Annotated in this window: 50 protein-coding genes, 1 pseudogene and 1 riboswitch (1 of these 52 running past the window's edge); of the genes and pseudogenes, 25 read left to right on the top strand and 26 right to left on the bottom strand. The window is 71.1% G+C overall.

Annotated features, from left to right (window positions below):
- A protein-coding gene (locus tag B3G12_RS10530) for a hypothetical protein (RefSeq protein WP_290500253.1) crosses the window boundary here: on the bottom strand, nucleotides 1–1,600 show its 5' portion. The gene continues 44 nt to the left of window position 1, outside the view; only the first 1,600 of its 1,644 coding nucleotides appear in the window; its start codon is at nucleotides 1,598–1,600; the stop codon falls past the left edge of the window.
- 636 nt (nucleotides 1,601–2,236) lie between these two features.
- Here B3G12_RS10530 and B3G12_RS10525 point away from each other — a divergent pair.
- The 3 genes from B3G12_RS10525 to B3G12_RS10515 all read left to right on the top strand — a co-directional run bounded on the left by B3G12_RS10525 (nucleotide 2,237) and on the right by B3G12_RS10515 (nucleotide 5,662).
- Nucleotides 2,237–3,502: a glycosyltransferase family 4 protein gene (locus B3G12_RS10525; protein WP_145011051.1), complete on the top strand. Its 1,266-nt coding sequence runs from the start codon at nucleotides 2,237–2,239 to the stop codon at nucleotides 3,500–3,502.
- 52 nt (nucleotides 3,503–3,554) lie between these two features.
- Nucleotides 3,555–4,595 carry a GDP-mannose 4,6-dehydratase gene (gene gmd / locus B3G12_RS10520; protein ID WP_145011048.1) on the top strand — a complete coding sequence of 347 codons (1,041 nt, stop codon included), beginning with the start codon at nucleotides 3,555–3,557 and terminating at the stop codon, nucleotides 4,593–4,595.
- Nucleotides 4,596–4,660: 65 nt separating this feature from the next.
- On the top strand, nucleotides 4,661–5,662 hold the full coding sequence (locus B3G12_RS10515; protein ID WP_244944837.1) for a GDP-L-fucose synthase family protein: 1,002 nt from the start codon (nucleotides 4,661–4,663) through the stop codon (nucleotides 5,660–5,662).
- Between the two features lie 42 nt (nucleotides 5,663–5,704).
- Here B3G12_RS10515 and B3G12_RS10510 read toward each other — a convergent pair whose 3' ends face one another.
- The 8 genes and pseudogenes from B3G12_RS10510 to B3G12_RS10475 all read right to left on the bottom strand — a co-directional run bounded on the left by B3G12_RS10510 (nucleotide 5,705) and on the right by B3G12_RS10475 (nucleotide 12,714).
- On the bottom strand, nucleotides 5,705–6,028 hold the full coding sequence (locus B3G12_RS10510; RefSeq protein WP_290500251.1) for a hypothetical protein: 324 nt from the start codon (nucleotides 6,026–6,028) through the stop codon (nucleotides 5,705–5,707).
- Nucleotides 6,029–6,179: 151 nt separating this feature from the next.
- A complete protein-coding gene (locus tag B3G12_RS10505; protein WP_094393426.1) occupies nucleotides 6,180–6,554 on the bottom strand; it encodes a hypothetical protein in 375 nt (124 codons plus the stop codon).
- Between the two features lie 185 nt (nucleotides 6,555–6,739).
- Nucleotides 6,740–7,351, bottom strand: a pseudogene (locus B3G12_RS10500) (phosphatase PAP2 family protein).
- A 26-nt stretch (nucleotides 7,352–7,377) separates the two neighbouring features.
- Nucleotides 7,378–7,632 (bottom strand): hypothetical protein, encoded by a 255-nt coding sequence (locus tag B3G12_RS10495; protein ID WP_290500248.1) that lies wholly within the window; start codon nucleotides 7,630–7,632, stop codon nucleotides 7,378–7,380.
- A 94-nt stretch (nucleotides 7,633–7,726) separates the two neighbouring features.
- On the bottom strand, nucleotides 7,727–8,986 hold the full coding sequence (locus B3G12_RS10490; RefSeq protein ID WP_144943165.1) for a hypothetical protein: 1,260 nt from the start codon (nucleotides 8,984–8,986) through the stop codon (nucleotides 7,727–7,729).
- Nucleotides 8,980–9,831: a glycosyltransferase family 2 protein gene (locus B3G12_RS10485; protein WP_144943164.1), complete on the bottom strand. Its 852-nt coding sequence runs from the start codon at nucleotides 9,829–9,831 to the stop codon at nucleotides 8,980–8,982. The genes B3G12_RS10490 and B3G12_RS10485 overlap by 7 nt, the downstream gene beginning before the upstream one ends.
- A 67-nt stretch (nucleotides 9,832–9,898) precedes the next feature.
- On the bottom strand, nucleotides 9,899–11,362 hold the full coding sequence (locus B3G12_RS10480) for a hypothetical protein (protein ID WP_290500245.1): 1,464 nt from the start codon (nucleotides 11,360–11,362) through the stop codon (nucleotides 9,899–9,901).
- A gap of 5 nt (nucleotides 11,363–11,367) precedes the next feature.
- The gene (locus B3G12_RS10475) at nucleotides 11,368–12,714 is read right to left on the bottom strand and encodes a polysaccharide biosynthesis tyrosine autokinase (protein ID WP_290500243.1); all 1,347 of its coding nucleotides are present in this window, start codon (nucleotides 12,712–12,714) and stop codon (nucleotides 11,368–11,370) included.
- A 712-nt stretch (nucleotides 12,715–13,426) separates the two neighbouring features.
- Between B3G12_RS10475 and B3G12_RS10470 the strand changes: the two genes are divergently transcribed.
- The 6 genes from B3G12_RS10470 (at nucleotide 13,427) to serA (ending at nucleotide 20,826) form a co-directional block, all read left to right on the top strand.
- Complete coding sequence (locus B3G12_RS10470) at nucleotides 13,427–14,071, top strand: hypothetical protein (protein WP_186367310.1); 645 nt, start codon at nucleotides 13,427–13,429, stop codon at nucleotides 14,069–14,071.
- A complete protein-coding gene (locus tag B3G12_RS10465) occupies nucleotides 14,068–15,330 on the top strand; it encodes a hypothetical protein (RefSeq protein ID WP_094393419.1) in 1,263 nt (420 codons plus the stop codon). Before B3G12_RS10470 ends, B3G12_RS10465 begins: the two co-directional genes overlap by 4 nt.
- Nucleotides 15,331–15,415: 85 nt before the next feature.
- The gene (locus B3G12_RS10460) at nucleotides 15,416–17,146 is read left to right on the top strand and encodes a hypothetical protein (RefSeq protein WP_290500241.1); all 1,731 of its coding nucleotides are present in this window, start codon (nucleotides 15,416–15,418) and stop codon (nucleotides 17,144–17,146) included.
- Between the two features lie 131 nt (nucleotides 17,147–17,277).
- Nucleotides 17,278–17,814 carry an acetyltransferase gene (locus tag B3G12_RS10455; protein ID WP_055086077.1) on the top strand — a complete coding sequence of 179 codons (537 nt, stop codon included), beginning with the start codon at nucleotides 17,278–17,280 and terminating at the stop codon, nucleotides 17,812–17,814.
- Nucleotides 17,815–17,819: 5 nt separating this feature from the next.
- On the top strand, nucleotides 17,820–18,935 hold the full coding sequence (locus B3G12_RS10450) for a glycosyltransferase (protein ID WP_290500240.1): 1,116 nt from the start codon (nucleotides 17,820–17,822) through the stop codon (nucleotides 18,933–18,935).
- Between the two features lie 694 nt (nucleotides 18,936–19,629).
- A complete protein-coding gene (gene serA, locus B3G12_RS10445) occupies nucleotides 19,630–20,826 on the top strand; it encodes a phosphoglycerate dehydrogenase (RefSeq protein ID WP_144943160.1) in 1,197 nt (398 codons plus the stop codon).
- An 82-nt stretch (nucleotides 20,827–20,908) separates the two neighbouring features.
- Here serA and B3G12_RS10440 read toward each other — a convergent pair whose 3' ends face one another.
- Entirely contained in the window at nucleotides 20,909–21,550 is a 642-nt protein-coding gene (locus tag B3G12_RS10440; protein WP_290500238.1) for a Dps family protein, read from the bottom strand.
- Between the two features lie 242 nt (nucleotides 21,551–21,792).
- Between B3G12_RS10440 and B3G12_RS10435 the strand changes: the two genes are divergently transcribed.
- The 8 genes from B3G12_RS10435 to pknB all read left to right on the top strand — a co-directional run bounded on the left by B3G12_RS10435 (nucleotide 21,793) and on the right by pknB (nucleotide 34,000).
- On the top strand, nucleotides 21,793–23,949 hold the full coding sequence (locus B3G12_RS10435; protein WP_290500236.1) for an FAD-dependent oxidoreductase: 2,157 nt from the start codon (nucleotides 21,793–21,795) through the stop codon (nucleotides 23,947–23,949).
- A gap of 208 nt (nucleotides 23,950–24,157) precedes the next feature.
- Nucleotides 24,158–25,000 carry an FhaA domain-containing protein gene (locus B3G12_RS10430; RefSeq protein ID WP_144943157.1) on the top strand — a complete coding sequence of 281 codons (843 nt, stop codon included), beginning with the start codon at nucleotides 24,158–24,160 and terminating at the stop codon, nucleotides 24,998–25,000.
- Between the two features lies 1 nt (nucleotide 25,001).
- On the top strand, nucleotides 25,002–25,526 hold the full coding sequence (locus tag B3G12_RS10425; protein ID WP_145011023.1) for an FHA domain-containing protein FhaB/FipA: 525 nt from the start codon (nucleotides 25,002–25,004) through the stop codon (nucleotides 25,524–25,526).
- A 3-nt stretch (nucleotides 25,527–25,529) separates the two neighbouring features.
- Nucleotides 25,530–27,110 carry a PP2C family protein-serine/threonine phosphatase gene (locus B3G12_RS10420; RefSeq protein ID WP_290500234.1) on the top strand — a complete coding sequence of 527 codons (1,581 nt, stop codon included), beginning with the start codon at nucleotides 25,530–25,532 and terminating at the stop codon, nucleotides 27,108–27,110.
- The gene (locus B3G12_RS10415) at nucleotides 27,107–28,837 is read left to right on the top strand and encodes an FtsW/RodA/SpoVE family cell cycle protein (protein WP_313960154.1); all 1,731 of its coding nucleotides are present in this window, start codon (nucleotides 27,107–27,109) and stop codon (nucleotides 28,835–28,837) included. Before B3G12_RS10420 ends, B3G12_RS10415 begins: the two co-directional genes overlap by 4 nt.
- Nucleotides 28,834–30,276 (top strand): peptidoglycan D,D-transpeptidase FtsI family protein, encoded by a 1,443-nt coding sequence (locus B3G12_RS10410; RefSeq protein ID WP_144943154.1) that lies wholly within the window; start codon nucleotides 28,834–28,836, stop codon nucleotides 30,274–30,276. Before B3G12_RS10415 ends, B3G12_RS10410 begins: the two co-directional genes overlap by 4 nt.
- A complete protein-coding gene (locus B3G12_RS10405) occupies nucleotides 30,273–32,042 on the top strand; it encodes a protein kinase domain-containing protein (RefSeq protein ID WP_290500232.1) in 1,770 nt (589 codons plus the stop codon). Before B3G12_RS10410 ends, B3G12_RS10405 begins: the two co-directional genes overlap by 4 nt.
- A gap of 5 nt (nucleotides 32,043–32,047) precedes the next feature.
- Nucleotides 32,048–34,000: a Stk1 family PASTA domain-containing Ser/Thr kinase gene (pknB, locus tag B3G12_RS10400; RefSeq protein ID WP_290500230.1), complete on the top strand. Its 1,953-nt coding sequence runs from the start codon at nucleotides 32,048–32,050 to the stop codon at nucleotides 33,998–34,000.
- 183 nt (nucleotides 34,001–34,183) lie between these two features.
- On the opposite strand, the gene B3G12_RS10395 is transcribed toward pknB, so the two are convergent.
- Nucleotides 34,184–34,825 carry an anthranilate synthase component II gene (locus B3G12_RS10395; protein WP_055082492.1) on the bottom strand — a complete coding sequence of 214 codons (642 nt, stop codon included), beginning with the start codon at nucleotides 34,823–34,825 and terminating at the stop codon, nucleotides 34,184–34,186.
- Nucleotides 34,826–35,026: 201 nt separating this feature from the next.
- Between B3G12_RS10395 and B3G12_RS10390 the strand changes: the two genes are divergently transcribed.
- Both B3G12_RS10390 and B3G12_RS10385 read left to right on the top strand, forming a co-directional pair.
- Nucleotides 35,027–35,833 (top strand): cell division protein CrgA, encoded by an 807-nt coding sequence (locus B3G12_RS10390; protein WP_055082494.1) that lies wholly within the window; start codon nucleotides 35,027–35,029, stop codon nucleotides 35,831–35,833.
- Between the two features lie 49 nt (nucleotides 35,834–35,882).
- Nucleotides 35,883–36,089 (top strand): hypothetical protein, encoded by a 207-nt coding sequence (locus B3G12_RS10385; RefSeq protein ID WP_144943151.1) that lies wholly within the window; start codon nucleotides 35,883–35,885, stop codon nucleotides 36,087–36,089.
- A gap of 129 nt (nucleotides 36,090–36,218) precedes the next feature.
- Here the strand turns inward: B3G12_RS10385 and B3G12_RS10380 are convergent, their stop codons facing one another.
- The 4 genes from B3G12_RS10380 to B3G12_RS10365 form a co-directional block, all read right to left on the bottom strand.
- Entirely contained in the window at nucleotides 36,219–36,776 is a 558-nt protein-coding gene (locus B3G12_RS10380; protein ID WP_055082497.1) for a YceI family protein, read from the bottom strand.
- Between the two features lie 127 nt (nucleotides 36,777–36,903).
- Entirely contained in the window at nucleotides 36,904–37,563 is a 660-nt protein-coding gene (locus tag B3G12_RS10375) for a flavin reductase family protein (RefSeq protein ID WP_083482298.1), read from the bottom strand.
- A 214-nt stretch (nucleotides 37,564–37,777) separates the two neighbouring features.
- Nucleotides 37,778–38,305 (bottom strand): flavin reductase family protein, encoded by a 528-nt coding sequence (locus B3G12_RS10370; protein ID WP_144943150.1) that lies wholly within the window; start codon nucleotides 38,303–38,305, stop codon nucleotides 37,778–37,780.
- Between the two features lie 87 nt (nucleotides 38,306–38,392).
- A complete protein-coding gene (locus B3G12_RS10365; protein WP_144943149.1) occupies nucleotides 38,393–39,100 on the bottom strand; it encodes an alpha-ketoglutarate-dependent dioxygenase AlkB family protein in 708 nt (235 codons plus the stop codon).
- A gap of 106 nt (nucleotides 39,101–39,206) precedes the next feature.
- Between B3G12_RS10365 and B3G12_RS10360 the strand changes: the two genes are divergently transcribed.
- Nucleotides 39,207–40,184, top strand: coding sequence for an LLM class flavin-dependent oxidoreductase (locus tag B3G12_RS10360; RefSeq protein WP_144943148.1), 978 nt, complete (start codon nucleotides 39,207–39,209; stop codon nucleotides 40,182–40,184).
- A gap of 89 nt (nucleotides 40,185–40,273) precedes the next feature.
- Here the strand turns inward: B3G12_RS10360 and B3G12_RS10355 are convergent, their stop codons facing one another.
- The 11 genes from B3G12_RS10355 to B3G12_RS10305 form a co-directional block, all read right to left on the bottom strand.
- Nucleotides 40,274–41,089: an alpha/beta fold hydrolase gene (locus B3G12_RS10355; protein ID WP_144943147.1), complete on the bottom strand. Its 816-nt coding sequence runs from the start codon at nucleotides 41,087–41,089 to the stop codon at nucleotides 40,274–40,276.
- Between the two features lie 85 nt (nucleotides 41,090–41,174).
- The gene (locus B3G12_RS10350; RefSeq protein WP_144943146.1) at nucleotides 41,175–42,050 is read right to left on the bottom strand and encodes a prenyltransferase; all 876 of its coding nucleotides are present in this window, start codon (nucleotides 42,048–42,050) and stop codon (nucleotides 41,175–41,177) included.
- Nucleotides 42,044–42,382 (bottom strand): lycopene cyclase domain-containing protein, encoded by a 339-nt coding sequence (locus B3G12_RS10345; protein ID WP_055082509.1) that lies wholly within the window; start codon nucleotides 42,380–42,382, stop codon nucleotides 42,044–42,046. Before B3G12_RS10345 ends, B3G12_RS10350 begins: the two co-directional genes overlap by 7 nt.
- Nucleotides 42,379–42,726, bottom strand: coding sequence for a lycopene cyclase domain-containing protein (locus B3G12_RS10340; RefSeq protein WP_055082511.1), 348 nt, complete (start codon nucleotides 42,724–42,726; stop codon nucleotides 42,379–42,381). The genes B3G12_RS10345 and B3G12_RS10340 overlap by 4 nt, the downstream gene beginning before the upstream one ends.
- Nucleotides 42,726–44,345, bottom strand: coding sequence for a phytoene desaturase family protein (crtI, locus tag B3G12_RS10335; protein WP_290500224.1), 1,620 nt, complete (start codon nucleotides 44,343–44,345; stop codon nucleotides 42,726–42,728). Before crtI ends, B3G12_RS10340 begins: the two co-directional genes overlap by 1 nt.
- On the bottom strand, nucleotides 44,342–45,322 hold the full coding sequence (locus B3G12_RS10330) for a phytoene/squalene synthase family protein (RefSeq protein ID WP_144943144.1): 981 nt from the start codon (nucleotides 45,320–45,322) through the stop codon (nucleotides 44,342–44,344). Before B3G12_RS10330 ends, crtI begins: the two co-directional genes overlap by 4 nt.
- Before the next feature lie 14 nt (nucleotides 45,323–45,336).
- Nucleotides 45,337–46,437 carry a polyprenyl synthetase family protein gene (locus B3G12_RS10325; protein ID WP_145011004.1) on the bottom strand — a complete coding sequence of 367 codons (1,101 nt, stop codon included), beginning with the start codon at nucleotides 46,435–46,437 and terminating at the stop codon, nucleotides 45,337–45,339.
- Nucleotides 46,434–46,925, bottom strand: a complete 492-nt coding sequence (locus tag B3G12_RS10320) for a MarR family winged helix-turn-helix transcriptional regulator (RefSeq protein ID WP_244944826.1) — start codon at nucleotides 46,923–46,925, stop codon at nucleotides 46,434–46,436. Before B3G12_RS10320 ends, B3G12_RS10325 begins: the two co-directional genes overlap by 4 nt.
- Nucleotides 46,926–47,040: 115 nt before the next feature.
- Nucleotides 47,041–47,910, bottom strand: a complete 870-nt coding sequence (locus B3G12_RS10315; protein WP_144943141.1) for a fructosamine kinase family protein — start codon at nucleotides 47,908–47,910, stop codon at nucleotides 47,041–47,043.
- Nucleotides 47,911–47,919: 9 nt separating this feature from the next.
- Nucleotides 47,920–48,522: a hypothetical protein gene (locus tag B3G12_RS10310; protein ID WP_145011001.1), complete on the bottom strand. Its 603-nt coding sequence runs from the start codon at nucleotides 48,520–48,522 to the stop codon at nucleotides 47,920–47,922.
- An 88-nt stretch (nucleotides 48,523–48,610) separates the two neighbouring features.
- A complete protein-coding gene (locus B3G12_RS10305; protein ID WP_290500222.1) occupies nucleotides 48,611–49,309 on the bottom strand; it encodes a TetR/AcrR family transcriptional regulator in 699 nt (232 codons plus the stop codon).
- 77 nt (nucleotides 49,310–49,386) lie between these two features.
- On the opposite strand from B3G12_RS10305, the gene B3G12_RS10300 reads away from it, so the two are divergent.
- The 5 genes from B3G12_RS10300 to B3G12_RS10280 all read left to right on the top strand — a co-directional run bounded on the left by B3G12_RS10300 (nucleotide 49,387) and on the right by B3G12_RS10280 (nucleotide 57,642).
- Nucleotides 49,387–51,000, top strand: coding sequence for an MFS transporter (locus B3G12_RS10300; protein ID WP_290500220.1), 1,614 nt, complete (start codon nucleotides 49,387–49,389; stop codon nucleotides 50,998–51,000).
- Nucleotides 50,981–51,096: riboswitch (SAM riboswitch) on the top strand. It overlaps the preceding gene by 20 nt.
- Nucleotides 51,097–51,138: 42 nt before the next feature.
- The gene (locus B3G12_RS10295) at nucleotides 51,139–52,146 is read left to right on the top strand and encodes a methylenetetrahydrofolate reductase (RefSeq protein ID WP_244944825.1); all 1,008 of its coding nucleotides are present in this window, start codon (nucleotides 51,139–51,141) and stop codon (nucleotides 52,144–52,146) included.
- Nucleotides 52,147–52,397: 251 nt separating this feature from the next.
- The gene (gene metE / locus B3G12_RS10290) at nucleotides 52,398–54,908 is read left to right on the top strand and encodes a 5-methyltetrahydropteroyltriglutamate--homocysteine S-methyltransferase (protein ID WP_290500217.1); all 2,511 of its coding nucleotides are present in this window, start codon (nucleotides 52,398–52,400) and stop codon (nucleotides 54,906–54,908) included.
- Between the two features lie 94 nt (nucleotides 54,909–55,002).
- Nucleotides 55,003–56,292 carry an aminotransferase class V-fold PLP-dependent enzyme gene (locus B3G12_RS10285; protein ID WP_144943138.1) on the top strand — a complete coding sequence of 430 codons (1,290 nt, stop codon included), beginning with the start codon at nucleotides 55,003–55,005 and terminating at the stop codon, nucleotides 56,290–56,292.
- A gap of 54 nt (nucleotides 56,293–56,346) precedes the next feature.
- Complete coding sequence (locus tag B3G12_RS10280; protein WP_290500215.1) at nucleotides 56,347–57,642, top strand: cystathionine gamma-synthase; 1,296 nt, start codon at nucleotides 56,347–56,349, stop codon at nucleotides 57,640–57,642.
- Nucleotides 57,643–57,671: the final 29 nt, after the last annotated feature.

Here is a 57,671-nt window from a genome sequence, read left to right as displayed (position 1 = left end):
GCCCGAGGGCCGCGTCGACGATCTGCATGGCTGTCAGCCGCGAGGCGCGGGCCTGCAGCGAGTGGTCCAGCGCGGGGACGTGGGCCACCTTGATCCGGCGGCCGCGGCGGGTGAGCCGCGCGAGCCCCTCCTCGCCGCGCTCCTGCTCGAAGAACACGCCGTCCTCCACTCCGAAGTAGAAGGAGACCTCCGCGTTGCGCGAGGCGTGCTCCATGACCACCTCCGGTACGTTCGGGATGTTGCAGCGGCCCAGAAGCAGCCACATGCGGTAAGGCATCCGGCGCCGCACGAGTTCCTTGGCGCGCGTGCGCCACGTGGTGTTCAGTTCCACGTCGCTCATGGTGCGCAGCTGCTCCAGCACGGCGTCCACGTCCCAGTTGCGGTAGAGCTTCTCGTAGTACCGCTCCCCGGCGCGCCACGCCACGTTGTTGAGCACCACGCGGGTGGTCATCGCGCTCGTGGGCGGTGCCATGGCCACGAGCCAGCCGCCCACGCACAGCCCAGCGCCCGTGACGGCCTCGCCCGTGCGCCCGCGCAGCCAGGACGCGCCGAGGTCGATGTCCGCGACCCCCTGGTACTTGTACGGGTTGATGTCCTTGACCTCGTCCAGCCCGGCACCGTCCCCGCAGTGGTGGCGCTCCACACGCATCGCGGGCACCCCGCGTGCGGCCAGCCGGCGCGCCTGGACGGCCCACAGACCTGTGGGCCCGTCCTTGGGGTCTGCGGAGGGCGGCGCGAGCACGGCCGCACCGGCACCCGTGCCGTGGCGGCCCACAGGGTGCGTGTAGGTGGCCGGCAGCAGGTCCTCCCCCAGCTCGAGGAGCTCCTCCTCCACGTCCACGTCGAACTCGGCCACGTGGAACCGGGCGTGCGTGGTGGGCCGCCAGCCGCTGACGTCCGCCGTCCCTCCCGTCACGACGACGCCGCTCGCGGCCTCCCCGGCCCCACTCACCGTGGTCTCGTGGGCCGGGTCCGCGGCGGTGCCGGGCGAGACCGCGCGTGGCGCGGCGTCGTCGTCACCGGCGCCCGCAGCCGGCTCGTCCAGGCGGGCGACGAGCGCGGCAATGGCCGACGGGGTCGCCTTGGCGTAGATCGCGGCCACGCCGTAGAGCTTCTTGGCCACGGTGCGGTCCTTCTCGCGCACCGGCACGAGCCCGGGGGTCGTGAGATTGCGCGGGTCCGGCAGGGCGCGGATGGCAGCGGCCTCGGCATCGGTGAAGTGCGCGCCGCCGATCTCCACGCCGCCCTCGACCTCCGGCGGCAGGCTCAACCCGCTCGCCCGCCGCAGCCCGGTGTACTGGCGCATGTAGATGGCGCCGGAGACCGGCTCCCACAGCACCCGCTTCCCGAAGGGGAGCTCGGAGGTGGCGAGCACCGCGGCACCGATCCGCAACCCGATGCCGTGGACGGGCAGGTGCGGCCCCACCAGCTCCCGGGCCGTGCCGAACGCGACCTCGAGATCCCGTTGCCACACAGCCACGGGATCGCTTCCCACGGGGCGTTCGCCGGACTCCGAGGTGCCGCTCCAGGCGACCCTGATGACGACCCAGCCCGCTTCCGCCGCGCGTGCCGCCACCAGCCGCATGCTGCGGTGGCTCACCACTTCCTCCCGCGCGAGAGCCGGTGCAATGACCACGGCTCCGCGGACACGGTCGCTGTCGGGACCGTGCACCCACGCGTGAATGGTGCGCCCGTGCCCCGTCAGAAAACTTGCCTGTCCGGCAATACGCATGAATTCTCCCCAGTCCTGCCCCGGAAACACCTCAGCCGTGCCACCGTTTCCCTGTTTCCCCCGTTGCCGGAGGAGTCTCCCCGTGCGAGCGCGGCGCCTCCGCCACCGGCCGACCCCCGCCCCCGAACGCCGCGTTCCCCCACGTTCCCCCGTGAGTGGCGTACGGCTTTGCACTCATAAATCATAGCCACTCGTGTCCCAGGACGGCTCGATGACGCCGTCCCCTAATGTGTGTTTTTACATTTACACGACTGTTTTTCCCGGTCCCACGTGCGCTTTTACCGCGTTGTACCTATATGGGCCCACACAGATTTGTCATCTTTCTGGCGATAAGGTCAGATCTGCAGAGTTATGATGGCAAACGCCGATGTTCTGGGGAGACACAGCATTGGCGCCGTTCACTGTCCACGGGCTTGCACCGTGGGTGACGGGGGGCCTGGGGAGGTCCCCCGTACTGGGGGAGATGCAGGCACCGTCTGCGTCTTCATTGGGGGAGGAGACAGCGTGGCTGCACGCATCCTGATTATCGGTCTCAACTATTCACCGGAGCACACGGGCATCGCCCCGTACACCGCCGGGATGGCACGCGCCCTGCGTGAGGAGGGCTGGGACGTGGAGGTCGTCACCGGCCTGCCGCACTACCCGCAGTGGCAGGTCCACGAGGGCTACCCGCGCCAGGACGGCCCGCTCGAGGTGATCGACGGCGTGCCCGTCCGGCGCATTCCGCACCCCGTGCCCCACGACGCCGGCCAGCTGCGCCGCCTCGGCATGGAGATCGTCTTCGGCCTGCGCGCCGCGCGGGCCCCGTGGGGGGACCCGGACGTCGTCGTGCTCGTCACGCCCGCCCTGTTCGCCTCGGCGATCGCGCGGGTCAGGGCCGCACTGACCCGCACCCCGGTGCTCGTGTGGGTGCACGACATCTACACCGCCGGCCTCGCGGAGACCGGCGCGGCGGGCGGACCCGCGACCCGGGTGATGCGCGCTGTGGAGGGGACGTTCCTGCGCTCCTGCAGCGGCGTCGTCGTGATCCACGACCGTTTCTCCGACTACCTGCGCCGCCACATGGGCGTGGCCGGGGAGAAGATCACCACTGTCCGCAACTGGACCCACATCGCCGAGGCCCCCACGGTGGACACCGTCTCGCTGCGCCGCCGCTTCGGGTGGGAGCCGCAGGACGTGGTGGTGCTGCACACCGGCAACATGGGCGCCAAGCAGGACCTCACCAACGTGGCCGCCGCCGCGCGGGTGGCCGAGGAACGGAGCGCCCCGCTGCGCTTCGTGCTCGTTGGCGGCGGGCACCAGCGCCCGCAGCTCGAGGAGCTCGCGGCCACCACGCCGCGCTTCGAGGTGCTGCCCAGCGTGGACAACGACACCTACGCCGGGCTGCTGCGCGCGGCGGACATCCTGCTGGTCAACGAGCGGCCCGGGCTCACCGAGATGTGCGTGCCCAGCAAGCTCACCAGCTACTTCACCGCGGACCGCCCCGTGCTGGCCGCCGTCGAGGCCGCTGGGCCGTCCGCGGCTGAGCTCGCGGCGGCCGGTGCCGGGATCCGCGTGGAACCCGGTGATCCCGAGGCCCTCGTGGCGGGCGCCGTGCGCCTGCACGAGGAGTGGATCACCACGGGCGGCACCACCCACCGCGGCGGTCGCCGCTACGTGCGCGAGGTGCTGAGCCGGGGGGCCGCGGTGCGGTCCTTCCTCTCGGCGCTCACCAGGCTGCGCCCGGACCTCAGAGCCGAGGACCGGTCGCCCGCCACCGTCAAGTCCTGATCCACCGGGGCCGGGGGCCTCGACGATCCGATCCACAAGGGGAGAGAACACTATGAACAAGAAAGCACTGATCACCGGCATCACCGGGCAGGACGGCTCCTACCTGGCGGAGCTGCTGCTGTCCAAGGGCTACGAGGTGCACGGGCTGATCCGCCGCGCCTCCACGTTCAACACGTCCCGCATCGACCACCTCTACCAGGACCCCCACAACCCGGACGCCCGGCTGTTCCTGCACTACGGGGACCTCTCGGATGCGGCCCGGCTCGTGACCCTGCTGGGGGAGATCGATCCTGACGAGGTCTACAACCTGGGCGCCCAGTCGCACGTGCGTGTGTCCTTCGACGAGCCCGAGCACACCGGTGACACCACCGGGCTGGGCACCGTGCGTCTGCTCGAGGCCGTGCGCCGCGCCGGCGTGAAGTGCCGCTTCTACCAGGCGTCCACGTCCGAGCTGTTCGGGGCCACGCCCCCGCCGCAGGACGAGAACACCCCGTTCTACCCGCGCTCCCCCTACGGCGCGGCCAAGATCTACTCGTACTGGATCACCAAGAACTACCGCGAGGCCTACGACATGTTCGCCGTGAACGGGATCCTCTTCAACCACGAGTCCCCACGCCGCGGCGAGACGTTCGTGACCCGCAAGATCACCCGGGCTGTGGCCGCAATCGCCGCGGGCAAGCAGGACCTGCTCTACATGGGCAACCTGGACGCCGTGCGCGACTGGGGCTACGCCGCGGAGTACGTGGAGGGCATGTGGCGGATGCTCCAGGCGGACGAGCCCGAGGACTTCGTGCTCGCCACCGGCGTGCCCTGCACCGTGCGGGACTTCCTGGTCACGTCCTTCGAGCACGCGGGGCTGGACTGGGAGAAGCACGTGCGTTTCGACGACCGGTACCTGCGCCCCACCGAGGTGGACGCGCTGATCGGAGACCCCTCCAAGGCCGAGCAGAAGCTCGGGTGGAAGGCCACCGTGCACGCCCCGGAGCTCGCGCGGATCATGGTGGACGCGGACCGGGCCGCGCTCGAGTGCGCGGGCACCCCCTGGATCGATACGGTGGCCCAGAACATCTGGACCCCGGAACACGCAGCATGAGGACAACAGTGGACACAGCAGATCAGATCGGGACCGTCGACGCCGGGGCGGACTGGCCCCAGACCGTGAGCGACCCTGCGGACGCCCGCACGAGCGACGACGTCGTCTACGCACCGCACGAGCTGGACCGCACGGCACCGTTCTACGTGGCGGGCCACCGCGGACTCGTGGGCTCGGCCATCTGGCGCCACCTGGAGAAGCAGGGCTTCGAGAACCTGATCGGGGCCAGCTCCCAGGAGCTGGACCTGCGGGACCGCGAGGCCGTGGAGGCGTTCATCGCCGAGCACAAGCCGCGCTACATGATGCTGGCCGCCGCGAAGGTGGGCGGGATCGGGGCCAACAACACGCGCCCGGTGGACTTCCTCTCGGACAACCTGCGGATCCAGCTCAATCTCCTGGATGCCGCGCGCACCGCGGAGGTGGAGCGCGTGCTGTTCCTGGGCTCGTCCTGCATCTACCCCAAGCTCGCGGAGCAGCCGCTGCGCGAGGGGGCCCTGCTGACCGGATACCTGGAGCCCACCAACGACGCCTACGCGATCGCCAAGATCTCCGGGATCATGCACGTGCAGGCGGTGCGCCGCCAGTACGGGCTGCCGTGGATCTCCGCGATGCCCACGAACCTCTACGGGCCGGGGGACAATTTCTCCCCCACCGGCTCGCACGTGCTGCCGGCCATGATCCGCCGCTACGACCAGGCCGTGCGCAACGGGGACACCGAGATCACCAACTGGGGCTCGGGCACACCGCGGCGCGAGTTCCTGCATGTGGACGACCTCGCGGCGGCGTGCCTGTTCCTCATGGAGCACTACGACGGCCCGCAGCAGGTCAATGTGGGCACGGGTGAGGACATCTCCATCAAGGAGCTCGCCGAGCTCGTGGCCGAGGCCACCGGCTACCGCGGCGCCACTCATTGGGACTCCTCCAAGCCGGACGGCACGCCCCGCAAGCTCATGGACGTCTCCCTGCTCAGCTCGCTGGGCTGGACCGCGTCCATCGACCTGCCCACCGGCCTCGACGACGCCGTGGCCTGGTACCGCTTGCACCGCGACTCCGCGCGCGGCGCGTAGCACCGACACACCACGACGACGGCGCGTGGCCCTGAAAAGGGGTCACGCGCCGTCGTCGTGTGCCCGGGTCTCCGGTCGCCGCAGCCGGCAGGTGCGGTCCGAGGCCGCGACCATCTCCTCGTCGTGTGTCGCGACGACGACCGAGGCACCGTGCTCCATCAGCTCACGGAGCATCCCGACGACCGCACGACGGTTCTCGTCGCCCAGGCACACGGTCGGCTCGTCCGCGAAGACATACACCGCCTGCTTGTGCAGGGCATGGGCATGGGCGATCCTGACTCGCTGCTCATCCCCGCCGCTGAACCGGGCGGCCTGCTCCTCGTGGCGCCCCTCGAGACCGACCCTGTCCAGGACCTCGCGGGCCACGCGTCTGCGAGGGGCGCGTGAAGACCCCCGACGGCCGCAGCAGAACGTTCTCCAGAGCCGTCCACGGAGTCGAACCGGTCAATGGGCATCACCGTCACGAGCCGTAGGCGAGGACCGCCTCGTAGAGCGTGCGGCGGCCGAGGACCTGACTTCACATCTGCCCTGCGCAGTGCCGCAGGAAGAGCTGGCGGTGCACGGTCGCCACGTGCACGCGGACCGAGACCGCGGCCGAGATGACGGAGGCGCCGGAGCCCGGGGACCAGACCGTGACCAGCAGGAGGTGCGCGGGGTCCACTGTCGGCTCTCGGACGCTCACACCGTGCTCGGAGGTGAACCGCGCCAGGGCGTCACGCCCGTCCGGTGCAGTACGGAAGGCGAAGGTCCAGATCGCGCTCAGGTCGGCATCACCAAGCTGCGAGGACGGCCGCGCGGTGCCGTGCCTTCTGGTGTCGTACCAGCAGATCTCGTCGGAGGTCTGCGAGCCGCCGCCGAAACGGTAGAGGTCCGTGCCGTGGAAGAAGTCCATGCTTTAGGAGGCGTCGTTGCCCAGCGGAACGACCTCGTACCGTTGGCGGACGTACGCGTCCGTGAGGCACATGAGGAGCAGGAGCACGAGGACACTGGCCACGAGGACGGAGACCCTGATCATGGCTGCTCTCCCTCCGCCGCACGGACGCCCGGGAGTGTGCGCTACATCCTATGACCGCGAGGTCAGCGCTCCGTGGTCCCCGGGGCCCCGCGGGGAACAGCGACGCACCCCCGGTGCCGCGGCGCCGTCGGCCGCCACGCGTCCACACCGATCACCACGCCCAGCACCGCGAGCGCCAGCAGGAACGCGCCGGTGACGTCCGTGAGCCAGTGGTACCCGAGGTAGAGGCGGCTGAACGCGACGACGGCGATCACCGTGACCGCGCCGAGCAGTGCCTACCACCGGCCCCGCCGCGGCTCGGGCCGGGTCGTCGCCGCGACCTGCCGGACGCCGTGGTCACCGGGAGACGTCGGTACGGCGCCCGCGGGAGACCGCAGGGCGGCGTCGTCCGCGGCAAACCGGGGCGTGACGGCGCGGGGGCGGAAGTACAGCAGGTAGACCAGCACCAGCACGAACGTGGTGGTGGCCAGGGTGTGCCCCGAGGGGAACGAGAACGAGTGGTCCGCACCCAGGAGCATGTCCGCGATCGGGGGCCTGTGGCGCTCGACGATCCACTTGACACCCACGATGCCCGTGACCGCCAGGAGCATGGACCCAGCCAGGAGCACGGGCCGCCACCAGTGCGTGCTGCGCCACAGCCACACGAGCACGGTGGCCAGGCTGATGAGGATCATCCCGGTGGGCGCGGTGACGGTGGTGATCACGACCAGGACGGACGTGACCAGCGGGTCCCGGTGCTCCTGAGCCACCGCATCAGAGGGGTGTCCAGGCGGGAGAGGTCCTCGTGCTCCAGCCACCAGTCCCACACGCGGGTGAAGAGCAGCACGCTCCCGACCACGAGCAGGCCCGCGAGGACCAGCCGACGACAGCGGGCGGCCGGGTCCACGATGGCGGGTTCGGCCAGGCGGCGGCGCAGAAGTCCTTGGGATGCATCGGGGTGCGGGGCGGATGGCATGCGAAAATCCTAGGAGCACCAGCCGCACGTCAGCTGGTGGTTTCCTCGAAGGACGGGCCGTCTCGACGGTGTGGGGAGCCGCAGGCCCAACGCCTCAGAGCACCACGATCCAGCAGGTTGCCAGACCCACCGTGGTCAGCGCCACTCCGAGCCAGAACGAGCGCCACGGCGCCGCCTTGCCGACGAAGCTGTAGGCAACGATCACCACGGCGAACTCGCGCAGCACCAGGATGGTGGCCGCGAGATGGAGGTCGAAGGACGCCACCCAGGCGATGAGCGCGCCGAAGACGATGCCGATCACCGGACCCACGAACGTCTTCCACGCCGCGCCCGTGCGCACGAGCAGCACGGAGGCCGCCCAGGAGAGCACACCGGGGAACGAGACCATGGCGATGAACGGCACCATGGACATCGCGGAGTTCCACTTCTCGCCCAGAATGGGCCCCAGCACGACCGCGGCCACCTGTGCCACGACCACTCCAACCACCGCGAGCATGAGTGCCCCGGAGAGGAAGCGGTTGCTGGTGTCGCTGATCTCCTCGGGGGTCTCCTTGTCCGCCACGGCCACGCGCACCATGTTCGCCGTCGACGCCGCCAGGGCGTCTCCCGGGGCTCGGCCCACCGCGCTGCCCGCGGTGTAGGTGCCGAGCACAGCGGTGCCTGCGAAGAACGTCATGAACAGCCGCTCGGCCTGTCCCTGGAACCACGCCATCAGTGCGTACCCGGACATCGCTCCCATGTCCGAGAGGATCGACTTCTTCCCCGGTGCGGAGTGCGGGATGGGAATGGTGTTCTTCCGCGCCCGCCTCCAGCACAGCAGCGCGAACACGCCCTCCGTGACGGCCAGCTGCAGTGCGGGCCCGAGCAGGGACTGGGTGAGCAGCAGCGTTGCGCCACCCACCACGAGGCCCACGATCGCGGCACGGAACTGGAGCCGCGCGAGCAGACCCCACTGGCTGGTGGCCTGGAGCGTACCCACGTAGAGCAGCCCCAGTGCGCCGAAGCCGGGCGCGAACGCCACGGGCAGCACCTGGAAGAACTCGCCCCAGTTCTCCAGGGTCCCGTTCCACAGCAGGAACAGCATGAGCGCGACCAGCAGCTCGAACGCGACCACCGGCATGAACATCCGGTAGCGGTTCATGATCTTCATGCCGCCAGGCTCGGTGAGCACGCGCATCACGGCGAAGCGTGCACCGGAGTCGATCGTGACCTGGATGGCGGTGTAGAGCAGCGTGACCACGTTGTAGATGCCCACGTAGTGCGGGTTGGTCAGCGCCGCGAGTGTGAGGATGACCAGCGCTGAGGACAGCCTAGGGATGATCCGCTCGATGAGCGCCTTGACCTGATTCAGCACGAGGACTCCGCCGCCTCCACGTGATGCATCACCTGGTGCCTCGCGTAGGGGCGGGTGACGGGCCGCACCTGCGTCAGGACCTCCGCCGCGCGCTCCGAAGGCACGCTGGGATGGGACGGGGTCCCGCCGTCATCGAGCAGCCAGCCGCGACCCGTGGCACGGGCCCACTCCTGATAGACGCGGCGCACCTCCGGGTCCGCCTCGACACGCCGGTGGTAGTCCTCCGCACCCGAGATCTGTCCGGCGCTGAGCCGGTAGGCGATCACGGGAGCCGCGATCTTCGAGAGGCGTGCCCCGTTGAGCAGGGCGTCGTGCCACAGCACATAGTCCTCCGCCGGGGAGTCCACGGCGTAGGCGTTGGCCTCCAGCAGGGTCTCACGCCGTGCGAGCATGCTCGGGTGGAACAGCGGATTGGTGAACGGCAGCAGGACCCCGATCTCCTCGGAGGTCAGCGACCCGAAGTACGAGGGCCGCGGGACGGCGCCGCCACCGAACCGGATCCCGCTGCCGCACACGATGTCCGCGTGGCGCATCGCGGCGAGCTCCAGTCGGAACCGCCACGGGGCGCAGAGGTCGTCCGCGTCCATCTTGGCCACAAACGCGCTGTCGGTGCTCAGCAGCAGCTCCCGCGTGCACGCGACCGAACCCCGGTTGCGTTCGTGGGCCCGCACCACCAGGCGCGGGTCCGTGACGGCGCGCGCAGCCCGCTCCGTGGCGTCGTCGGGCCCGTCGAGGCCCACCACGAGCTGGGCGTCGCGCGGCATGGCGCGCAGCGTGGACCTGATGCTGCGCCCGATCGTGCCGGACGCCCGGTAGGCGGGCATGATGACCGTGATCAATGGCATGTCTTTTCCCCCAAGAAAGTGTGTCAGAGCGCGTCCGGCGCCCCTCCCCCGAATTGTCCTCGGCGGCTCAGAGCCGCGCGGGTGCCCTCGCGCCGCCCAGCGCCGTCGCACCGCTCGTGCCGTTCGGACCGCACTGGCCGCCCGGGGACCCGGGTGCCGACGACGCCGCGGGCCCCGGTTCCAGCGGCTGCCCCAGGTCGCATGGCCGTGCGAAGAGCCGTTCGGCAACCCACAGTGCCCACAGGGGCAGGATCGACAACGTCACGAAGACCTCGAACGACTCGAGCTGCCCCACGATGCCCTGGAACACGAGAGTGGAGCCGACCGTGGCCAGCAGCACCCGGTTGGTCTCGCTGCGGCTGCGGCTGTAGGCGTCCGAGACGACCGCGGAGAAGATCCCCAACAGGAAGTACCCCGCGACCACCCCCACAAGACCGAAGTTCAGCAGCATCTCCGCGCTGAAGCCGGGAACCACGTAGATCTGGTCCTCCCCTCCGAGCAGGTCGTAACCCGAGACCTGGACCATGGAGCGGAAAGGGTTGTCCACGGAGACGCCGCCCAGGTGCAGCAGGGCGAGGGGCACGTTGATCAGCGCGCTCCAGATGGTCTCCCCGTGCAGCGCGGTGTGGTTCGACGCCCATGCGGACATCGAGAACCGCCCCCACTGCCAGTCGATGAAGGACCAGGGGTCCGTGGTGGCACCGACCCGCTGGGAGGTGGTCGCCACGACGAACACGACCATCGCCACGGCGCCCGCCACGATCAGGGGCCACCGCAGGATGCTGATCCGCGGCAGCATGATCGCCAGCAGCGGGAACGCGACGTAGGCGATCTCGGCGCGGCCACCGTTCCACGTGGCGCTGACGGCCAGCGCGGCCAGCCCTCCCACGAGCAGCAGCGTGTTCCACACGGCCTGCCCGGTGGCACGCCGGCGAGCTGCGAACGCCAGCACCAGGAGAGTCACGGCCCACGGGAGCCATCCGGCCAGGAACGCGTAGCGGGCGTTGCCACCGTCCACCGAGATAATCCGGCCGCCGGTCTGGTCCGTGGTGGCACCCATGACCCGGATCAGTCCCACTCCTCCCGCAGCGGCCAGCACGAGGGCGAGACCACCCACGCTCACCCGGTGGGCGGCGGCGAACGAGTACAGGTTCTCCGGTGCCAGCGGGCGGCGCGGGACCTCCCGGGAGTCGTCACGGGCCGGGAACAGCCGGGGGCGCGGCACGACCAGACCGGCCCACAGTGCGCAGCTGGCGAGGAACGTGGCCCACGCGGCGGTGGTCAGCCCGGAGGTGGAGCCCACAGGATCGCCCGAGAGCACCTCGTAGAAGCCGCGGTCCTTGGACCAGCCCAGCACGTGGGCGAAGCCGGAGACCACATTGGCCAGCAGGAAGTTGAGCACCATGAACAGGCGCAGGTTGAGTCCGTCCACCCGGCCACGGGTGCGGATGTGGATCAGGGCCAGGAGACCCACCACGGCGGAGGCGGTGAGCAGCAGGATGGCGCCGGCAACGGGATTCACCGCGGTCACCGCGCTCAGACCAGTCCGGCGTGTCCGCGGCCCGAGCGCACCTTGTTGGCCACGAGGGACACGGGCACCTCGCGGAACCCCGCCACCGCGCTGTGCAGCTGGTCCGTGGAGACCCGCCCGGGAACCGTGACGAGCAGGACCTCGTCCGCGAGCTCGCCGAGCACGGCGGCGTCCGCAGACTCGCTGAGCGGCGAGCAGTCCAGGATAACGACGTCGAACTCGCCGTGCAGCTCTCGCAGCAGCGCCACCATGGGCTCGGAGCACACGAGGTCGCTGGGCCGCGACGCGGGCGAGCCCGCCGGCAGGAACGTGAGCCCCGGCTCGAGGCGCACTGCGCTCTGCTCGGCCGCCGCGCGCCGCTCCAGGAGGTCGGAGACCCCCGGGTGCGCCTGCTGCGCGAGCAGCTCCGTCATCCCGCGGTCGGAGAGATGTGCGTCCACGAGGACCACCCGGCTGCCGAGGCCCGCGAAGCTGCGGGCGAGCTCCAGGGCCACCGTGCTCGCGCCGTCACCGGAACGGGTTCCCGTGACCACGAACGTCGCGCCGCCCTCCACCTGGGGCAGCACCTCCGCGTGGCGCTGCTGCAGCCGCGAGCGCAGCGCGGTCACGTGCGGGGTCGGGGCCGCGGAGCCGGGCTGCTCGATGGCCGCGGGGTCGAAGCTCAGCGCGTCGCTGAGGTGTTTCAGGCGCGGGACGCTCGCGGTGAGAGCCGCCCCCGGGACGCTGCGCAGCTCGGTGAGGGTGCGGGGGCGCCGGACCAGACTCTCCAGCACGAACGCCAGGACCGCTCCGAGCAGTGCACCGAGCACCAGGCCCGCGGCGGGGTACACCGCGGCGGGAATCCCGCTCGGCTTCTCCGGCAGCTGGGCCCGGCTCAGGAGCTCGGCCTTCACGGCGCCCTCACGGTTGGCCACCTCGGGGGACAGGGACTGCACGCCCTTGGTCAGCTGGTCGGCGACGCCGTTGGCCACCTGCTGGGCCTCCTCCGGCGTCTCCGCCGTGGCGGTCACCTGGATCACGGACGTGGCCGTGGGGTTGGTGACGTCCAGCATGTCCTGCAGGTCCGAGACCGAGCGGTTCAGGCCCTTGTCACGGATGACAGGGTCCAGGACGTACGGGGTGGTCGCCACCGTGGCGTAGGACTTCAGCTCCCGCGAGAGGTACGTGGCCGCCTGGTTCAGCTCGGTCGCGGAGTCACTCGTGGGAATGGTGACGTAGAGCTGCGAGCTGGCCTCGTACTTGGCCGGCAGCGCCACGGCGAGCACCCCTCCCGCCACGAGGCCCACCACCGCCAGTGCGGCAATGGTCTTCCACCACTTCTTCAGAACCTCGGCGTAGTCGCGCAGCGTCATGTGTCCTCCATACCCCATGGTGACGGTGTCGCGGTGGACCCGAGCCTGCGCGCTGCCCAGCGCACACGGCGATCGGGACCGGCCCATCCGTCTCTCCCCAAATGAATCTGAGGGAAGTCTATCGCGCGGATTCATCTCCATGAACACTCAGACAGTTTCCGCGGAATTCCTTTGTACCCACATCGGAGGATGAATTTTACCTCCGGCAGGGTGGGCTCGTGCGTTTCGCCCGGAAAATGAGGGGTGTCGAAAGTGCACTGCGCGGAATCCCATGAGTGCGACAACTACTTCGACACCGAGAGGAGGGGCCTCCCACCTGCGCCGTCGCCCAGGAGGCCGTGCCGGACCCCCGCCCCTGGGACGGACTGCGCGGCCCCCGGTGCGACGAGGAACATGTGCGGACAAGGTCTTTGCCAAAGTGAACTTCGCGGGAAATTGGGGCTACGATGAAGAGAGAAGGGGGCAGGAGCGGACCACGAGGACCGCACCGCCCCCGGCATCACACGTCGCGGCGCGGCCGGTGCACGGTGTCCGGGGCACCTCCGGCCCGTGACCACGGAGGCCGCCACCGCACAGCGGAGCTCGCGGGACGAACGCTTTGTCCCCCGAGCTGGGGAATGTGATGAATATTTGTCCCCCATTCGGGGAACGACAGGGAATGGGGATTTCCGTCGGGCTGACGGGAACGCGAAAGAACTATCGGGGGAATCACATGAGCGCACGAACGAAGAACGCCGTCGTGGCATTCCTGGCCGTCGTCCTGGGCACCGCGGTGCTGGGGGCAGTGGTTGCGGGCGCCGCGGCCGCGCTGCGGCCGGAGACCTACACGTCCACCGCCACCGTCATGGTGGCCCCGGACAAGGCCCTGCCGAACGCGCAGACGGACTCCGTCTCGCAGTACGTGCTGAGCAACATGCCCACCTACAACAACCTGGCGACGACCACCACCGTCCTGCAGGAGGCGGCGGACCACGGCCGCTCCACGGACGAGATCTCGCAGCACCTCGCGGTCGAGGTCCCCACCGGCTCCACGCTGATCAAGCTCGCCTACACGGACACCGACCGCGAGCGCAGCGCGGCTGTCGCGGACGACCTCGCCGCCGGGCTGCAGAAGGCCATCCGCGAGTACTCTCCCCGCGCCGACGGCACCTCGCAGGTGGACGTGACCATCGTCCAGGACGGTGCCTCAGCGACGTCGAGCAGCACGCCGCAGGTCAGCCGCTGGGCGACCGTGGGCGGTGTGGTGGGCGCGATCGTCGGTCTCGCCGCAGCCCAGGCCCTGAGCACGCGGCGAGCCAAACGCGCCCGTGACGCGGGCTCCTCGGCCGCCGCGCGGACCGAACCCGCGTCCTCGTGAAGTGGCGCGACGCCCTCACGATGGACCGGGTCCCGGTCCTCACGCTGGTCGTCTTCCTGCTGATCAGCTGGGCCTCCACCGAGTACTACCTGGGTCACGCCGTCGTGGCCTCGCCCAGCCCCTTCACACCCGTGTGGGGCGCGTACGACCACGCGGACGCCATGCGGCTGGTCCTGTGGGCGCTGCTGGGACTCGCGCTGGCACTGATCGTGCCACTGCCCGGCCGGGTCGCCTCGTGGCCGTCCCTGCTGGGCACCGTGGGTCGCCAGGTGCAGTCCCTCTCCGGCCTGTGGCTGGTCGTGACGTTCGGGACCATGGCCGCGCTGGTGCTCGCCAAGGGGCCGTACCTGCTGCACGCTCCCCAGTACCTGATGTTCACGGCACCCTCCGCGTTCGTCTCCGCCGCGAGCGTGGCCCAGCCGATGGCGGTGCTCGCGGCAGGGTTCCTCTCCGTGCGGCACCCGAACCTGGGCCGGATCGCCCTGGGCCTGTGGCTCGTGCTGCTCTTCGCGTGCGCCACCCGCGTGTTCGCCGGCGTGCTGGTGCTCTACATGGTGGGGAAGTTCCTCGCGGGCGGCCGGGTGGCCTGGCCCACGTGGCTGCTGACCACCGTCGTCACCGTGGTGCTGCTGCCCATCCCGCTGCACTGCCGGGCGCTCACGGACCACGGACTGATCCCCTACGCGCGTGCCATGGTGCACCTCGTGGAGAACCCGTCCTTCTTCACGGACTCCCTGCTGACCACCACGAGCAGCTTCGGCTTCAGCGTGCCCCTGCTCGTGTTCACGAGCCGTGAGCAGTCGATCACGGCGTCGGACATGCTCATCTCGGTGAACCCGGGGCCGGGATCGCTGGTGGGCTGGGACGAGATCATGCCCACCATGCGCGTCCACGACTTCATCCCGTACTCCGCGCTCGGCGAGTGGGCGAGCTTCGGCGGCTTTGCCCTGATGCTGTTCCTGCTGGTGTGGGGCGTCGTCGTGCGAGCGTGCCTGCGCAGCGTGGGGAGCAACCCGCACCCCACCATGGCCCTCTTCCTGGCGGCCGTCCTGGGCATGTCCATGCTCACGGTGGTGATGGTCACCCAGTACAACACCCGGGCCGTGAGCCGGATCGTGTCCATGATGATCGTGCTGACGCTGTTCGAGCGCGTGGTGCGGCCGTGGACGGAGTCCTTCCTCCGCAGCCGCTCCCTGCGCCCCGTGCCGTGGGCGGGGCCCGCCGCGCCCCGTGGAGTTCGCGATGTCCACGCCGCGTGACGGAATGCCGCGGCGTGAGAGCGCGCCTCTCGGCTCGACGCCACGCCGTGGTGGTCTGACCGGGGCAGACCCGCGCGGCCCGGAGGTGACCCGACGGCGCGGCGCCACCCGCCGCACCTTCCTCGCCCTGGCGGGCACCGCACTGGTGGGCACCACCGTGGCCTGCTCTGCCTCCGGGCGGCCGGGCGCCACACGGGGCCCCTCCTCCGCCGCCGCCCAGCAGCAGGTCTGGGCCCACATGGTCCCGCAGGGCCTGCCGCTGGCCGAGAGCGGGGACATCCACTACGGCAGCGAGCGCCCCCTGGCCCTCGCGCCGGCGGGTACGGACTACGCGAGTCTCGTCTCCGGCCAGCTGGAGCAGGGCCGGGCGGCCGGCATCACGGGCATGCAGATCCTCCTGCTGGAGGGCGAGAACAAGGGCTCGGACTTCCTCGGGGACTGGATGGACGCCGCGGATCCCACGTGGCAGGACGGGGCAGAGGGCTTCGCCGTGGCACCGTGCCTGCTCGTGTCCTCGCGGGACGGCGCCGTCGAGATGATCCGGCAGTACGCCGAGGCGGCCGACGGCAGGTCCTCCGCCGCGCGGGTGGAGGACGCCCTGGTGGTGTGGATCTACAACGCGCGCTCGCTGTCCCCCGAGGACTGGGCGTCGTGCCGCGGGGCCGTGGAGGAGAGCGGCACCCGGCTGCACCTCGTGGCGGAGCTGGCCACCGCGGCGAGCCAGCACGGGGACTCCCTGGACACCTCCCTGCTCGACCCCTACGCGGACACGTTCGAGGCGGTCTGGCTGTTCGAGGACCGGGAGTCGCAGGTCCTCGGGGACTTCGCGGCGTGGGCGGCGGCGCACGGCACGGTCTTCGCGGGCGGCACTCTGCCCGGCTACGACCGCGAGACGAGCCACGGCGGCTACGTGGACGCGCGGGGCACCCAGCTGTGGCGCACCCAGCTGGAGCGTGCCCGGGACTCCGGCGCCGCCTGGCTGACCGCCGTGACCTGGAACGACGCCGTGGAGCACACGAGCGTGCAGCCCACCACGGACTGGGGCACCACCCGCGCGGACCTGCTGGCCCACCACGCTGCTGCGTTCCGCGGGCACGAGCCGCAGGAGAAGAACCTCACGGCGTACGTGACGAGTCCCCAGTACCTCGTGGCGGGCCAGGAGCTGCTCGTGGAAGGGCTCGCGATCAACCACGAGTCGCAGGATGCCCGTGTCACCGTGCGGGTCACCGACGCGGACGGCACCACCCTGGCCACCTCGCAAGAGGTCACGGTTGCCGCGGGTGAGGTGGGCGCGGCCGTGCTGGAGCGCACGGTCCGGGTCTCGGGCGGGGCCCACGTCTTCGCCGTGGTGGAGCTGCGGGACGCCTCCGGCGAGCTGCGCAGCAGCACCCGCGGCGCGCCCGTCGTCGTCTTCGCCGCCGGGGACCCCGCGATCCCGGACCCGCCGCGGCGGCGCTGGTACTCGCTCTCCTCCGCGGCCACCGTGGACTTCTCGCGGTGGGCAAAAATCGAGGGCGAGGACGACGACCCCGCGTCACCGTCCGATCTGCGCGTCCTCACCGAGCGCACGGTGCGCTCCGTCGAGTTCCTGCACAACACCTGGCCGGCGGGGCTCGCGCTCGCCGCCCGGGAGCTGTCCTACCGCGCGCCGCCGGACTCCCTCGTCGGGGGCCAGGAGGTCACCACCGTGACCCAGGGCTTCACGGTGGCCCGCCTGGTCACGGAGGCCGGCGAGATCGCGTACTCCGCGCCGGTCCACCACGGCACGGTTGCCGGATCCGGCGACGGCGACGACGACGACGACGACGCAGGGTGACGCGGCGGCGTCGTCGTCCCACCAGGGACCGCGTCACCACGGACCGCGCCACCGCACGCACCGCCTCGCCCACCGCCGTGCGCACCACCGCGAGCAGCACGAGCACACAGCCATCCACGAAGGGGAGAAGCATGGGAACCACCACACGCCGCCTGGCCACATTCACCGGCCGAGGCTACGACAAGGGCAGGGGAACGCTGCAGTGCGCCGCATGGGCGCTCGTGGCGGAGCCGCTGCAGCGCTCGGTGCTGTGCCCGCCGAGCGTGCGCACCCGCATCCTGCGCGCGTTCGGGGCGCAGATCGGCGACGGCACGCTGATCCGCCACGACGTGCGCATCCACTGGCCCTGGAAGCTGAGCGTGGGTGAGAACACGTGGATCGGAGTGGGTGCCTGGCTGCTGAACCTGGAGCCGATCACGATCGGCTCGGACGTGTGCATCTCGCAGGGTGCCATGCTCTGCACCGGAAGCCACCGCGCTGACGACCCCGCCTTCGAGTTCGACAACGCCCCCATCACCGTGGCCGACGGCGCCTGGATCGCCCTGCGCGCCACGGTGCTGCGCGGCGTGAACGTAGGCGAGGGAGCCGTGGTCGGTGCCACTGCACTCGTCACGCGTGACGTCCCCGCGGGTGAGCGCGTCCTCGCCCCGGTCTCGGCGAGGGCGTGAGCGGCATGCGCATCCTGCAGATCGTCGCGCTCGTCTCCGGGACAAACGCCTACGGCGGCCCCACGACCGTCGCCTTCAACCAGTGCCGCGCGCTCGCCGAGGCAGGCCACGACGTCGTCCTCGCCGCCACCGGATCCGGCCTCGGCACGCCGCTGCCCACCGAGCGCGACGGCGTGCACACCCGTCTCTTCCGACCGTCCTACGTGCTGCCAGGGGCCGGTTTCGCGGGCCTGACCTCACCCGCGATGCTCACGTGGGTGCGCCGGGTGGCCGCGAGCGCGGACGTGGTGCACGTGCACACCGCCCGGGACCTGCTGACCCTGCCGTCCGCGTGGCTCGCGGAGCTCTCCGGGACCCGAGTGGTGCTGCAGACCCACGGGATGATCGACCCCTCGGACCACCCCCTCGCGGGCCCGCTGGACGCCGCCCTCACCCGGCGCGTGCTGCGCGACGCCCACCGCGTCTTCTACCTCACGCCGCAGGAGGAGCAGGACGTCGCAGAGGTGGCACGTGGGCCCGTGAACCTCATGGAGCTGCACAACGGCATGCCCGTGAACCCCACGCCGCGGGCTCCCGGGGACGACGACGTGTGCCGGGTGCTGTTCCTCGCCCGCCTCCAGGAGCGCAAGCGCCCGCTCGCGTTCGTGGCCGCCGCGCGTGCGCTGGCGGAGCGTTTCCCGCGGGCCGTGTTCACCCTCGTGGGCCCCGATGAGGGCCAGGGAGACGCCGTGCGCCACGCGATCGAGGACTCCGGTCTGGGCGAGCGCCTCACGTGGGCCGGCGCAGTGGACTCCGCCGGTGCCGCCCGCTGGATGAATGACTCGGACCTCTACGTGCTGCCCTCCGTCAACGAGCCGTACCCCATGTCTGTGCTCGAGGCCATGTCCACCGGCCTGCCGGTGGTCGTCACAGACACGTGCGGTCTGGCGGAAACCGTCCGCCGAACGGGGTCTGGGACTGTCGTTGACGACTCCCAGCAGCATCTGGAGGCGGCCCTCGCCGAGCTGCTGGCGGATCCGCAGCTGCGGCGACGCCGGGGAGAGGCCGCACGGGAGACGATCGCGCGGGAGTACGGCATGGACGCCGTGCTCGAGCGGCTGCTCGAGGCCTACCAGGACTGAGCGCCGCGCAGGATCACGTACCGCGGACCCCAAGATGATTCTCGGTTCCCACGGTGCGTTTCGGTGCACGGTCCACGCGGGGCCCCGCAGCGCGACGCGCGGGCCCCTACAAGCCGTAGGTACCGTCCCCCGAGCAGGGGACACGGGAGTGGCCGAACGGCCAGTCCGAGCTGTCCATCGGCCATCGGAAGTCTGGCCGATGGACAGTATCCGCGGGGTGTGTACTCTCCGTACGGTGGTTGCTGCCGGGTTCGAGAACGGACGGAGCACACAGATTCCGCACGGACCGGCCCGGCACTGCACAGTCACGATCACTACTCAGTCACGATCGCTGCTCGCTCACGCGCACTGCAAGAGCAACGAGACAAGGACGTACACCGTGGATATCGCCACTTCCGCCACCCAGTCCCTGGGCAGCGTGGCCGGCATCGAGCTGGACTTCCTCACGGCCTTCGGGATCGCGGGCTGACGGGTTCACCCTGTGAGCCTGCTCGTCATGCATGGGCGGGGGGACGCTCCACCGCCCGGCTCCAAGTACCCCACCCGCGGTGGGGGCCTTGGGCCGTTCGAAACCGCCCCGGGGACAACACCCCCTCCCCCCCCTGTCCCGGGGCGGTTCCGAACGGTGTGCCCGGATACCTGGCATGGCTGACGCGGGAGGAAACGCCGCAGACCCACCCCTTAGGATGGACGGGTGAAGGCCTTACTCCTTGAGAACATTCATTCCGACGCCGTGGACGCGCTGCGAAGCCGCGGCTTCGAGGTCGAGACCCGCAAGGGCGCCCTGGATCCCCAGGAGCTGCTCACCGCACTGGACGGCGTGGACCTGCTGGGCATCCGTTCCAAGACGCAGGTGACGCGCGAGGTCCTGGAGGCCCACCCGCAGCTGCAGGCGGTGGGGGCGTTCTGCATCGGGACCAACCAGATCGACCTCACCGCGGCCACGGACACCGCCACCGCGGTCTTCAACGCGCCGTTCTCCAACACCCGCTCCGTGGTGGAGCTCGCGCTGGGCGAGATCATCGCCCTGGCCCGCCACCTCACGGACAAGAACGCGGCCATGCACCAGGGCGTGTGGGACAAGTCCGCCAAGGGCTCCCACGAGGTCCGCGGCCGCACCCTGGGCATCGTGGGCTACGGCAACATCGGCAAGCAGCTCTCCGTGGTGGCCGAGGCCTTCGGCATGGACGTCTACTACTACGACGTCGTGGATCGGCTGGCCATGGGCAATGCCACCAAGTGCGACTCGCTCGAACAGTTGCTGGGCACGGTGGAGACCGTGACCCTGCACGTGGACGGGCGCGAGAGCAACACCAACATGTTCGGCCGCGAGCAGTTCCGCCAGATGCGCCCCCGCTCAATCTTCTTGAACCTCTCCCGCGGCCATGTGGTGGACATCGAGGCCCTGCAGGAGGCCCTGGTCTCCGGGCACCTGGCCGGTGCCGGCCTGGACGTCTACCCCTCCGAGCCCAAGGCCGCGGGCGAGCCCTTCGAATCCCCGCTGCAGGGGCTGCCCAACGTGATCCTCACCCCGCACGTGGGCGGTTCCACGGCGGAGGCGCAGGAGAACATCGGCGGTTTCGTCTCCGGCAAGCTCATCGACTACTGCCGCTACGGCACCACGAGCCTGTCCGTGAACTTCCCGGAGGTGCAGCTGGACCCGTTCATCCACGGCACCCGCCTGCTGCACATCCACAGCAACGTCCCCGGCGTGCTGGCCCGCGTGAACTCCACCCTGGGCGAGCACGGGATCAACGTGGACCGCCAGCAGCTCGTGACCAAGGGCCAGATGGGCTACATGGTCACGGACTGCGCCAACGGCGTCACGGACGAGGTCGTGGCCGCCATCAAGGCCCTGCCCGAGACCATCCGGGTGGCCACGGTCTCCTGACCCGCCCAGCATGCAGGAACCCCCGACCCTCACCGCTCTGCGGGGGAGGACCGGGGGTTCTTCTGCGTGCGGGGGCGGCGGATCAGCCCTTCTTGCCGGAGCCCGCCTTCTTGCCTGCGGACTTGCCCGACGTCGCACCCTTGCCGGACTTGCCGGCCACGGCCTTCTTCGCAGCCTTGGCTGCGGCCTTCTCCGTGCGCACGGAGCTGTTCTCCAGCACGCCGGAGTCGTTCTCGATGTGCGAGCGCATGAACCACTGGAACAGCTCGAGGCCGCGCACCTGGGCGATCAGCATGTCCTCGGTGATGGGGTCCACGTCCCCCACCTCTGCCAGGGCGGCACGGTGGTCCTGGATCACGCCGTCGTAGACGAGGTCGAGGGCCGCGAGGTGCTCCACCCCGGAGGCACGCATGACGTCGTAGTCGTCCCACGTGCGCCCGGACACGATGGTGCCGGGCAGGCCATTGGGCGAAACGCCCATGGTGGCCATGCGCTCGGCCACCTCGTCCACGTAGCCACGGACCTCGTCGATCTGGGGGTCGAGCATCTCGTGCACCGAGATGAAGTTGGGACCCACCACGTTCCAGTGGGCGTGCTTGAGGGTGAGCTGCAGGTCGTTGAGCGCGTTCAGGCGCTGCTGCAGGACATCGGCCACCGCGTGACCCTGCTCGGTGGTGAGACCGGGGACCGTGTAGGTGGCGTTCTTGCTGGACTTCTTGGCCATGACAACCTCCTCGTCGGGGCGGGGTGCGGCCGGACCGGCGCGCCCCTCGGCCCTTATTCTGATGTCTTCATAATAACACCGTGTCGCACCGCCCACCAGGGCCAGCACCCGGCGGGACCTTCTCCCGTGCTCTGGCGGTCCCCAGACCCGTGGTGCAACGTCGGACCTCCCGGCCCGATCGGATTGGTGATCCAGCTCACGAGCTCTAGGGTGGAGGAAATAACTGAGACTTGGAGTATCGGATGACGTCCTACCCCCACCTGCTGGCCCCCCTGCGCGTGGGCTCGCTGACCCTGCCGCACCGCATGATCATGGGCTCCATGCACACGGGCCTCGAGGAAACGCCGGGCGGTGAGCACGAGCTCGCGCGGTTCTACGTGGAGCGCGTGCGGGGCGGGGCCGGACTCATCGTCACCGGCGGCATCTCCCCCAACGAGGAGGGAGCGGCCCGCCATGACGGCGCCCACCTGAGTCGTGAGGACCAGCTGCCGCCGCACCGCACGGTCACGGACGCCGTGCACTCGGAGGGCGGGCTGATCGCCCTGCAGCTGATGCACAGCGGCAGGTACGCCATGCACGCGAACGCCGTGGCGCCGTCGCCCCTGCGTGCGCCGATCAACAAGGTGACCCCGCGGGAGCTGAGCACCGAGGAGGTCGAGCGCACCGTCGAGGACTTCGCCCGTGCCGCCGCGCTCGCTCAGCAGGCCGGCTACGACGGCGTGGAGATCATGGGCTCGGAGGGGTACCTGATCAACGAGTTCCTGGTGGTTCACACCAACCAGCGCACGGACCGCTACGGGGGCTCGGACGCCGCCCGTCGGCGCTTCGCGGTGGAGGTCGTGCGCCGCGTGCGGGAGGCCACGGGCCCGGACTTCCTGGTGATGTACCGGCTCTCCGCCCTGGACCTGGTGCCGGACGCGCAGGAGTTCGAGCAGGTCCTCACGCTCGGCCGCGAGGTGGAGGAGGCCGGGGTCTCGATCATCAACACGGGCATCGGCTGGCACGAGGCGCGGATCCCCACCATCGCCACGAACGTCCCGCCCGCCGCGTTCACGTGGGTGAGCCGCGCCCTGCGCGAGAACCTCTCCGTGCCCGTCGCGGCCGTCAACCGCATGAACACCCCGGAGATCGCCGAGGACGTGATCGCCCGGGGAGACGCGGACCTCGTGTGCATGGCCCGCCCGTTCCTCGCGGACCCCGCGTTCGTGGCCAAGGCCCGCGAGGAACGGCCGGCAGAGATCAACACGTGCATCGCGTGCAACCAGGCCTGTCTGGACCACACCTTCTCCGGCAAGCGGATGTCCTGCCTGGTGAACCCGCGGGCCATGCGGGAGGACGAGCTCGCGCTCGGACCCACCCGCACGGCGGAGCGGATCGCCGTGGTGGGTGCGGGCCCGGCGGGGATGGCGTTCGCCGAGGCCGCCGCAGCCCGCGGGCACCACGTCACCCTGTTCGAGGAGCAGCCGGAGATCGGCGGCCAGTTCCAGCTCGCCCGCCGGATCCCCGGCAAGGCGGACTACGGCCACACCATCCGCTACTTCCGCACCCGCCTGGCCGAGCTGGGAGTCACTGTCCGCACCGGGCACACCGCCACCTCGCAGGACCTCGCGGACGCGGACCGCGTGGTGCTGGCCACGGGCGTCACGCCGCGCATCCCCGGGATCGCCGGGGAGGACGGCCCCACGGTGCTCGGGTACAAGGACGTCCTGAAGGGCGCACCCGTGGGTGAGCGCGTGGCAGTGGTTGGCGGCGGCGGGATCGGCTTCGACGTCGCCCACTTCCTCACGCACGACCCGGACGCGGACTTCTACCGCGAGTGGGGCGTGGACCGTACGCTCGAGGCCCGCGGCGGGCTGCTGCGCCCGGAGCCGACCGCGCCGCTGCGCCACGTCACGGTGCTGCAGCGCGGCGAGGGCAAGCCGGGGGCACGCCTGGGCACCACCACGGGGTGGATCCACCGTGCGGAGCTGCGCATGGCGGGCGTGGACTTCATGACCGGCGTGCAGTACCAGCGCATCGACGGGGACGGCGTGCACGTGCTGGTCCCGGGCACCGGCACGCTGGAGGACAACGCGGCGGGCGGCGGCGCCGGATCGGCCCCGCGCCAGCAGACCCGCGCCGGGGCCGCCGCTGCCGCGGGGCACTCGCAAGCAGTGCGCCAGGAAGCCGGGCACCCGGGCGCGGCCACCGCGGTGGCGCTCGCCCCGGGGAAGGTCGAGCTGCTCGTTCCGGCGGACACCGTGGTGCTGTGCGCGGGGCAGGAGTCCCGCGCCGAGCTCGCGGAGCAGCTGACGGGTGGGCGCCCGGTCCACGTGATCGGCGGTGCCCACGTGGCCTCCGAGCTGGACGCCAAGCGCGCGATCAAGGAGGCCGTGGAGCTCGCCGCCAGCCTGCCCTGAGCGGGGAGGCGACGACGCCGCCGTGCCCGGCGTGGCGGCCCCCGATCGCGCCGCACGCGGGCCGCCGCCGCCGCGCACGGGAGACCTGTCACCGCTCGCACAGCCTCTGCGGCTACTATTCTGGGGACTGCTGACGACCGTGTGCCACACCGCCCCCCTGCGGTTGCACTGAACGCACCGCCACTGGCTGGCCGAGAAAGGAGGCGGGATGGGTTTCTGGACCGGACTGGAGAACGGGATCGAGAAAGCGGTCCGCACCGCCTTCACCGCCGGCTCCCGCAAGCGGGTCGAGGCCGTGGAGATCGCGAGTGCGCTGCGCCGCGAGCTGGACCAGGAGTCCTTCACGGTGAGCGGCGGGCGCACCATGGCCCCCAACGTGTTCACGGTCGAGTTCTCGGACGACGACTTCCCGCGCGCCCAAGAGTGGGGCGTGCAGCTCGCGGAGGAGCTGTGCGACGTCGTCATCCGCCACGCCCGCTCACAGGCCTACACGCTGCAGGGCGCGGTGCGCGTGAGCTTCACCCGCAACTCGGAGCTCGAGGCGGGGAACTTCGACGTCGTCCCCTCGTTCGAGCGCACGAGCACACCCCCGGCCCCCGCCAACGCCGGGACCTCCGCGCGCGCACCCCAGCCCCCGGCTCCCGCACCGCACGCGCCGGCCCGCACCACGCGGGATGGCCGCACCACGACCTCCGCCCCCGGGTACGCCCCTGCCGGGCCCGCCGACCACGAGGCCCCTGCGCCCGTCCTGCGGAAGGTGCCGGTGATCGAGGTGGGATCCGAACGGTTCTCCCTCAACGCGGACAGCGTGAGCGTGGGCCGCTCCTCGCAGGCGGACATCACCGTGGAGGACACCGGGGTCTCCCGCAAACACCTCGAGATCCGCCGCCAGGGGAGCAACTTCCTGGCCGTGGACCTCGGATCCACCAATGGCTCCTATGTGGACGGCCAGAAGATCCAGGGACGGGCCCAGCTCGTGGACGGCTCCGTGATCGCCATGGGACGCACCAGGCTGGTCTTCCGGCTGCTCGTGCCGAAGGAGGGGCGCTGACGTGTCCGAACTGACCGTGACCCTGCTGCGCTACGGTTTCCTCGCGCTGCTGTGGGTCTTCATCGCGGCCGTGGTGTACTCGCAGGCCCGTGACCTGACCGTCAGCGGCCGAGCGCGCACCGCCGCCCGTGCCGGCAGCGCCCGCGCCGCCGAGTCCCCGCGGCAGGAGCGCAGGGCCCCCGAGCCCGCGCCGGAGCCCCGCACCTCCGCGCCCACCACCGGCGGCACGCGCCACCGGCCCCAGCAGCTCGTCGTCGTCGAGGGCCCGCTGGCCGGCAGCAGCTACCAGCTCGGCTCCGCCCCGGTAATGCTGGGCCGCTCGCCCGAGGCCACCGTGCCCCTGGAGGACGACTACGCCTCGGGCCGCCACGCCCGGCTGTTCCCGCAGGGCTCCCGCTGGTTCCTCGAGGACCTCGGTTCCACCAACGGAACCTTCCTGCGTGACCAGAAGATCTCCCGCGCCGCCGCCGTGGACCCCGGCGTGCAGTTCCGCGTGGGGCGAACCGTGATGGAACTGAGGCCGTAGCCCATGCCCATCGCCTTCCGCTATGCGGCGCGCTCCGATGTGGGCCGCGTCCGCTCGAAGAACGACGACTCCGCCTACGCGGGGCGCTACCTCGCCGTCGTCGCCGACGGCATGGGCGGTCACGTGGGCGGTGACGTGGCCTCCGCGTCCGCGGTCATCGACCTCACGCACCTGGACCACGCCGGCCACGACGGCGACGGCGCCACGGTCCTCGCGGACGAGATCCAGAACGCCAACCAGAACCTCGCCAAACTCGTGCAGTCCAACCCCCGGCTCGGGGGAATGGGCACCACGGTCACCGCCCTGCTGATCGACGGGGACGAGATCTCGGTGGCGCACATCGGGGACTCGCGTGCGTACCGGCTCTCCGAGACCGAGGGCTTCGAGCAGGTCACCACGGACCACACGTTCGTGCAGCGACTCATCGACGAGGGGCGGCTGCGGCCGGAGGAGGCCGAGACCCACCCCCACAAGAACGTGCTCATGCGGGTGCTCGGGGACGTGGACGCCTCCCCCGAACTCGAGGTGCGCACCGTGCGCCCCGCCGTGGGCGAGCGCTGGCTGCTGTGCTCGGACGGGCTCAACGCCGTCGTGAACGCGCAGACCATCGAGAACGTGATGCGCTCCACCGGGGACCTCAACCAGATCGTGAACTCCCTGGTGGAGCTCACCCTGGACCGCGGCGCCCCGGACAACGTGACCGTGGTGGTCGTGCAGGTGGGCGAGATCCCGGACGGCCGGGAGGCCCACCCCATGACCGGCGAGGCCATGGGCGCCGTGCCGGACGAGTCCCGCACCTCGGACGAGCAGCTGCGCAGTGAGAGCGAGGCCGTCGAGGAGTGGGACGGCCCCATGGACTCCCCCGTGGCAGGGGGCGGCCGCGACTACCGCGAACCCGGACGCAGCACCGGCCCGGGCGCCAGCGGGGACGAGCGGTCCTCGGCGTCCGTGCTGCGCGGGGACCTCGCCGAGCGCCCCCACCTGCTGGTGGGCGCCGCGGCCAACGCGACCCAGACCGGTCGGATCCCCACGGTCTCCGACTCTGCGATCCAGCGCCGCGCAACCATGCTCTCCACCTCCACCCTGGACGTGACCGCGGACCCCGCCGAGGTGCGCAGCCTGCTGCGCCGCAGGGGCGAGGACCCCGGGCGAGGCTCCACGCGCCGTCGTGCCCTGGTGGTCGCAGGTGTGCTCGTGCTCGCCGTCGCCCTGCTGCTGGGCGGCTGGGCCGCCCGCGCCTGGACCTCCTCGCAGTACTACGTGGGTGAGGAGCAGGGGAAGGTAGCCGTGTTCCAGGGCGTCTCGCAGTCCCTCGGGCCCATCTCGCTGAGCGAGTTGGGCTCCACCACGGAGATCTCCGTGGACTCGCTCTCCCAGTACGCCCGGGAGCGCGTACGCGCCACGATCCCCGCCGGCAGCCGCGAGGAGGCCGAGAAGATTGTGGCGGACCTGAAGACCTCCACCGGGCCCGGGCCCCATCCCACGGGCCGAGTAACCGTCACGACCCCCACCCCGACGACCTCCGGCAGCCCCTCCCCCAGCCCCGCCGCGTCCTCCGCCACACCGGGGGGTGACGCCTCGTGAGCTCCCCCGCTACCACCACGACGGCCTCCCCCGCCGACTCCGCGCCCGTCGTGCGCCCCAGGCCCCGCCGGATCATCGAGCTGTTCCTGCTGCTGCTCGCGCTGTGCATCGGCGTGGGCGCCAACATCCTGGTGGACCCGGACCAGCTGCGGGAGGACCCCCGTCACATCGTCCTCAGCGGCGCCGTGCTCGCCGGCGGCGCACTGCTAGTGCACGTGGTGCTGTGGATCCGCGCGCGCTACGCAGACCCCTACCTGCTTCCCATTGCCGTGGCCCTCAACGGACTGGGCCTGGCGATGATCCACCGCATCGACCTCTCCACCGGTCAGAGCGCGGCGAACACCCAGGTGGTATGGACCGCGGTGGCCATGGTGACGTGCTGCGTGGTGCTCTGGTTCCTCAAGGACCACCGCCGGCTGCGCAACGTCACCTACATCATGCTGCTGCTCTCGGCGCTGCTCCTGCTGCTGCCGATGGTCCCGGGGCTCGGCGTGGAGATCAACGGGGCCCGACTGTGGATCTCCGTGGCCGGACGCACGTTCCAGCCCGGTGAGATCGCCAAGATCACCCTGGCGATCTTCTTCGCCGGATACCTCTCCACCAACCGGGACCTGATCCTGCTGGCCGGGCGGAAGATCGGCCCCGTGCGGCTGCCCCGCTTCCGGGACGTCGCGCCCATGCTCGCGGCCTGGGTGATCGCCATCGGCGTCCTCGTGCTCCAGAAGGACATGGGCACGGCCATCATGTTCTTCGGCCTGTTCCTGGCCATGATCTACCTGGCCACCGGCCGCCTGGGCTGGATCGTGCTGGGAGTGGCGCTCATGGCCGTGGGCGGGTTCGCCGCCAGCAAGGTGTTCTCCCACGTGAGCCTGCGCCTGGATGCCTGGCTCGACGCCTTCGACCCCGAGGTCTACAACCGTTCCCCCGGTGGCTCGGCACAGATCGTGCAGGGCCTGTTCGGTCTCGCCTCCGGCGGGCTCTTCGGCAAGGGGCTAGGCCAGGGCCGCCCGGACCTCGTCTCGTACTCCAACTCGGACATGATCATCACGGCGTTCGGCGAGGAGCTCGGGCTGATCGGCCTGGGCGCGATCCTCGTGCTGTTCCTGCTCTTCGCCACGCGCGGGCTGCGGGCCGCCCTGGGCACCCGGGACGCGTTCGGCAAGCTGCTCGCCGCGGGGCTCTCCGCCCTGATGGTGCTCCAGCTGCTCGTGGTGATCGGCGGTGTCACGCGGCTGCTGCCGCTGACCGGTCTCACCACGCCGTTCATGTCCGCCGGCGGCTCCTCGCTGCTGTCCAACTGGATCATCGTGGCCGTCCTGCTCGCGATCTCCCACAGCGCGCGTCGGCCCGTGGTCACGGGCCCCGCCACGGACGAAGACCTCGCCTCCGTCGAACGACGACGCCGCGCACGCGAGCAGCAGCGCGACGTCGCCGACCCCTCCGCCCGGGACACCGGCGGCGCGCCGTCCGAGGCCCGCACCGAACCCACGCGCTCGGCCGCGCTCAGCTCCTCCGCGGGAGCGCACGCGGGCGCGGACGACACCGCCGAGGCCGGCTCAGCGACCGAGGTGATGTCCCGGCTCGCGGACCGCTCCGGATCCCCGGCGCAGAGCAGGCGCGGGGACGCGAAACGCGAGGCCACCGGCAGCCCCCACGCGGGGACCGGCACGAAGAAGAAGAATGCCCCGGTGCAGGACGACGACCAGCAGGAAGGAGGGACCCCGTGAACAAGGCGATCCGCAGGATGTGGCTCATGGTGGCGGCGATCGTCGTGGTGCTGCTGCTCGCGCTGACCTACGTGCAGTTCTTCGCGGCCGGTTCCCTCAAGGCCAACCCCTGGAACAACCGGACCCTGTACGAGCAGTTCGGCCAGGACCGCGGCTCGATCCTGGTGGGCGGCAAGGAGATTGCCACCTCCCAGCCGTCCGACGACGACTTCGAGCACCAGCGCGTGTACACCGACTCCCCCATGTACTCGAACCTCACCGGCTACTTCTCCCTGGTCTACGGGGCCACGGGCCTGGAATCGGCCCTGGGCGACGAGCTCTCCGGCGCCTCCGACGACCAGTTCTACGACCGCGTGATGTCCATGTTCTCCGGCGACCAGCCCAAGGGCGCGTCCGTGGAGCTGACCATTGACCCGGACCTGCAGAAGGTCGCCTACGACGCGCTGGAGGGTCACAACGGCTCCATCGTGGCCGTGGATCCCAAGACCGGCGAGATCAAGGCCATGGTCTCCCGCAAGAGCTACGACGCGAACTCCATGTCCTCCCACAACACCGAGGAGGTGGTGGCCGCGTCCGACCAGCTCAACGCGGACCCGGACAAGCCCCTCGTGAACCGCGCGATCGGCGGAGACCTCTACGCCCCCGGCTCCACGTTCAAGCTCATCGACACCGTGGCGGCCCTGGAGTCCGGGAAGTACACCACGGACTCCACCCTGGAGAACCCGAGCGAGCTGCCGCTTCCGGACACCACCGTGACCCTGCCGAACTACCGGCAGGGCGGGTGCTCGGCGCGCACGCAGGTGAACCTGCAGTTCGCCCTGGAGCAGTCCTGCAACACACCCTTCGCCTCCATCGCGATGGACCTGGGACAGGACAAGATCCGGCAGACCGCCGAGAACTTCGGCTACGGCCAGGACCTGGACATCCCCCTGCAGGTGACCCCGTCGGTCTTCCCGGACCAGATGAACCAGTCGCAGCTGGCGCTGTCCTCGATCGGGCAGTACGACGTCCGGACCACCCCGCTGCAGGTCGCCATGACCTCCGCGGCCATCGCGAACGGTGGAGTGATGATGAAGCCCAGCCTGGTCAAGACCGTCCGCTCCTCGGACCTCTCCGTGATCGACGAGTTCAAGTCGGAGCAGCTGCGCCGCTCCACGGACACCGAGACGGCCAAGACGGTCACGGACCTGATGACCTCGGTGGTGGACAACGGCATCGCCTCCGGCGCCAAGGTCGACGGCGTCAAGGTGGCCGGCAAGACCGGCACCGCGGAGATCGGCAAGGACGGATTGAACGATTCGTGGTTCACTGGATTCGCACCCGCGGATGACCCCCAGTTGGCGGTGTCCGTGGTGGTCGAGGACGTGGACGTCACCACGGGCTCGGCCCTGACCAGCCCCAGCGCACGGCAACTCTTCGAGGCGGTGTTGAACAAGTGAGACCATCGTCGAACACCATTCTGGGCGGTCGCTACGCGCTCACGGAACGTATTGCCATCGGCGGCATGGGCGAGGTGTGGAAGGCCAAGGACCAGGTCCTGGGCCGCATCGTCGCGGTGAAGATCCTCAAGGACGAGTACAACGGGGATCCCACGTTCCTCCAGCGCTTCCGCGCGGAGGCCCGGCACACCGCGCTGCTCAACCACCCCGGTGTGGCCAACGTCTTCGACTACGGCGAGGACGAGGGCTCGGCCTTCCTGGTCATGGAGCTCGTGCCGGGTGAACCGCTGTCGAACATCATCGACCGGCAGAAGACGGTGGACCCGGACACGGTGCTCAACTACATCGGGCAGACGGCGCGCGCCCTGGCCGCCGCGCATGCCCAGGGCCTCGTGCACCGGGACGTGAAGCCCGGCAACCTGATCATCACCCCGGACAACCGGGTCAAGGTCACGGACTTCGGCATCGCCCGCCTCGCGGACCAGGTGCCGCTCACCGCCACGGGACAGGTCATGGGCACTGCCCAGTACCTCGCGCCGGAGCAGGCCACGGGCCAGACCGCCACCGGCTCCTCGGACATCTACTCCCTGGGGATCATCGGCTACGAGCTGCTCGCGGGCCGGCGTCCCTTCACCGGGGAGTCGCAGATCGCGATCGCCCTGGCGCAGGTCAACGACAACCCGCCGCCGCTGCCGGACTCGGTGCCGGAACCCGTGCGCGCGCTCATCATGTCGATGCTCGCGAAGGACCCGGAGGACCGGCCGGCCAACGCGGGCAAGCTCGCCAACGCCGTCGACGCTCTGCGCCGGGGGGACGTGAAGTCCGCCGTGGCCATGGTCCCGGGCATGGCGCCGCTGCTGTCGGAGAAGTACACGCAGGAAGACCAGCCCACGGAGGCGATCACCCCCGTCACGGGTCCCCGCACGCGGGCCATGGACGGCACGGCCGCCTCCCCCGCGGCGATCGGGACAGGCTCGGCCGCCGCGGCGGACCGCCCGGATCCCAGGTACAGTGCGCACCCCTCCACGGCTCAGTTCGACGCCGTGGACCACTCCGCGCGCGGGTCCCGCAAGGCCGAGAAGTCGGGGGGGCGCTCCGTCTGGGCCTGGCTCCTGCCGTTGCTGATCCTGCTCGTGGTGCTCGCCGTGGCGGGTGTCTGGTTCCTCACCGGCCGGGACTCCTCGGACTCCCCGGAGCCGGGAACCGTGACGTCCTCCACCGTGAGCCCCACGGACGCGAACGCCGTCACGCTGCCCGCCAACATCGTGGGCCGGGACGCCCAGAGCGTCTCGGACGAGATCGTCGCGCTCGGCGTGAACGTGGACAAGCGCCTGCAGCAGGGCACCGGCAAGGCCGAGAACACCGTGGTCTCCTCGGATCCCGAGGGCGGCTCCCGGGTGGAGATCGGCTCCACGGTGGTGCTCTACGTGGCCTGGACCCCGTCCTCGAGCGCCACGCAGAACTCCGGTGCCGACACCGGAAGCTCCCGCGAGGCCACCTCGCCCGCGCGTGAGGAGACCGCCGCGCCCGCGGCTCCCACCCAGCCCGCGAACGGCGGCGCCACCCAGGGCGGGGTTGACGACGGCGGTGCGACGAACGGCGCGGCAGACCCCACCCAGGGCGCTTCGGACGCCCAGGCGCAGGAGCCCGGCACGAGCACCGGCAACGACTCCTCCGGCCAGGGCACGTCCGGGCAGGGCTCGAACGGCGATGCCGTGGCGGCGCCCGCCACTCCGGGCAGTCCGGGCACCGGTACAGACGGGTAGCGGGCATGGCGGCGTCTTCGATTCCTGATCTGATCAACAACCGCTACCAGGTGGGCGAGATCATTGGCCGTGGCGGCATGGCCACCGTGCACCTGGGCCAGGACGTCCGGCTCGGGCGCCGCGTGGCGATCAAGATCCTGCGACCGGAGCTCGCCGCGGACGAGACGTTCCACGAGCGCTTCCAGCGCGAGGCCCACGCGGTGGCGTCCCTGAACCACCACTCGATCGTCGCCATCTATGACACCGGCGAGATCACTCCCCAGGGCCCTGACGGGGTGCTGCGGCCCTACATCGTGATGGAGTACGTCCCCGGCCAGACCCTGCGGGAGCTCATCCACGGTGACGGGGTCACCCCCGAGCATGCCGTCGAGTACATGCTCGGCATCATGGACGCGCTGTCCTTCAGCCACCGTGCCGGGATCGTGCACCGGGATATCAAGCCGGCCAACGTCAAGGTCACACCGGACGGCGGCGTCAAGGTCATGGACTTCGGGATCGCGCGCGCCGTGGAGGACACACAGGCCGCGCTCACGCAGTCGCAGGCAGTGCTCGGCACCGCGCAGTACCTCTCCCCAGAGCAGCCCCGCGGCGCTGCCGTGGATCCCCGCTCGGACCTCTACTCCGCCGCCTGCGTGATGTTCGAGATGCTCACCGGGCGCGCCCCGTTCGTGGGCGAGTCCTCCGTGGCGATCGCCGCGCAGCACGTGCGGGACGCTCCGCCGGCGCCGTCGGCGCTGAATCCCCAGCTGCCACCCGCCGTGGACCGATTCATGGAGCGTGCGCTCGCGAAGAACCCCGAGGACCGCTTCGCGGACGCCGGGGAGATGCGACGCGCCCTGCGCGACCTCGGCGCGACCCTGCCCGGGGACCTCGGCGCGACCCAGCCCATCGACACCGCACTGGCCGGGGACTCCAGCACCAAGACCCTTCCCGCGGTGGGTGCCGGTGCACCCGCCGCGGCGGTGACCGCGGCGGGGCGAAGCGAGGACGCCGAGCCCTCGGGCCCCACACCCGCCCAGCACGGGGACCTCGATCCGGACGACGCCACGGACCCCGTGCCCGTGGCCGCCCCCGCCACCGCTGCGGCACCCCGCAAGCGACGGGCCTGGCTGCTGCCCGTCCTCCTCCTGCTGCTGCTCGCCCTGCTGGGCGTCGGCACAGTCATGGGAGTGCAGTGGTGGCAGTCCCAGCAGGCCGAGCAGGTGACTCGCGTGAGCGTCCCCCAGGTGGTGGGGATGGACAGCACCACCGCTGAGAACACCCTGCGCGACGCCGGGCTGAACCCCGCGTTCACCACCAAGCACGACAGCAGCGTGCCGGACAAGCACGTCATCAGCATGGACCCCACGGCCGGGACAGAGGTGGACGAGGGCTCGACCGTGGCCGTGGTGGTCTCGGACGGGCCCGAGAGCGTGGATGTCCCCGGAGACCTCGTGGGTCAGTCGCTGGACTACGCCCGTCAGGCGCTGCAGAAGGCCGGACTGGGCGTGGGCGAGGTGACCACCGTCAACAGCGCCACCGTGGCGGAGAACGTGGTGATCTCCAGCGATCCCACTCCGGGCACCTCCGTGGCACACGGCAGCGCTGTGAAGCTGCAGGTCTCCTCCGGGAAGGTCACCGTCCCGGACGTCGTGGGCATGACCCGCGCGGAGGCGGAGCAGGCGCTGCGCGCGCTGGACGTCCGGCTGGGCTCGGACGTGAAGATCGAGGAGACGCAGGACGCCGAGACCGGCACGGTGCTCGCGCAGTCCGCGCCCGCCGGCTCGTCCGTGAGCCAGGGCTCCACGATCACGCTGACTGTGGCGCGCAGAACCACGCCCTCCCCCACCCCCACGCAGGAGGAGACCGCGGAGCCCACGCCCACTGAGGAGGAGACGACGGCGCCCACGGCCCAACCCACCCAGAGCCACGCCACACCACGGCCCACGGCGTCACGCGGGGGCCGTGGCAACGGCTGAGGGGATGAGCGAACGCCCCGGACACTCGATGGTGTCCGGGCGTTCGTCGTTGGTGGTGCGTTCACGGTTCGAGGGGCTCGCAGGTCGGCGCGTCTGGGATCTCCGAACGGCGGCGGTCCGCCGCCTCCGCAAGGTTCGCGCCCGGCGTCGTCGTGGTGTGCCGCGAGGGGCGAAGGAGTCCGCTCAGGCGGTCATGAGCGGGGAGAGCCCCGCCGCCGCGGCCGCCGCACCGTGCTGGCCCACGCTTTCGAGCCAGTTGCCGAGCATGAGGTAACCACCCTCGGTGAGGACGGACTCGGGGTGGAACTGGACCCCGTGCAGCGGTGCGCTGCGGTGCTTGAGTCCCATGACCGCGCGGCCGTCGTCGGTGGTGGCGGTGACCTCCAGGCAGTCCGGGACGGTGTCCGCGTCCACGGCCAGGGAGTGGTACCGGGTGGCGGTGAACGGGGAGGGCACGCCGGGGAACACGCTGTCCTCGTTGTGGACCAGGCGGGAGGTCTTGCCGTGCATCAGCTGCTGGGCGTGACCCACGCGGGCGCCGTAGACCTCGCCGAGGGCCTGGTGGCCCAGGCACACCCCGAGCAAGGGCTTCTGGTTCACCTCGGCCCAGCGGATCAGGTCCGAGCACACGCCGGCGTCCGCCGGGGCACCGGGGCCCGGAGAGAGCAGCACGCCCTGGTGCTCACCGGCCAAGGCGGTGGCGGCGGAGACGTCGAGGTCGTCGTTGCGGACCACGGTGGTCTGGGCGCCCAGCTGCTGGAGATAGCCCACCAGGGTGTAGACAAAGCTGTCGTAGTTGTCCACCACGAGAATCTTCACGGACACTCAAGAACTCCTGCGCGTTCACCAATTGACAGAACGTGCGCAAGTCTACGCCCGAGGCGGCCGATAGACTGAACGCCGATCTCACACCGGGCCCCGCACCGCGCCGGGCGGATGAGGTGCCTCGGGCCGCAGCGACCCACCCGCGCTCCGCCCCGGCCGGCCCCTCACCGGGAGCCCACCCATCAGGAGGAATGAACAGCATTGGCCCAGTCCCAGAAGCGCTTCCGCCGCTCCCGCAAGGATGACGACGACGCCCAGCAGTTCGTCCTGACCGATCGGGACCGCGAGCTCGCGGCCCTCGCCGCCGAGATCCTCCCCCGTAACAGCGCGGCGGCCTCCTTCGAACGGCACGCGGCGCGCAATGCCGGCTCCACGTCCGTCTCCGCCAAGGACGCGGTCACGGACCACGAGCTGGTCGACGACGACGCCCCCGCTGCCCGCGCGCACGGCACTTCGGAGAAGGCGGCGGGCAAGAGCACGGGCACCGCCACGGCAGGCACCGATGCGGACGCAGCCACCGGAGCCGAGGGCGATGCCGCGTCCGCCGGGGGCGCAAAGTCCGCGGGCCGCAAGAAGCGCGCCGGGAACAACCCCCGCAAGGGCGCGAGCAGGGTCGGTGCGACGGCGCGGACGGACGCCGCGGCGTCCGCTGCCGCTGAGGGCTCGAGGAGCGAGAGGGCCACGGGCGCGGCCGCCAAGAGTACGGAGACTGCCGAGGAGACGCCGGCCGAGCTCAAGGCCCGCCGCAAGCGCGAACTGGCCGCGAAGCGCCGCGAGGAGAAGGCGGCCAAGGCCGAGGAGCGCGAGCGCCGCGCTGTCGACTACCAGCCCACGCCCACGTGGTACAAGGTCATCATGGTGGGGCTGATGATCGTGGCTCTGCTGTGGATCATCTCCTACTACCTCTTCCAGGGCCTGATCCCCATTCCCGGGATCGGCGTCTGGAACCTCGTGATCGGGCTCGGGTTCATGCTCACCGGCCTGATCATGACCACCCGCTGGCGATGACCCCGGCCCCGGTCAGCCATCCCGCCCGCCAGGCCCGTCAGGAGTGCCCGTGAACATCCCGTCCGACCCGCCGCAGGAGGGCGACTCGCGCCACGTCGCCGATCAGACAGCGAGTGACCTCAACACCGAGGCGGATCGCCACCCGACCCGTCATCACGTCAACCCCGCGCGCATGGAGGTGCGGGTGCGCCGCATTGCGCTGATCGGGCTCATCCTGGTGCCGGTCGTCTATTTCGTGGTGCAGTCCCTGCGCTGACGGCAGCCCCGAGAGCGGGCAGCGTGCGCACAGAACGCGCCCCTCAGGACTGTGTCCTGAGGGGCGCGTTCAGTGCTGTCCGGAGTCAGTGGCTCACTGCGTCCAGCTCTGGCTCAGTTGCAGCCGAGCTCAGTTGGAGCTGGACTCGGGAGCGGTGAACTCCACGTCCAGGGTGATGTTCACCTTGTCCGAGACCATGACCCCGCCGGTCTCGAGGGCGGCGTTCCAGGTCACGTTGAACTCCTTGCGGGAGATCGAGGTGGAGGCGCTGAAACCGGCGCGGGTAGCGCCGAACGGGTCCACGGCCACGCCGTTGAACTCGACGGCCAGGTCCACGTCCTTGGTCACGTCGCGCAGGGTCAGCTGGCCCTTGACGGTGCCCTCGTCGCCGTTGAGCTCCACGCCCGTGATCTTGTAGGTCATCTGCGGGTAGTTCTCGACGTCGAAGAACTCGGCGCTGCGCACGTGGTTGTCACGGCCCTCGTTCTTGGTGTCCACGGAGTTGGTCTGGATGGTGACGAGGCCGGTGTTGTTGGCGGAGTCATCGGTGACGTTCAGCTCGCCGGAAACGTCGCTGAAGACGCCGCGGACCTTGGAGATGCCCGCGTGGCGGACGGAGAAGCCCACCTCCGTGTGAGCCGGGTCCAGGGTCCAGGTGCCGGGGGTCATGCCTTCGAGGGTGCTCATGTCGTACTCCTTCGGGTTGGCGGGCGCCGTTCGACGTCCAACTGCTTGCTTCGGAAACTAATCTACGACGAGATACATGCCGCGTCAACCTATGCAATAAAAAGTAACTTGAGCGACCGGGAACGACTCAGGCACGCAGTCCCAGGACCGACTCCTCGCTCAGGCCGTGGAACTGGCGCTGGTGGTACACGAGCGGACGGCCGGAGCCCTCCATGCCCAGGACCTCCACCACGGCCGCGTTGAACACGAGGGACGGGCCCGCCTTGATCCGTGCCAAGGGAATGGCCCGCAGCACTCGGCGCACGTCCGTCAGGCGCGGTTCGCCAGTGGGCAGGGTGGTCCAGGGCATGTCGTCCCCGAAGCGGGGTGCGCCGGAGACGGCGAAGGAGCGGGCGAGGTCGACGTCGTCGGCGTCCAGGAAGTGCACCACGAACGACGTCGCGGCGGCCACCACCGCGGCCGACCCGCGGCTGGCCTGCAGAGAGAAGCCCAGGATGGGCGGGTCCGCGGAGATGGAGGACACCGACGATGCAGTGAGCCCCACCGGACCCTCGGGGCCGGTCGCCGTGATGATCGCGATGCCCGCGGGGTGCTGGCCGAACGCGGACTTGAACCCTTCCGTCAGGGCCGGATCGCTGCGCAGGGCCTCGGTGGGCGCCACGAGGTCCACGGCCTGCGCGGACACGCGCTCGGCCTCGGCGCCGGACGAGGGAACGGTCTCGGGCGCCGGCCCCGAGTCCGGGCTCTGGGGCGTGGTGGACGTGGTGTGGCTGACGCGTTCCGGCATGATGGGTTCCTCTCACACGGCTGTGCTCCGGGATCGGCGGTTTCTTTCCGCTAATTTCCGGCCACTGTAGATCCTTCCAGGCGAATCCTGTCCAACCTATTCTTTGCCAGTCCACATTCTGGGCCACACCGCGTCGAAGAACGTCATGTTGGGGGACAGAACCGCAGGCTCGCAGCGCAGTCGGCGACGGTTTTCGGTCCTCGGTCCTCCGCTGTCAGACCAGACCCCGGTACTCCCGCGCGAAGTGGATCAGCGGGCGGTCGGCCCGCCCGGCGTCGTCACCCCTGCCCATGGCCGTGACCCTGCCGACCACCACCAGGTGCGTGGCGGCGGTGTGGGTGGAAACGGTGTCGAGCTCGAACCAGCTCAGGCAGCCGTCGATCACCGGCGTACCGCTGCGCTCGGTGCGGTGGAAGGGGACGGTGTCCAGCAAGCCGTCCACCGGGTTGCCGGGGCTTGCGAGCCAGTTGGCCACGGAGCGCTGGTCCACGTTGAGCAGGGACAGGGTCCACGTGCCGGTGCTCGCCACGGCCTCGCACATGCGGCCCATGTCGTAGAGACACACGAGCATGGTGGGCGGGTCGTAGGAGACGTCCGCGAACGCTGTGACGGTGATGGCGTGGTCCTTGCCCCGGTAGCGGGCGCACACCACCCCCACCCCCACGGCGTGGTCCGCGGCAAGCGTGCGGTAGCGCTCCACCTGCGTCTCGGTGGGGCTGGGATCCAACGGCTCGCTCTTCATGGCTCCAGTCTGTCACCGCCGATGACGACGCCGCCCGGCCGGGTTTGTCCCGGGGGAAACGTTAGCGAGCGACGGCCTCAGGCACCCTCACCTGCCGCCGCAACCTCCGGTCATGCGCAGCGTGATGTTCAGCCGCCCGCCGTTCTTCAGCCCGAGCTGACGCCCGCCCGTTCCGGGGAGCACCTTGGGGACACCGTGGAACGCGTAGCGGGAGGGCCCTCCGAAGACGAACAGGTCCCCCGAGCGCAGCTCCACGTCCTGGTAGGGCGCGGCGCGGGTCTCGGTGTTGCCGAAGCGGAACACGCACGTGTCACCGAGCGAGAGGGAGACGATGGGCGCCGCCGAGAACTCGTCCTTGTCCTGGTGCATGCCCATGTGGGCGGCGTCGTCGTAGAAGTTAACGAGCGCGGAGTCCGGAGCGAAGTCCCGGACCAGGCGCGCGGCGTCCGGGAGGCCGACGTCGTGCCCCGGGTCCCCCAGGTACGCGTCCGCGACCGCCCGCGCGCCGAGGGCGACCAACCATTCCGGCAGCTCCGGGGCCCGGCAGCCACCGTCCGCGCCGTAGCCGTAGGTCGCGCGGCCGCTGCCGAGCATGACCGACTGCACGGACATCCGCCCGCCGCCGGCGAGCACCTTGTGCTCCATGGGAGCGGCGCGCACCCACTCACGGGCGACATCCACCAACCGCTGCTGCCGCGCGGGGTCCAGCCACCCCGGAACGTGGACCGCGCCGGGCACCAGGACAGCCCGCTCGCGGGGGACGGTGAAGAGTTCGTCCACCTCGTACTCGGCCATGACCGCACCATAGGCCACCCGTCCGACACCGGGAACGCCACCAGGAATACCCCCGCCGCCGAGGCCGTTATTTCCACAGTAAGTTTTCTTCTGGAAAGGTTTTGAAATGGCACTGCCCCTGTCGGTCATCGACTTCGCCACCGTGCGCGAGGACCAGTCCCTGGGCCAGAGCTTCGCGGACTCCGTGACGCTCGCCCAGCATGCGGAGCGTCTGGGCTACTCGCGCGTCTGGTACGCCGAGCACCACAACATGTCCACGATCGCGTCCTCAGCCCCCGCGGTGCTGATCGCGCACGTGGCCGCCCACACCGAGAGCATCCGGCTGGGCTCCGGCGGCGTCATGCTGCCCAACCACTCCCCGCTGACCGTGGCCGAGCAGTTCGGCACGCTCGCCGAGCTGCACCCCGGGCGCATCGACCTGGGCCTCGGACGCGCGCCGGGCACCGACCCGCGCACGCTCCGGGCGCTGCGCCGCTCCCCGGAGGCTGCCGAGAACTTCCCGCAGGACGTCAAGGAGCTGCAGGGCTACCTGAGCGGCAACTCGATCGTCCCGGGCGTGAACGCGGTTCCGGGCGCTGGCACCAACGTGCCCCTGACCATCCTCGGCTCCTCCCTCTTCGGGGCCCAGCTGGCCGCCGCCTATGGACTGCCCTATGCCTTCGCCTCCCACTTCGCACCGGACGCCCTTGTGGACGCGGTGGCCGCCTACCGCTCCCAGTTCCAGCCCTCGGAGCAGCTGTCCGAGCCGTACGTGATCGCGGCGGTGAACGTGATCGTCTCCGAGGACGCGCAGGACGCCGCTCGGCAGCTCGAGGCTTCCCAGCGTTCCCGCGTGCGCGCCATGGTGGGCCGCGGCCGCGAGTTCACCGAGGAGGAAATGGACATGGTCATGGCCTCCCCCGCCGCGTCCCAGGTGCTGCACATGATCAGCTACACCGGCGCTGGCACCCCGGACACGGTGGTCGACTACCTGCACCGTTTCGCCGAGCACGCGGATGCGGACGAGCTCATGATCTCCCCCACGGCCACCCGCCAGCCGGACGTCCTGACCTCCATGGAGCTGCTCGCCAAGAACTGGAACTGAGTCCGCCCCAGAGCGACACGCCGGTCGACGACGCCGTTCGACACTCCGGGCGCGGCGGCTCGCGGCACCGCACGGGCCTCCTCCCCCGGTCAGACGAGGGAGTCCAGGAACCGCAGCAGGGCGGCGTCGAAGTCTGCAGGGTTCTCCATGTTCGGCGTGTGCCCGCTGCGGGGAACCACCGCGAGCTCGCCGTGCGGCAGCAGCTCGGCCATCCTCCGGGCTGCGCCGCCGTCGAACGCATCCCCGTCCCCCACGACCACGAGCGCGGGCTTGTGCCACGACCGCAGCGTCTCGGTGAAGTCGTTGCGCTCGGCACGCCCGCGCATGGCCGCGGCCGCCCCCTCCGCCGGACACGCGGCGATCATCTCGCGCACCGTGTCGGCCACCACAGGCAGCCGTTCCACGTTGTCCTCGCGGATCATGGAGGCGAGCACCCTGTCCGCGTAGGCCGGCATCCCGCCCGTCAGGATCCCGTCCGCGCCCACGTGACGACGACGCCGCCCCGCCGCGTCCTCGGCGTGCGGCACCGTGTCGTTGACGACCAGCGCGGCCACCCGCTCAGGGTGGGTCGCAGCAATCTGCAGGGCCACCTGCCCCGCCATCGAAAACCCCACCAGCACCACTGAGTCCAGGCCCAGGCGGTCCAGCAGCGCGATGGTGTCCGCCGCGAACTCCTCGGTGTAGACGATGCCCGGCGTGACTTCCGAATCTCCGAAGCCGCGCAGGTCCGGGGCGATCACGCGCCATCCCTGGTCAACGAGCACCGGGATCTGCGCGTCCCACATGGAGCGGTCGTAGCCGTGGCCGTGCAGCAGCACGACCGCCAGACCCTGCCCCTCGTCCGTGTAGGCGAGCTGCGTGTCGCTGACCCGGGCGGTGTGAGTGGCGAACGTCGATCGGCTCATGCGCCCATGATGCCAGCTCCGGGCACGCGACCCGCGGGCCACTCACCAGGCCGGTCCGCCCCGGTCCCGGGCATTTCGCGTCCGTTCACAGGACGTGGACCCGAGCCCACCAGATCAACAGCATCGTGACCAGGAAGCCGGTCGCGTAGTTCAACCACAGGAACGTCTTCCATCCGGCGTTGGCCCGGGCTGAGTCCTCGTCCGTGACGCCCCGGAAGCGCCACGCGTCGACCAGGTACGGCACCGCGAGCAGCGCCGCGAGCTGACCCGGCCACTGGGTGAGCAGCATCAGGGCACCGGAGAGCGCGTAGAGGCCCGCCGCGAGCCACACCGTGGGGCGGGCTCCGAGCACGGTGGCCACGGATGCCAGCCCGCCCTCACGGTCCGGAACCACGTCCTGCACCGCCCCGAACATCTGCGAGGCCATGCCCCACAGGAAGAAGCCCACGAGCACCGCCCACAGCCCCGCCGTGAACTCCGCCCGTGCGAGCACCAGCCCGTAGACGGCGGGCGAGACGAAGTGGGTCGCGGAGGTCATCGCGTCCACGAACGGGCGCTCCTTGAAGCGCAGTCCCGCCCACGAGTACGCGACCACCGCGAACAGACTCACGGCCAGTACCAGCACGGACAGCACGTTCCCGGTCGCGATCCCGTACCCGGCCAGCACAGCGACGAATGGCACCGGCAGCAGGCACGCCGCCCGCAGCACGCCGCGCTGCGCGGAGCGGTCCACCACCGCGCCCTCCACACCGCCCTTGCGGGGGTTGCGCAGGTCCGACTCGTAGTCGAAGACGTCGTTGATGCCGTACATCGCCAGGTTGTAGGGCACCAGGAAGAACACGGTCCCGAGCGCCACCAGCCACCAGGGCAGACCGCCCGTCAGCAGCACGGCCGCGGCGAACGGATAGGCGGTGTTCACCCAGCTGAGCGGGCGCGAGGCCCAGAACAGCGTCCTCAGCACGGTCCGTTCCTTCCGTCGTTGGAATTGCCGCTGCGCCTGCCCCCGAGCAGCAGCCACAGCGCCGGCAGCAGCAGCACGCCGGCCACCGGATAGGCGAAGTCCTCCAGGGGGGCGAGCCCGATCTGCACCCCGGAGATGTTGCGGTCCGTGTACGTCATGATCCCGGAGGCGATCATGACGTTGTCGAAAACGGCGGTGAGCACCACGAGCAGCGCCGCGGAGGCCGCGAGCGCCCCCCAGAACCGGGCGGGTGGACGCCGCACGAGCGCCGTTGCCAGCAGAACGACCGCCGCCATCCCCAGGAAGACCGCATTCACACCCCAGTACGTCATGCCCGCCTCCCCGCGTGGGCCGCGCCGGTGCGGGCCCGCAGCCACCGCCACAGCACGGGCGCGCCGAGCACGTAGACCATGGTCTGGTAGCAGAGGAACGCGAGGAAGAAGACCTCTTCCAGGGGCAGCTCGGGAGCCACGAAGATCCCCAGGGTCAGGGAGTTCTCCCCGTGCCAGAACAGTCCGTTGGCGATCCCCACCAGGTCCCAGGCGAGGAAGAACACCACCCCGGTGACCAGCACGAGCCAGGCCCGCATCGGGTGCCCGGACCAGAAGTACAGGTTCCAGCGCCGGTCGATGAGCGCGAAGCAGCCCAGGAGGACGAGCAGCAGGAACAGGTACATCAGCGCGCCCCGCTCTCCCGCACGGCGTCCCGCACCACCTCGGAGGAGATCAGGCACATGGGTACGCCGATCCCCGGGCGCACCGAGGAACCGGCGTAGAACAGCCCCCGGATCCCGCGGTCGGTGACGCCGGGACGGAACATCGCGGACTGCGTCAGAACGTGCCCCGGGCCCAGCAGGGAGCCGCGCCATGCATTGACGGCCACCGCGAAGTCCTCGGGCCCGTAGGTCCTGCGCACCACGATCCGCGAGGCCAGGTCCGGGATGTCCGCCCAACGCGCGAGCTGCGCGATGGCGGCGTCGGCGACCCGCTCCACCTGCGCGGAACCGGGCTCGTCGACGCCCGGTGCGGTGGTTCCACCGTGGCCCCACTCGAGCGCCGCGGGCGAGGGCACCAGGATGAAGAGGTTCTCGTCCCCCTCGGGCGCGGTGCCCGGATCCGTCGCCGACGTCATGGACACGTAGATCGAGGTCTCCTCCGCGAGGTCCGCACCGGACTCGATGCGCCCGAAGTTCTCGTCCCAGTCCGCGGTGAACAGCAGGTTGTGGTGGGCCAGCTGCGGCAGCTTCCCGCGCACGCCGAGGCACACGAGCACCCCGGAGGGCCCGGGATCGCGGCGTTTCCAGCGGGACTCCGGCGCGCGGAACGGACCCGGCAGCAGGCGGGTCTGGAGGTGGTGCAGGTCCGCGGCGCCGACGACGACGTCCGCGGGCACGGTGACCTCCGCACCGGCGACGACGCCGTCCGGGTCCGTGCCCGGCGCCGTGCGGTAGGTGACGCCCGTGACCGTGCCTGCGGTGCGACGTCGTGCCCGGGCGGCAGCCAACCGGGAACGCGGCGACCGCGGTTCGGGAGCCACCTCGATGCCGGTCACGGTGACCCCCGTGACGATCTCCACGCCGGCCGCGCGCACGAGCCGCTCCATGGCGTCCACCATGACGGCGAATCCACCCATCGGATACTGCACGCCGTCGGTGAGGTCCAGGTGGCTCATGAGGTGGTACATGGCCGGGGCGGAGCCGGGGGACGCCCCCAGGAAGACGGCGGGATAGCCCAGGATCTGGCGCTGCCGCGGCTCGGGAAAACGCCGCGCGACGTAGTTCTTCATGGACGTGCCCAGCAGCGTTGCCAACCGCGGGAGGTTGCGGAGCACCTCCGGGCGCACGAGGTCCAGCGGGTGCGCGAAGTCCGTGTAGAGGAAGTGCTTCTTGGCGAGCTCGTAGACCTGCGCGCCCGAGTCCAGGTAGGCGCGCAGCGCGCTGGAGGACCCCGGGTCGAGGCTGTCGAACAGCTCCTGCGCGTGGCCGGTGACCACGTCCGTGGGCGGTTCCGTCAGGTGGTCCTCGAAGAAGACGCGGTAGCCCGGGTCCAGCCGGCGCAGGTCCAGCTGCTCGGCGGCGCTCGTGCCCATCAGGGTGAACCAGCGGTCGATCACCTCGGGCATGAGGTACCAGCTGGGTCCGGTGTCGAACGTGAAGCCCTCCGCGGACCACCGCCCGGAGCGGCCACCGACCGTGTCCTGCTGCTCGAGCAGGGTGACGCTGCGCCCGTCCCGGGCGAGCAGGCCCGCCGTGGCCAGGCCCGCGAAGCCGCCGCCGATCACCACCGTGCGCGTCATCGGGTGGCCCCCGTCCCGGAGGTTTCGGGCATGGTCGCCGGCACCGGTGGCCCCGACTCAGGGGCTCGGCCCCGCCCGTGCGAGCCCGTGCGCGCGGTGACGGACAGCGCTCTCGCGGCAATCCGCAGCTTCACCCCGGCGGGCACGCTGATGCGCCGTCGTGTGAGCTCCGCCGCGGGCACCTCCTCGATCCGCCGTGCGAGCTCACGGAACAGTCCGTGCGCGATCAGCACCGCCCGCCCGGCACGGTGGTCCAGCGCGAGGATCCCGGGCACGGCGGCATCCAGGTCCGCGCCGAGGTCCGCGAGCAGCAGCTGCTTGCGGGTCTCGTCCAGGTGGGAGGGGTCCGCGCCGGGGAAGTAGGTGCGTCCGAGCTGGTCGTGGTCCGCGCCGAGGTCCCGCAGGAAGTTGACCTTCTGGAACGCGGCGCCCAGCCGGCGGGCCGTGGCGCGCAGCATCTCCCGCTGCTCCGAGGTCTGGGCGCGGGTGCCGGGCATGTCCATGAAGACCTCCAGGCACATCAGCCCCACCACCTCCGCCGAGCCGTAGATGTAGGACTCCAGCGAGGCGCCGTCGTGCTCGGCCACATCCAGGTCCGCCCGCATGGACGCGAAGAACGGCCCGGTCAGCTCGGTGCCAAAGCCGTGGCGGCGGGCGACGTCCGCGAAGCCGTGGACCACCAGGTCCGTCGAGAAGCCCGTGGCGAGCGCGGAGGCCACCTCGGCCTCGTACGCGTCGAGCGCCGCGCGCACCCGGTCCGGGCCGAGACCCGCCGCTCCGGCCGTTCCGTCCACCACCTCGTCCGCCACGCGCACGAGCGCGTAGATCCCGGCGACGTCCCGGCGCACCACAGGCGGCAGGGTGCGGCACGCGAGCGAGAAGGAGGTGGAGTAGCGCCCGATCACCGCACCTGAGGCCGCCAGCGCGGTGGCGGTGTAGAGGCTCAGCGGCGCGTCGGCCGGTGCGTCCTGGGGCATGGTGGGGGTCCTCACTACGAGTCTCTGTTCAGGACGTGGTGGCACAGCGCGTCGAGCTCCGCGCGCTGGGCAGCGGGAAGCGGGAGCTCGTCCAGGGTCGCTCGGGCCCGGTCCACGAGATCCGTGGCCAGCGCCACGGCTGCCTCCTGCGCTCCCGACGTCGTCAGGACAGCCCGCGCAGAGCCCACCGAGGCGCGCCCTGCCGCGAGCTCTGCGAGGACGTCCCGCACCGCGGGGTTCCGCATTCCGTGGGCGGTCAGCACGGTGGCCTTGCCCGAGGTGAGGTCGGCGTCCACCGACTTGCCAGTGAGCTCGGGGTCGCCGAAGGTTCCCAGGACGTCGTCGACGACCTGGTACCCCACACCGAGCAGGGCACCCGCGTGAGCCAGCCGGCGGGCCTGGTCCGGGGGAGCCCCTCCGAGCAGGGCCCCTGCCCGCAGCGGTGCCTCGAACGAGTACGTGGCGGTCTTCAGCCGCTCCATGTCCAGGATGTCCTGGACGCCCGGATGCTGCGCGCCGTAGCGGTGCAGCGAGAGGAGGAGATCGTCCAGCTCCCCCGCCGCGGACGCGGTCACTGCCTCGAAGACCACGTCCGCCACGGCGCGGGCCCGCCCCGGGTCGTCGGTGCACGTGGTCGCCAGCCGCAGCGCACCCGCCAGGAGCAGGTCTCCCGCAAGGATCGCGGCGGACTCCCCCGCGTGCTCGGCCTCGCGCTCAGGGGCCCCCGCCTGCACCGCGTCGCGACGGAAGAGCTCGCCCACCGTGGGCCTCCCGCGCCGGCGCCAGTCCCGGTCCACGACGTCGTCGTGCACGATCAGCGCGGCGTGCAGCATCTCGAACGATGCGGCGAGCCGCACGCACTCGGCCCCGTGGCCGACGTCATCGCTCTGCTCACCGGCGAACGCGCGCCACGCGATGTGCGTCAGGCGGGGCCGGATCAGTTTGCCGCCCAGCACCTGGTGCCGGATGCGATCCCACATCACGGGGAAGCCGGGGCTGGAGGGGACCCTGTTGCGCGGTGAGTCGAAGAACTCGCCCAGCTCCCGGTCGACGGCCGCGCGGAACAGGTCCCAGACCGCGGTGGGGTCGGCCGCGGTGCCCGCCTCTGCGGTCATGAACGCTCCTCCCTGGCACGGTGCGCGCCCCGTGTGGCGCCGCCTGTGTCGGCCGGGCGTTCCCGCAGTCCCGCCAGGTAGTCCTCCATGCGGTCGGCGGTGCCGGTGAGGAACTGAAGGACGGCCCCGCGGCCGGACTCGTCCAGCCGCGCAAGCTCCTCCTCGACCATGTCCATCATGGGCACCACGTGCTCCCGCACCTGCTCGCGGGAGCCGGACACGGCCCGCACGGTCATGCGGCGACGGTCCTCTCCGTGCGGTTCACGCACCACGTGCCCGGCCCGGGCGAGCCGGTCCACCACGGCCGTGGCGGAGGCGGTGGTGATGTGCAGGGCGTGGGCCAGGTCGGTGGGCCCCATCGGACTCCGCATGAGCAGGGCCATGGCGGAGTAGTCGGTCTCCTTCAGGCCCATGAGACGGCGGATCTGGTACCCGATCTCCTCGTTCAGCCGCACCAGCCGACGCAGCGCCCGCGACTGCGGGCTCACGCTCGCACTCCACGCTCCGGTCTCCGTCACCCGGTGACTCCCGCCTCGTAATTACTAGAAATTCTAGTAACCATCATGCTGGACAGCGGCGGGACCTGTCCAACCCCGGGCAGGGTCACCCGAGCTGGCGCAGGGCCCGCACCACCCCACCCCCGTATCCGCCGCCGAACCGGATGGCGTGCACGAGCAGCGGGGGCAGCTGGTACCACGGCACCCGCTGCTGCCAGCCGTCCGCCAGGGGGTAGGCGTCGTCGTACGCGGTGAAGCACTCCCTGCCGAAACCGCCGAAGAGCTGCATCATCGCGAGGTCGTACTCGCGGCCCCCGTAGAACGAGGACGGGTCGATCAGCCAGTTCGCGCCGGAGGCGTCCACCACCCGGTTGCCGGCCCACAGGTCCCCGTGCAGCAGGCTCGGCGGCTCCGCGGGACCGGCCAGCTCCTCCGCCCGGGGCGCGAGCTCCGCCAGCAGGCCCGACGCCGCGGGGTCCAGGTTCCCGGCGTCCACCGCCGCGCGCACCAGCGGCTCAATCCGGCGCACCAGCAGGAACTCGGCCCAGTCGTCGGTGGGCGTCAGATCCGTGGGCGAGGAGCCGATGCGCTCGGGCAGGTCCGGGGCCAGCCACCCCACGTGCGGTGCGTGCGCGCGGTGGATCGCGGCGAGGCCGACCCCGAAGCCGCGCTCGGTGGCCTCGGTCCGGGCGCCCGCGCCCTCGTCGATCCACTCCAGCGCGAGCGCACCGTCCGAGACGTGCAGCACGCGCGGCACACGGATCTCTTCCGGCGCCACGGCGCGCAGGGCCTCCAGGCCCCTCGCCTCGAGGGGGAGCACTCCCGCCGGGGCGTTCGGCATCGTCTTCACGAACACGGGCCCGCCCGGCGTCTCCACGCGGAAGGCGTTCGCGCTGTCACCGCCGCTGAGCGGCTGGGCGGTCTCCGCCCGCAGCTCCGTCACGAGGTCCGGGGGCAGCTGGTCGATGTGAGTCATGGTTTCTGTCTAGCACTGCGCGCGGGGCTGCGTCACCGCGCGGGGCAGGACGGTCGGGCAGGACCCGGCGACCTCAGCCCGCGACGAGGGCTTCATGGTGAACGACTCCGGCACCGGGAGCAGCCGGGCCCGGAAGAGATCGCTCTGCAGGAATTCCTGGGTCTCGTCCGCCATGTCCACCTGGTCGTTGGTTCCGCCCTCCTGGGTGCCCTCGAACGAGACCACGGTGCCGTCCCCGCGGCTCACGTAGCCGAAGAGCCGGTCCGCGCCGGTCGCGGACGTCACCGCGTACACGTTCGCCATGTTCACGCCCACCGACTGGCCGGGGAACGGCCCCACGCCGACGGCCAGCGGATGGCCCTGGGCGCCCAGCGCGTCCGGGAGGGTTCCCACCGTGGCCGGATTCTGGGGCGTCACGGGGCTCGCGATCTGGCCGTCCGGACGGATCGAGAGCGTGAACATCCGGACTCCGCTCTCGTCGTTGACGCCCCACGCGGGAATCTCGGCGGTCGAGGTGCTCAGCGCGGTCACGCTCCAGTCGCCCGGGTAGTCGAACGAGATGGTGCCGTCCGGGGTCGTGAATGTCTGGGTGAGAGCCACCGTCGTGCCCACGAACGTCCCCTCGCTCGCGGCAGCGGACGGGCTCGCGGTACCCTCACCGACGGGCCCACCGTGCGACCCGCGCCCTCTCGGCTCCGTCTCAGCCCAGCTGCGCCCGAACCCCGGCGAGGTAGATGTCCACCCCGGCGAGGAACTGTTCGCGGTCGTCATGCTGCGCGAAGCCGCGGGCAATCGTGTTCAGGAACGGGAACTCGTGGGCGTCCAGGGCGAGCCAGGCGTCCGCGAACTCCTGCAGGTGCTCCTCCTGGCTCACCCCCTCCTCCAGGAACGCGGCCGGCATCTCGCGGATCTCGGCGCCGCTGCCCACCACGAAGGACAGCAGCCCGCTGGCGGCGTTGAAGCACTGCGCGCTCGTGAGCTGCATCCGCATGAACTGCTGGCCCATCGCCTCGAAGATGCGCAGGGAGTTGGGCTGCATGGTGGTGTCGCGCAGCAGGTACGCCCCGGCCCACTCGTGCGCCTGCAGGGTGTCGAACAGGGTGGCAGAGAGTGTTCGCAGCACCTCGAACGGGTCCTCCCGCACGTCGACGCCACTCAGGACGTCCGCGAGGATCGCGTTGGTCGCGCGGTCGAGCAGCTCATCGCGCCCGGTCACGTAGTGGTAGATCGCCCCCACACCCGTCTCCATGCGGGCCGCGAGCGCCCGGAAGGTCAGGGCGTCCTGGCCCGCCTCGTCGAGCAGCGCCACGGAGGCATCGACCACGGCGGGCAGGGAGAGGGCTGGCCGGCTCCCCCTGGGGCGGCCGCGGGTGCGCTTGGACTCGGGTGCTGGACTCATGGATTGCACTTTACCGAACCCCGTTCTAATATCGCAGCAGGTTGAAATTAGAACCATGTTCGAGAAAGGCTCACGCCATGTCCCACACCACCTTCGAGCCGGTGACCTCCCCCTCGCGGGAGAGCGCTCCGGCCACGATCGTCGGCAAGACGATCAGCCAGGCCTGGCTGCCGTTCGCAGCCCTGTGCCTCTGCTTCTTCGTCGAGATGGTGGACAACACCGTCCTGACCATCGCCCTGCCCACCATGGGCCGGGACCTGCACGCCTCCACCACCCAGCTGCAGTGGGTCACCGGCGCGTACTCGCTGATGTTCGGCTCCCTGCTGCTCACCTCCGGCTCCCTCGCGGACCGCTTCGGCCGACGCCGCGTGCTCACCGTGGGCCTCGCCGGTTTCGGCCTGGTCTCCGCCCTGGTCTGGCTGGTCCAGGACGCGGGCCAGCTGATCGCGCTGCGCGCCGTCATGGGCATGTTCGCCGCGTGCATGGCACCGGTGACCATGTCCCTGGTCTTCCGCCTGTTCGACGACGAGAAGGTGCGGATGCGCGCCATCTCGATCATGGTCATCATCGGCATGAGCGCGATGGCACTGGGCCCGGTCGTGGCCGGCGGCGCCCTGGAGTCCGTGAGCTGGCACTGGCTGCTGTTCGTCAACACCCCGATTGCCGCCTTCGCGATCCTCGGGCTGCTGTACGGGGTGCCCAAGGACACCGCCGAGGACCTGCACACCACGCCCCTGGACCTCCCCGCCGCACTGGCCACCATGGCCGCCATGGGCCTCGGCTGCTACGCACTGACCAGCGGCGTCGACAACGGGTGGACGTCTCCCGTCACCCTCGCCTGCTTCGTGGGAGCGGCCCTCGCCGTCGTCGTGTTCATCGCCCGGGAGCGCGGCGCCGCGCACCCCATGATCGACCTCGCCGTCCTCACGCGCCCCACCGTGCGCGGCGCCGCACTGGCCCAGCTCGGCAGCTCCGTGGCCATGATGGCGGCGATGTTCATGCTGATCCTGCACTTCCAGTACGCCCTGGGCTGGTCCCCCATGAAGGCCGGTCTCGGCAACCTGCCGTTCGTGGTCATGATGATCATCTCGAGCCCCATCTCCGAGAAGCTGATCGCGAGGTTCGGTCACCGCGTCACCTGCATGATCGCCACCGCGAGCGTGGTCCTCGGCACCCTGGTGCTGGCCTTCGGGGTGGAACACGGCTACTGGGTGCTCGCCGCCGGCATGGGCCTGATGGCCATGGGCCTGCGCATCATCATGACCGTGTGCGCCGTGGCGCTGATCGAGGCCATGCCCGAGGACCAGACCTCCATGGGCACCGCGCTCAACGACGTCAGCCAGGAGCTCGGCAACTCGCTCGGCACCGCCGTGGTGGGCACCATCCTCGCCGCGCTCGTGGCCAGGACCCTGCCGGACGGTCTGTGGTCCGCGGACTTCCTGGAGTCCTTCTTCCACGGCGAGCGCGTCATCTACCTGGTGGTCGCCGTGCTGGTGGCCGTGATCAGCGGCTACGGCTCTGCACCACGCTCACCAACTCCCACGCCGCGGACGAGCACTGAGCCCCGCCCCGCTGCGCCCGGCGTGCGACCTCCCGTTGCACGCCGGGCGCACGCCCGTCTGCCCCTTGACGGCCACGGTGTGAGCCGTGCTACGCTCTCGAACAACAAAGGATCAAGAGTCCCGGTATAAAGCTCTGGCTAGCCGGGCGGCAACCCTCCTGCTGTAGTGGGGTGCCCCAGATGACGATCCGGCCGTTGCGCAACCGCGTAATGGCAAGTACGGCGCTCGGAACTGGACCTCCGGCGTCAACGTCGGAGGTTTTTTCACATGTCCGCACCGTCGCTCGCACCGCAGCAGACCCCGGCCCGGCAGCAGGCCCCGGTGGCTGACCCGCCCACGGGCACGTCCTGGCTCGTGCGCCGCCCCCGGCGTTCCACGCTCGTGTCCTTCGAGGTGTTCCCGCCCCGCCCGGACGCGGACCCGGACACCGTGTGGTCCCACATCGACGCCATGGCCCAGGCCGGTCCGGACTTCTTCTCGGTCACACACGGGCACTCCGCTGGCACGGGTGTCTCCCGGGAGGCACTGCGCCACCTGCGCCGCACCACGAGCACCCCCGTGATGGCCCACTTCACGTGCGGCGGCACGGACCGCGCGGGCCTGGAACGCTCCGTGGAGCAGCTGCTCGACGACGGTGTTCGCGACCTCCTCGCGCTGCGCGGGGACCCGCCGCTGGGCAGCGGGCAGTGGGAGACTCCCCGTGGCGGGCTCGGCCGCGCCTCGGAACTGGTCTCGCTCATCCGTGACGTCGAGCGGCGCCGCTTCGGAGACGGCTACCGCCCCGGGACCCGGCCGCTGTCGGTGTCCGTGGCATGCTACCCCTCCCCCGCCCGTGGCCGGGACTTCGAGGCGGACCTGGCGTCCCTGTGGGAGAAGCAGGAGGCCGGCGCGGACTACGCGATCACCCAGGTGCTCTACGAGCCCGAGGACTACGCCCGCTTCCTGGAGCGCGCCCGCTCGGAGGGCATTCACATCCCGGTGGTCGCCGGGCTGATGCCGCTGAGCAACCCGCAGCGGTTGCGGCGGATGACAGAGATCACCGGCGTGGCCGTGCCGAAGCGGCTCACCGACTTCCTGGCGGCGGGCACCCCGGACGAGCTGCGCCGCCGCGGGATCGCCGCCACGCTCTCACTGATCGACGACCTGCTGGACCTCGGCTGCGCGGGCTTCCACCTCTACACGTTCAACCGCCCGGACGCCGCTCTGACCATCCTGGAGCACCTGCGCGTGCGGGACGCCGCCCGCGAGTACCGGGGCCGCAGCCCGGCCTCCTGAGCCGACGCCGCGGCGTCGCCGTCATCCTCCCGCCGCACCTCTCCCACTCCCTCAGGCCCCGCTCCGCGAGCCCACCCGCCCGCGGTCGCGGTATCGCACACCCTTTTCCCGCCCGCACCGGGCAGCCCAGCCCCGCACGTCACGCAGCAGGGCGGCAACCCGGCCCCGTCAGCACCACAGACGATCACCACCGACCGAAGCATCCACGCCACCAGGCATCGCATCCACCAGAGATTCACGAAGGAGTTCCCATGACTGCTCGACCCACCACCCCGTTCCCCACCGCCACCGTTCTCGGCTATCCCCGCATCGGCCCGGACCGCGAGCTGAAGAAGGCGCTCGAGGCGTACTGGGGCGATCCGGTCCAGCACCCTGCCCAGACAGTGCTGGACACGCTCGCCGCACTGCGGGAACGCACCACCTCCCGGCTCACGGGGCTCGGCCTGAGCGCCCCGGCCGCGGTGCCCTCCGAGGGCTTCGCCGTGGACCACGTGCTCGACACCGCCCTGGCCCTGGGTGCGGTCCCCGCCCGCTTCGCGGCGGACGGCTACCGTCCCGCCGCCCCGGACACCCCGCGCGGCATCGAACTGGTGACGGCACTGTCCCGCGGGACGGACCACCTCGAACCGCTCGAACTGACCAAGTGGTTCGACACCAACTACCACTACTACGTGCCGGAGATCGGCCCGGACACCCCCCTGAGTGCGCACCCCGAGAGTCTGGTGCAGCGTTTCGCCGCCACACTCGCGGCCACGGGCACGGTCACCCGCCCCGTCCTGGTGGGGCCGCTGAGCCTGCTGCTGCTCTCTCGTCCCGAGACCACGGACGACTCCGGCGTCCGCCCCCTGGACCGGCTCGAGGACGTCGTGGCCCTCTACACCACCCTGCTCTCCGCTCTCGCGGACGCCGGAATCCCGTGGGTGCAGCTGGACGAGCCCGCCCTCGCTGCGGACGGGTGGCAGCTGCCGCGCGCCGAGCTCGTGGCCGCTCTGGAGACCGTCTACGCGCGGCTGAGCTACCCCGCCCACCGGCCGCAGATCCTCGTGACCGTCGGCTACGGGGACGCCGGCGAGGACGCGCAGCTCGCCCTGGCCCGTACGGACGTGGACGCCCTGGCCGTGGACCTGGACCGCGGCGACGTCCCCGGCGAGGCCGCCCTGCGGGCGTGGGGCGAGCGCCCGGTCGTGGCCGGCGTGGTCGGCGGCCGCACCGTGTGGCGCACGGACCTCGCACGGGCCGTCCAGAAGCTGGACCTGCTGCGCTCCCGTGCCCACGGACCGGTGGCCGTGGGCACGGCGACGCCGCTGCTGCACGTGCCGCACGACGCCGCCCGCGAGACCGGGCTGGACCCGGCCGTGCGCGCCTGGGTGGCGTTCGCGGACCAGAAGGTCGGCGAGGTCGTGGAACTGGCGCGCGGCGTGGAGCAGGGATGGGAGACGGTGGCCGAGACGCTGCGCCACGACGCCGCCGTGCGCGAGGCCCGCGCGAACCACCCCGCCACGCACCGAGCAGAGGTCCGCGAGCGCACCGCCGCCGTGCGGGACACTGACCGCCGCCGGGACACCGCCGAGGCCCGCCGCGCCGCGCAGCACGAGCGGTTGCAGCTGCCCGTACTGCCCACCACGACCATCGGCTCCTTCCCCCAGACCGCGGAGGTCCGCACGGCCCGCGCCGAGCACCGCGCCGGGCGCATCACGGACGCGCAGTACACCGCGCGGATCCGGGAGGAGATCGCCCACACGGTGCGCGCGCAGGAGGAACTGGGCCTGGACGTGCTCGTGCACGGGGAGGCGGAGCGCAACGACATGGTGCAGTACTTCGCGGAGGCCCTGGACGGCTTCGCAACCACCCGCCACGGCTGGGTGCAGTCCTACGGCTCACGGTGCACGCGCCCCTCGATCCTGTTCGGTGACGTCTCCCGACCCGCGCCCATCACGGTGGACTGGACCTCCTACGCGGCGTCCCTGTCCGAGCGGCCCGTCAAGGGAATGCTCACGGGCCCGGTGACGATCCTCGCGTGGTCCTTCGTGCGCGACGACGCCCCCGCCGCGGAGGTCGCGGACCAGGTGGCGCTGGCACTGCGGGACGAGATCACGGACCTGGAGGCTGCCGGGACCGCGATCATCCAGGTGGACGAACCCGCCCTGCGTGAGCTGCTTCCGCTGCGTGAGGCGGACCGTCCGGAGTACCTGGACTGGTCCGTGGGGTCCTTCCGCCTGGCCACGGGCGGGGCGGCCACGGACACGCAGATCCACACGCACCTGTGCTACTCGGAGTTCGAGACGGTGCTGGGCGCGATCGACGGTCTGGACGCGGACGTCACCACCTTGGAGGCCTCCCGGTCCGGTTCGGGCATCGTGGATGGGCTCGCCGCCGCGGACTTCCCGCGGGATGTGGGTCCCGGCGTGTGGGACATCCACTCCCCGCGCGTTCCCACCTTCGAGGAGGTCGCCCAGCGCGTGCGCCACGCCGCCCACTCGATCGGCGCCGAGCGCGTGTGGGTCAACCCGGACTGCGGCCTGAAGACCCGCGGCTGGACGGAGACGGAGGCCGCCCTGGACCGGCTGGTGGCCGCGGCCGTCACGGTCCGCGGGGAGCTCGCGCGAGAGGGCGACGCCCCTGCCGACGCCGCCGCACGGGCCGTCCCCGGGGCGGGTCGCCCGGGTACCGAGCACCACGGGGACCCGCAGCACGACACCGACCGCGCCCGTTCGACCCACGCGGCGCCGGCCAGCGCGAGGGTCGGCGCCCCGAAGCGCTGACCCCGGGCCCGGCCCACGAAGCACACCGAGCACGATCCGCGGCCCCGCATCCCTCCGGGGCGGGGCCGCGCGGCACCGAGAAACGGAGAACGTCTTGAGCGACACCACAGCTCGCGCCCCGCTGGGGACGCCAATCGTCCAGCCCATCCACCACAGCGCGGCGTACGCGTTCGACTCCCTCGCGGAGGCCCGCGCGGTGTTCGCGCAGCGGGCCGGTGGGTTCACGTACGCGCGGACCGGCAACCCGAACGTTGCCGCGCTGGAGGCCGAGATCACTCGGCTCGAGCACGGAGAGTGCGCGGTGGCCACAGCATCCGGGCAGGCGGCGCTGGCGCTCGCGCTGCTGGCGCTGACCGGTCCCGCGGAGGACGCGCACGCCGTCGTGTCCTCGCGGATCTACGGCGGCAGCGTGGACCTGCTCACGGACACCCTCGCGGACACCGGACTCGAGGTGACCTTCGCGGACCCCCGGAACCCGCAGGAGTGGGAGGACGCGCTGCGGCAGGGGACCCGGGTGTTCCTGCTGGAGTCCATTGCGAACCCACTGACGGAGCTGCCCGAGCTCGAGACCATCGCGGAGATCGCCCACCGCCACGGTGCCGTGGTGATCGTGGACAACACCGTGGCCACTCCACACCTGTACACCCCCGCGGAGCACGGCGCGGACTTCGTGGTTCACTCGGCCACCAAGTACCTCTCCGGTCACGGCGGACCGCTCGGCGGTCTGCTCGTGGACGCCGGGCGCTTCGATCCCACCCGGGACCCGGAGCGCTGGCCGTGGCTCACCGAGCGGCAGCACCGGTGGGGCGACCGCTCCGCCGTGGAGGTCTACGGAGCGAAGCGTGCGCTGCTGGGCGTGGCCCGGTGCAAGTACCTCAACGACCTCGGCCCGTGCATGGGCGCCACCACCGCGCACGAGATCCTGCAGGGCATCACGACGCTCGGGGTCCGTGTGGAGCGCCAGTCCGCCACCGCGCAGCGGCTCGCAGCCACACTGTCCGAGCATCCGGCCGTGGCGCACGTGCACCACCCTCGTCACAACGGCCCACGCCAGGCCGAGCTGCTCGAGACCGGCGGCTACCGCGGTGCGGGCGGCGTGTTCTCCGTGGAGCTGCACGGAACCCCCGAGCAGGTGGAGCAGGCGGTGGATGCCCTGCGGCTCATCAAGCTGGCGGCCAACATCGGGGACGTCCGCACCCTCGTGGCGCACCCCGCAAGCATGACCCACTGCCGTCTCACCCCCGAGCAGTTCGCGGCGAGCGGCATCACCGAGAACACTCTGCGCTTCACCGTGGGGCTGGAGGACGAGGCGGACCTCACCGCGGATCTCTTCCAGGCCCTGTCCGTGATCGCCCCGGCCGAGGCGCCGCACGCGCACGCGTGACCGCGCGGCGTCGCCACCCCACCCGTATTCTTCAATCCGCAATAGGAGGACACCATGACCCGCCACGGACTCGCCACGCGCGCCATCCACGACGGCCAGCAGCCCGACCCGACCACCGGCGCGGTGGTCCCACCCATCTACCAGACGTCTACATTCGCCCAGGACGGCGTCAACGAGTTCCGCACCGGCGGCCACGAGTACAGCCGCGGCTCCAACCCCACGCGCAACGGCTTCGAGGAGCAGCTCGCCTCGCTGGAGCAGGGGACGCGGGCGTTCGCGTTCGCCTCCGGGATGGCCGCGGAGGACGCGCTGCTGCGAGCCGTCCTCGCGCCGGGCGACCACGTGGTCCTCGCCTCGGACGTCTACGGCGGCACTTTCCGTCTGGTCGACCAGGTGCTCTCGGGCTGGGGGATCGAGCACAGTTTCGTCCCCTCCGCCTCCGCCGACGACGCCGCCGCCTCGATTCGCCCCGAGCGCACCCGGGTGCTGTGGCTGGAGACCCCGTCGAACCCACTGCTGAGCGTGGCGGACATTGCCGCCTGGGCGCGGGTCGCCGACGACGCCGGTGCCCTCCTCGTCGTGGACAACACCTTTGCCACACCCGCCCTCCAGAACCCCCTGGCCCTGGGAGCCCACGCCGTGATCCACTCGACCACCAAGTACGTGGGCGGGCACTCGGACGTGCTCGGCGGTGCGGTCGTCGTGGGGGACGCGCAGTGGAAGGGCAAGCCCCTCGCCGAGGCAATCGCCTTCCAGCAGTTCGCCTGCGGAGCGGTGGCCGGCCCGTTCGACTCGTTCCTGGCCGCCCGAGGACTCAAAACGCTGCCGCTGCGCATGGAGCGGCACTGCACCAATGCGCTCGCTGTGGCCCGCTTCCTGGAGGCGAGGGAGGACGTTCTCGAGGTGAACTACCCGGGGTTGGAGAGCCACCCGCAACACGCACTCGCCGCGCGCACGTTGAACGGCGGCTTCGGGGGGATCATCTCGTTCCGACCTGCCCGTGGGGTGGCCGCCGCCCAGGAGTTTGCGAAGGCATCCGAGCTGTACAGCCTGTCGGTGAGCCTCGGCGGGGTGGAGTCGCTCGTGTGCGTGCCCCACGGCATGACCCACGCGTCCCGGGTGGGGACCCCGTACGAGGTTCCCGAGGACCTGGTGCGCCTGTCGGTGGGAATCGAGACGCTGGACGACCATCTGGAAGATCTGGATCGGGCCCTGGCAACCGCTGCCCGGGTTGCCGGTGCCAACCAGCCGACCACTGAACCGCACGGTGCTTGCGCGTCACACGAGGTCCATACCCCGACCACCGTCGACCCCTCCGGGGTTCCTGTCAGTGCCGGGACCGGCCTGTAACAACAGTCCCCCCAGAGGATGATGAAGGG

The sequence above is a fragment of the Kocuria sp. UBA5001 genome, from assembly GCF_002398425.1.
Taxonomy (GTDB): Bacteria; Actinomycetota; Actinomycetes; order Actinomycetales; family Micrococcaceae; genus Kocuria; species Kocuria salsicia.
Note: the sequence above shows the minus strand (reverse complement) of the source record. Positions and strands in the feature narration are given on the sequence as shown.

Bases quoted from the DNA above. Each gene is read 5' to 3' on its own strand.
- pknB (WP_290500230.1), top strand. From the start codon at position 32,048: ATGGCGGCGTCTTCGATTCCTGATCTGATCAACAACCGCTACCAGGTG.
- B3G12_RS10420 (WP_290500234.1), top strand. From the start codon at position 25,530: ATGCCCATCGCCTTCCGCTATGCGGCGCGCTCCGATGTGGGCCGCGTC.
- B3G12_RS10295 (WP_244944825.1), top strand. From the start codon at position 51,139: ATGTCCGCACCGTCGCTCGCACCGCAGCAGACCCCGGCCCGGCAGCAG.
- B3G12_RS10450 (WP_290500240.1), top strand. From the start codon at position 17,820: ATGCGCATCCTGCAGATCGTCGCGCTCGTCTCCGGGACAAACGCCTAC.
- B3G12_RS10475 (WP_290500243.1), bottom strand. From the start codon at position 12,714: ATGACGCTGCGCGACTACGCCGAGGTTCTGAAGAAGTGGTGGAAGACC.
- B3G12_RS10305 (WP_290500222.1), bottom strand. From the start codon at position 49,309: ATGAGTCCAGCACCCGAGTCCAAGCGCACCCGCGGCCGCCCCAGGGGG.
- gmd (WP_145011048.1), top strand. From the start codon at position 3,555: ATGAACAAGAAAGCACTGATCACCGGCATCACCGGGCAGGACGGCTCC.
- B3G12_RS10300 (WP_290500220.1), top strand. From the start codon at position 49,387: ATGTCCCACACCACCTTCGAGCCGGTGACCTCCCCCTCGCGGGAGAGC.
- B3G12_RS10375 (WP_083482298.1), bottom strand. From the start codon at position 37,563: ATGCCGGAACGCGTCAGCCACACCACGTCCACCACGCCCCAGAGCCCG.
- B3G12_RS10340 (WP_055082511.1), bottom strand. From the start codon at position 42,726: ATGTACCTGTTCCTGCTGCTCGTCCTCCTGGGCTGCTTCGCGCTCATC.
- B3G12_RS10505 (WP_094393426.1), bottom strand. From the start codon at position 6,554: ATGGACTTCTTCCACGGCACGGACCTCTACCGTTTCGGCGGCGGCTCG.
- metE (WP_290500217.1), top strand. From the start codon at position 52,398: ATGACTGCTCGACCCACCACCCCGTTCCCCACCGCCACCGTTCTCGGC.
- B3G12_RS10470 (WP_186367310.1), top strand. From the start codon at position 13,427: ATGAGCGCACGAACGAAGAACGCCGTCGTGGCATTCCTGGCCGTCGTC.
- B3G12_RS10365 (WP_144943149.1), bottom strand. From the start codon at position 39,100: ATGGCCGAGTACGAGGTGGACGAACTCTTCACCGTCCCCCGCGAGCGG.
- B3G12_RS10440 (WP_290500238.1), bottom strand. From the start codon at position 21,550: ATGGCCAAGAAGTCCAGCAAGAACGCCACCTACACGGTCCCCGGTCTC.
- B3G12_RS10485 (WP_144943164.1), bottom strand. From the start codon at position 9,831: ATGCCATTGATCACGGTCATCATGCCCGCCTACCGGGCGTCCGGCACG.
- B3G12_RS10325 (WP_145011004.1), bottom strand. From the start codon at position 46,437: ATGACCGCAGAGGCGGGCACCGCGGCCGACCCCACCGCGGTCTGGGAC.
- B3G12_RS10370 (WP_144943150.1), bottom strand. From the start codon at position 38,305: ATGAAGAGCGAGCCGTTGGATCCCAGCCCCACCGAGACGCAGGTGGAG.
- B3G12_RS10330 (WP_144943144.1), bottom strand. From the start codon at position 45,322: ATGCCCCAGGACGCACCGGCCGACGCGCCGCTGAGCCTCTACACCGCC.
- B3G12_RS10380 (WP_055082497.1), bottom strand. From the start codon at position 36,776: ATGAGCACCCTCGAAGGCATGACCCCCGGCACCTGGACCCTGGACCCG.
- B3G12_RS10435 (WP_290500236.1), top strand. From the start codon at position 21,793: ATGACGTCCTACCCCCACCTGCTGGCCCCCCTGCGCGTGGGCTCGCTG.
- B3G12_RS10495 (WP_290500248.1), bottom strand. From the start codon at position 7,632: ATGCCATCCGCCCCGCACCCCGATGCATCCCAAGGACTTCTGCGCCGC.
- B3G12_RS10280 (WP_290500215.1), top strand. From the start codon at position 56,347: ATGACCCGCCACGGACTCGCCACGCGCGCCATCCACGACGGCCAGCAG.
- B3G12_RS10455 (WP_055086077.1), top strand. From the start codon at position 17,278: ATGGGAACCACCACACGCCGCCTGGCCACATTCACCGGCCGAGGCTAC.
- B3G12_RS10345 (WP_055082509.1), bottom strand. From the start codon at position 42,382: ATGACGTACTGGGGTGTGAATGCGGTCTTCCTGGGGATGGCGGCGGTC.
- B3G12_RS10315 (WP_144943141.1), bottom strand. From the start codon at position 47,910: ATGACTCACATCGACCAGCTGCCCCCGGACCTCGTGACGGAGCTGCGG.
- B3G12_RS10430 (WP_144943157.1), top strand. From the start codon at position 24,158: ATGGGTTTCTGGACCGGACTGGAGAACGGGATCGAGAAAGCGGTCCGC.
- B3G12_RS10355 (WP_144943147.1), bottom strand. From the start codon at position 41,089: ATGAGCCGATCGACGTTCGCCACTCACACCGCCCGGGTCAGCGACACG.
- crtI (WP_290500224.1), bottom strand. From the start codon at position 44,345: ATGACGCGCACGGTGGTGATCGGCGGCGGCTTCGCGGGCCTGGCCACG.
- B3G12_RS10360 (WP_144943148.1), top strand. From the start codon at position 39,207: ATGGCACTGCCCCTGTCGGTCATCGACTTCGCCACCGTGCGCGAGGAC.